Raw genomic sequence first — 53,182 nt, forward strand, 5'->3', positions numbered from 1 at the left:
GGCCGTGTGCGGGTCGATGATGACGCCATGCTCGGCATGGCAGCGGCGAATGGTCGCGACGCGGTCGGCATGCGTGCTGCGGCCGGAGATGAAGCCAAAGCCGGCGATGTCGGCATGCTCGCCACCGCCGAGTTCGAACTGCGAGGCGCCGAAGTGCTGTTTCACCCGCGCGCCGTCGCGGCCCAGCAGGTCGAACACGAAGCGCTCGAAATTGCTGGCCTTGGAGATGTCCATGGACGGGCTGGACGTCTCGTGCGTGTCGGCCGTGCCGCGTGGGCGGTAGGCGCCGGTGCGGAAGAACTCGTCCAGCACATCGTTCTCGTTGGTCGCGACGACCAGCTTGGCGATGGGCAGGCCCATCATGCGCGCGACGTGGCCGGCGCAGACGTTGCCGAAGTTGCCGCTCGGCACCGTGAAGCTGACCTTCTCGGCGTTGCTCTTGGTGGCCTGGAAATAGCCGGCGAAGTAGTAGACGACCTGGGCCAGCAACCGCGCCCAGTTGATGGAGTTGACGGTGCCGATGCGGTGCTCGCGCTTGAAGGCGAGATCGTTGGACACCGCCTTGACGATGTCCTGGCAGTCGTCGAACACGCCGTCGATGGCGATGTTGTGGATGTTGGCGTCCTGCAGGCTGAACATCTGCGCCTGCTGGAAGGGGCTCATGCGGCCGTTGGGGCTGAGCATGAAGACCTTGACGCCCTTCTTGCCGCGCATCGCGTATTCGGCGGCGCTGCCGGTGTCGCCCGAGGTGGCGCCCAGGATGTTCAGCGTCTCGCCGCGGCGGCCGAGTTCGTACTCGAACAGCGCGCCCAGCAATTGCATGGCCATGTCCTTGAAGGCCAGCGTCGGGCCGTTGGACAGGCCCTGCAGCGCGATGTGGTCGCCCAGCCAGGTCAGCGGCGTGATCTGCTCGGTGCCGAAGACTTCGGCCGTGTAGACCTTGCGCGTGATCGCGCGCAGGTCGTCGGCCGGGATGTCGGCTATGTAGAGGGACAGGATCTCAAAGGCCAGGTCGGCATAGGCCAGGCCGCGCCAGCGCGCCAACGTGGCCGCGTCGACGCGCGGGTAGGCCTTGGGCAGATAGAGGCCGCCGTCGGGCGCCAGGCCCTCCAGCAGGATGTCGGAGAAGCCGCGCTCGGTCTGGTCACCTCGGGTGCTGATGTACTTCATGTCGGTCTCTGTTCAGGCCAGCTCTTCCTTGCGGATGCGCACGATGGGCGCCAGCACGGTCGGCAGGCCCTGCATCTTGGCCAGGGCCTCGTTCATGCGGCCTTCCACCGTGTCGTGCGTCAGGATGATGAGGTCGGTCTGGCGCTCGCCTTCACCGGATTCACGCTGCAGCACGGCGTCGATGGAGATGTCGTGCTCGGCCAGGATGGTGGTGATGCGCGACAGCACGCCAGGCTGGTCGGCGACGACGAGGCGCAGATAGAAGGCGGTGTGCACATCGGCCATCTCGAGGATGGGCGTGTCGCTCATCGCATCGGGCTGGAAGGCCAGATGGGGCACGCGATGATCCGGGTCAGCGGTGGCAAGGCGGGTCACGTCCACCAGGTCGGCGACGACGGCCGAGGCGGTCGGCTCGGCACCGGCGCCCTTGCCGTAGTACAGCGTCGTGCCGACGGCGTCGGCCTGCACGACGACGGCGTTCATCGCGCCTTCGACGTTGGCGATCAGGCGGCTGGACGGGATCAGCGTCGGGTGCACGCGCAGCTCGATGCCGTTGTCGCGGCGGCGCGTGATGCCCAGCAGCTTGATGCGGTAGCCCAGCTGCTCGGCGTACTTGATGTCGGTGGCCTGCAGGCTGCTGATGCCCTCGACATGGGCCTTGTCGAACTGCACCGGCACGCCGAAGGCGATGGCGCTCATCAGCGTCAGCTTGTGGGCCGCGTCGACGCCTTCGATGTCAAACGTCGGGTCGCTCTCGGCATAGCCCAGGCGCTGGGCTTCCTTCAGCACGACGCCGAAGTCCAGGCCCTTGCCGCGCATCTCCGACAGGATGAAGTTGGTGGTGCCGTTGATGATGCCGGCGATCCACTCGATGCGGTTGGCCGTCAGGCCTTCGCGCAGCGCCTTGATGATGGGAATGCCGCCAGCCACGGCCGCCTCGAAGGCGACGACGACGCCCTTCTCGCGCGCGGCTTCGAAGATCTCGGTGCCGTGCAGGGCCAGCAGGGCCTTGTTGGCGGTGACGACATGCTTGCCGTTGGCGATCGCCTGCAGCACCAACGAGCGCGCCGGCTCGATGCCGCCGATCAGCTCGACGACGATGTCGATGGCCGGGTTGTTGACGAGCTGCTGGGCGTCACCGACGCAGGGAATGCCGTCGCCGACGATGGCCTGGTAGGCCTTGGCGCGCTCGGCATTGCGGGCGGACACCATCGCGATCTCGATGCCCCGGCCGGCGCGACCGCGAATCTCGGCCTGGTTGCGCTGCAAGACGTGGAAGGTGCCGGCACCGACGGTGCCGAGGCCGATCAGGCCGACTTGGATGGCTTTCATCTGCAACGCTCTCAGGAAGAAACACGCCGGCGATACCCGGCAAGAAATCGATCAATGCGGCCAATGGCCTCACGCAAATCGTCCACATTCGGCAGGAACACCAACCGGAAATGGTCGTGCTCGGGCCAGTTGAAGCCGGTGCCCTGGACGATGAGCACCTTCTCCTCGGCCAGCAGCTCGTAGGCGAACTGCTGGTCGTCGGCGATGGGGTACATCTTGGGGTCCAGGCGCGGGAACATGTAAAGCGCCGCCTTGGGCTTCACGACGCTGACGCCGGGGATCTGCGTCAGCAGTTCGTAGGCGAGGTCACGCTGGCGGGCCAGGCGGCCGGTGGGGGCCACCAGGTCCTTGATGCTCTGGTAGCCGCCCAGGGCCGTCTGGATCGCCAGTTGACCCGGCGTGTTGGAGCACAGCCGCAGCGAGGCCAGCATGTTCAGGCCCTCGATGTAGTCGCGGGCATGGCGCTTCTCGCCGCTGACCACCATCCAGCCGGCGCGGTAGCCGCAGCTGCGGTAATTCTTGGACAGGCCGTTGAAGGTGATGAAGAGCACGTCGTCGGCCAGGCTGGCCATGCTGGTGTGGGTCACACCGTCGTACAGCGTCTTGTCGTAGATCTCGTCGGCAAAGATGACGAGCTGGTGGCGGCGGGCCAGTTCGATGATGCCCAGCAGCACGTCGTCCGGGTAGAGCGCGCCGGTCGGGTTGTTCGGGTTGCAGACCATGATGCCGCGGGTGCGCGGGCTGATCTTGGCCTCGATGTCGGCGAGGTCGGGCAGCCAGCCGGCGCCCTCGTCGCAGCGGTAATGCACCGGGCGGCCACCGGACAGGCCGACAACGGCCGTGTAGAGCGGGAAGTCGGGGGCGGGAATCAGGATCTCGTCGCCATCGTTGACCAGGGCGTTGATGGCCATCTGGATCAGCTCGGAGGCGCCGTTGCCGAGATACACGTCGTCGACGCTGACGCCCTTGACGCCCTTCTCCTGCGTGTAGTGCACGACCGCTTTGCGCGGCGCGAACAGGCCCTTGCTGTCCGTGTAGCCGCCGGCATCGGCCAGGTTGCGGATCATGTCCTGCACGATCTCGTCCGGCGGCGTCAGGCCGAACACCGCGGTGTTGCCGATGTTCAGCTTGATGATCTTCTGGCCCTCTTCCTCCATCTGGCGCGCCTTGTCCAGCACGGGGCCGCGGATGTCATAGCTGACGCTGGCGAGCTTGCTGGACTTGGCGATGGGCTTCAAAAGGGGCTCCGGCGCAGCGTTGCTGCAGTGCAAGAAAGGGCCAAAAAGGGGGATCTTGGAGTTTAAGCAAGGCCCGGGCACGCAAGCTGCCGTTCTGCGCGACACTCGCGCCCGGTTTTCCGGCCCTTTCACGATGAAGTTCCAGCTCGACGAGCCGCAAGGCGGCAACAGCATTTCCCGCCATGACGCCCAGGGCGTCTGGGTCAACGGCCGCCCGCACACGGCCAGCGTCCTCGTCCCCTGGAAGGGTGACGTCGTCGCCTGGGCGCCTTCGCGCTTCGAGGAACTTCAGCCTGCGCATTTCGAAGCAATCAAGGCGCTGAATCCCGAGTTGGTCGTCTTTGGCAGCGGCGCCCGGCTGCGTTTCCCGAACCCGGCGCTGTGGCGGGCCCTGGTCGAAACGCGCATCGGCTTCGAGGTGATGGACAACGCAGCCGCTTGCCGTACTTACAACGTGCTGGCCAGCGAAGGTCGCAACGTTCTGGCAGCATTGCTCATCGAGGGATGACCGAACCGACCGGGAGGTCGGGGCGAGGCTTTATAATCACGGGCTATTGCTTGCGGGCGCCCGCGTAGATTGCTTCCGTGAAAGGCTTCACAGAGTGATCACGAACCGGGGACCCCGTGAGCACAACGCTTCTGCTGCACTCCCCAATGACGCCTGCGCTCAACAAACCCCTGCCGGAAATTGAGGCTCAAGCCACCGGCGGCGTGAAGTTCACTGCCAATGCCTTCCTGGGCAAATCGGTGGTGCTGTACTTCTACCCGAAAGACAATACGCCGGGTTGTACCACTGAGGCGATGCAATTCCGCGATCGCCACAAGGACTTCGTGAAGGCCGGCGCGGTTGTGCTGGGCGTTTCGCGCGACAACATGGTGTCGCACGAGAAGTTCAAGCAGGCCCTGGAACTGCCCTTCGAGCTGATCGCCGACACCGAAGAGAAGCTCTGCCATATGTTCGGCGTGGTCAAGAACAAGATCATGTACGGCAAGAAGGTCAAGGGCATCGAGCGCTCGACCTTCCTGATCGCCCCGAACGGCATCCTGGTGGGCGAATGGCGCGGCATCAAGGTCGCCGGCCACGTCGACGAAGTCCTGAAGGCCGTGAAGGGCCTGAAGAAGGAAGCTGCCTAAGGCGCCGCATCGGACGCGAAAGCGCGTTGTTTGCTGACATCGCGGGTGCCCGCGGTATGTGCATAATCAGCTCATGCCCCGGGTCGAATCCTTGTCTCAGACTACAAAGCCGCACTCATCCTGTGCGGCTTTTTGCTTTCTGGAGCCTGGATCGCAGGGGGTTCACTTGTCGCCCATCCGCCGTACATGCCACTGCCTAAGCCTCCTGCACAACGCGCCAGCCGCCTCGATGCCTCTGCTTATTCGGCCACTCTGACCCCCAGCAAACCTCGCGCGACGCCTCCCGTCGTCGTCGCGCCCGCCGCCGCTCCGGTCGCGGTGCCGACAGCCGAAGTGCTGCGGCTTCCCACCCCCACCTCCAGCCCCGCTGCCGCCAGGCCGGCGCTGCCGGTGAAATCGGCGAGCAAGACGCCCGCCAAAGCCGCCGCACCCAAACGCACGCGCAAACCCGCCGGCGCCGCCAAGCTCTTCGTCCTCGACACGAATGTGCTGATGCACGACCCGATGTCGCTGTTCCGCTTCGAGGAGCACGACGTCTTCCTGCCCATGATCACGCTCGAGGAGCTGGACGGGCACAAGAAGGGCATGACCGAAGTTGCCCGCAATGTGCGCCAGGTCAGCCGCGAGCTGGATCAACTCGCCGCCGGCTTGCAGACCAGCAGCCTGGAGGAAATGTCCAAGGGCCTGCCGCTGGCCGGCACCGGCCACCGCGAGGCCGAGGGCAAGCTCTTCTTCCAGACCGAGCTGATCGACGCTCCCCTGCCCCAGGGCCTGCCCCAGGGCAAGGCCGACAACCAGATCCTGGGCGTCGTCCAGGCGCTGAAGGGCCGCCACCCGGGCCGCGAAGTCGTGCTGGTGTCCAAGGACATCAACATGCGCATCAAGGCCCGCGCCCTGGGCCTGCCGGCGGAGGACTACCGCAACGACAAGACGCTGGAAGACTCCGACCTGCTCTACACCGGCGTCCAGGCCCTGCCCTCGGACTTCTGGGACCGCCATGGCAAGACCATGGAGAGCTGGCAGCAGGGTGGCACGACCTACTACCGCATCAGCGGCCCCCTCGTGCCCACGCTGCTGATCAACGAGCTGGTCTACCTCGAAGCCCCCGGCGAGACGCCGCTCTACGCCAAGGTCACCGAGATCACCGGCAAGACGGCGGTGCTGCGCACGCTGAAGGACTACGGCAACCAGAAGCATTCCGTCTGGGGCGTCACGTCGCGCAACCGCGAGCAGAATTTCGCGCTGAACCTGCTGATGGACCCGGAATGCGACTTCATCACGCTGACCGGCACCGCCGGCACCGGCAAGACGCTGATGACGCTGGCCGCCGCCCTGGCCCAGGTCTTCGATGACCGCCGCTACAGCGAGATCATCGTCACCCGCGTGACCGTGCCGGTCGGCGAGGACATCGGCTTCCTGCCCGGCACCGAGGAAGAAAAGATGGGGCCCTGGATGGGCGCCCTGGACGACAACCTCGAGGTGCTGGCCAAGGGGGGCTCGTCGGCCGGCGAATGGGGGCGCGCCGCCACCAACGACCTGGTGCGCAGCAAGATCAAGATCAAGAGCCTGAACTTCATGCGCGGGCGCACCTTCCTCAACAAGTTCGTCATCATCGACGAGGCCCAGAACCTGACGCCCAAGCAGATGAAGACGCTGATCACCCGCGCCGGCCCCGGCACCAAGATCGTCTGCCTGGGCAACCTGGCGCAGATCGACACGCCCTACCTGACCGAGGGCAGTTCAGGCCTGACCTTTGCCGTCGACCGCTTCAAGGGCTGGGCCCACAGCGGCCATGTGACGCTGGCGCGCGGCGAGCGCTCAAGGCTGGCCGACTTCGCTTCCGAAGTGCTCTGACCGAACTGAAGCCGTCTCTGGGGCGGCACGACGATTGCCATGGGGATTCTGAAAGGAACCCCCATGAGCAATCCATCGCCCCAAGCCGACCAGCCCCTTCAGCCGGACAGTTCCGACCAGCCCCAGCGCGAAGGCGTGCCGGACGTCCAGCCCAGCGGCGTTGCGCCGGCCAGCCCGCCCGCGACGCATCTGCCGCAGCACCCCGGGCAAGCACAGGCGCTTCAGCCGGACGACGCCGACCGCGAGGACCCGGAATTGCAGCACGAAAGTCCCGTTTGAGCTTCGCGGAGCCCTGGCTCAGCGGCGCCGCGCCGCCCTGACGCTGCGCCATGCTTCCTCGCAAAACGGCAGCACGTTGAGCAGCATCGAGATGACGAACATCACGGCCGTGTACGTCCAGGGCGGGTCCGCCTTGAAGCGCAGGCCCCAGTCCGCCGTGTAGCCCGGCCGTTGCAGCAGCGCCAGCGTCTGCCCGGGAGCAAGCGCCAGCAGGCAGGACAAGCCCGCCCAGGGCAACAAGTGCTGGAAGCCGTGCACCCATTGCTCCAGTATGGGAATGCGCCGCTTTGCCAGCGCCACGCGCAAATCGGCCAGGTAGCTCAGATCGTGCAGCAGCACGACGGCCATCAGGCCCGCCAGCAATCCGGCGGTCGGCTCCAGCAGCAGTGCTGCCAGGATGGCGCTGCCCACCAGCACCAGCATGGCCAGGTGCAGAGCCGATTCGGCAATGCCGGCCGTGAACTCAATGCGCTGCGCGCGGTGCAGCGACCAGTCCAGCACACCCGCAGCCACCAGCATGGGCGCCCACACGAAGGCGAGTAGGCCCTGCAGCAGCGATGCGGTGTCGTCCATGGGCCGTTTGCTCACCCCTCGCGAGGCACCACTTCCACCTGGAGGCGAATGCCGTGGTGCACATCATTCACGGTCTGGGACACGGTCACTCGTCGTCGTCGTTGGGGTGGTTGGCAGAAGCCGTGTTCGCGTCGGAGGCCGGGTCGTCCTCGGCATCGACCAGATGCTGCTGACGCTCATGCTGTTGCTGCTGGGTCGCGGGGCGATGCGCAAAGTCCTCCTGCTGCTGCTGGCGACGCCCCCCGTGCGGGACGGAAGCGGGCACCGTAGCAGCGCCCGGCGACTGCTGCGCTTGGCGCAGCGGCCGATCTTGCTGCGGCTGCAAATCTTCAGTTCCTGCCGGCTGGGCGGCACGGGATGGCGACGTGATCATGTTGCTCCTTCAGAGCGAAAAGGCGCAGGGGATGCAGCGGCAATCCGCGCTCCCACAGGCGGCGGGCCACGAAGATGGTTGCGATACCATTTCGTTTCCACTTCCTGGCGATTCCATGATCTACCGCTCCCTCGGCCGCACCGGCTGGAACATCTCTGCCATCGGCTTCGGCGCCTGGGCCATCGGCGGCACCTGGGGCGACACGGACGACAGCGCCGCGATGGCGGCCCTGCATCACGCCCTGGACCGCGGCGTGAACTTCTTCGACACGGCCGACGTCTACGGCGATGGCCACAGCGAGCGCCTGCTGGCCCGCCTGCGCAAGGAGCGGCCCAGCGACGCGTTCTATGTCGCCACCAAGGCCGGCCGGCGCCTGAACCCGCACGTCGCCGAGGGCTATCGCGACTTGAGGCCCTTCATCGAGCGCAGCCTGCAGAACCTCGAGACCGAGGCCATCGACCTGCTGCAACTGCACTGCCCGCCCACCGCCGTGTACAGCATGCCCGAGGTGTTCGGCGCGCTGGACGAACTGGTGAGCGAAGGCAAATTGCGCCACTACGGCGTCAGCGTCGAGCGCGTCGACGAGGCGCTGGCCGCATTGAGGTTCCCGGGCGTGCAGTCGGTGCAGATCATCTACAACCTGTTCCGCCAGCGCCCGGCCGAAGTCTTCCTGCCCGCCGCCCAGGCGGCCCAGGTCGGCGTGCTGGCGCGGTTGCCGCTGTCCAGCGGCATGCTCAGCGGCAAGTTCACGCGCGACAGCAAGTTTGGCGCCGACGACCACCGCGGCTTCAACCGCCAGGGCGAGGCCTTCGACAAGGGCGAGACCTTCTCGGGCGTCGACTACGAGCAAGGCCTGGCCGCCGTCGAAGAGCTGCGTGGCCTGCTGCCGCCAGGCGTGAGCATGGCCAGGCTGGCCCTGCGCTGGATCCTGATGAACGAGGCCGTCACGACGGCCATCCCCGGGGGCCGCACGCCGGCCCAGGTGGACGAAAACGTCAGCGCCGCCGACCTGGCCACCCTGCCCGCGCCGTTGATGCAGGCCCTGGCCGCGCTCTACCAGCGCCGCATCGCGCCGCAGGTCCACGCCCTCTGGTGAACCCGCACCGCATTCACCCCACATGAAAAAAGCGGCCCGAGGGCCGCTTCGCTTTTCTCCTCGGCGGATCAGCCGCGGCGACGGCGGACTGCCGCCAGGCCGGCCAGTGCGATGCCGATCAGAGCCATCGAGGCCGGCTCGGGCACATTGACCGTGATGTCGGTGGTCGCGAGGGTGCCGCCGGCCGCATCGGTGACGAACAGGCGGAAATCCGTCGAGCTGGCGGCGTAGGGGTTGAAATTGAAGCTCGGCGTGTTCAGGAAGGACATCTCCAGGTTCCAGGACTCGCCCAGAAACATCGGCAGCCCGAGGCTCAGCAGGTCGATGTCGGTGTAGTTGACGGCGGCGCTGCTGTCGGTGTCGATGCCCAGCCAGATCTTGCAGCCCTGGCAGCCGCGGATGTCGTAGGCGAAGTCGAAGCTCCAGTTCGCGTAGTTCTTGCCGTCGGGCAGATAGACGCCGTTTTGCGCATAGAAATTGCGCACACCGTCATTGGCCAGGAAGGCGCTGTTCTTGTAGGCGTGAGCACCGATGGCGACCTTGACCCCGCTGGCCGCAACGGCGGCGAACTGCACGGTCTGCAGGCCGGTGCTGCCCGCCGGCGGCCAACCGTCAGCAGCCGTCAATGTCGTCAAGGCGGCGTGGGCCGCGAACGGGGCGAGCCCGACAAGGGCCGCAGTGGCAAGCATCTTCTTGATCATTGGTTTATCTCCAGAGGTGGCAATGGTTTTGCTGGCGCCTTCGCTCAACGACACGTTTAGGGCACCGCACAATCCCTAGCGCATCAACCATGCCAACACCAAGCCGCGTGTAGGACGCTCCGGTAGGACAGACGTGCCGTTCAGGCGTGAAATGACCCCCACGTTCGAAGGTGGAAATTCCCTCGACATGAGACAAACCCTTGGTGGACCTTGCGCTGAAATGACCCGTCAGGAAAACCGCTCGCAAGTCGATCAGATACGGGGTTGACAGTCAGTCGCCCCGCTGAACGGCCGTAGAAAAGCGCTTCACACCCGCATCCGCCGCCACGGCCTGACGCCCGGCGGCGATGAGCCTGTCGATCTGCTCGGCCGGCAGCTTGAGCCGCGTCGGGATGGCGTTGAGCGCCATCTCCTCGGCCTCGGGCAGGTCGGCGAAGCTGATCTGCGTGACGGCGAACTTGATGTCCTCGCAGCGCCAGTCAGGGTTCCAGGCACGCAGCGCGGCCTTGCGTTCATCGGGCAGTGAGCAGCGCCAGGTCACGATGTCACGCTCCCAGTTGCGCACCATGGGCACGAAATAGGAATAGCTCATGCGCATCGTGCTCTCGATGGCCGTGTCCACGGCGGCCGTCGCCACGTCCAGGCCAGAGGGCCCCGCCACCTCCCGGCCGAAGTCGCCGCTCGGGCCCTGGCCCGCGTCGACCACGACGAACAGCATGCGCCGCACGTTCGCCGCGTCGTGCTCGCTGATCGGGCCGTAGGGCGTGTTCAGCAGGATGCGACTTTGCAGGATGCTGACGAGGCCCAGGTTGTCCGTGATACCGCCGTCCACCAGCTTGATGTAGCGGCCCGTCTTGCTGTCGCGGAAGTCCTTCAGCGCCCGCAGCAGCGCCAGGCGCAGCCGGTGCTGGTCGTCGCGCTCGGGGCCTGGCACACGGCCCAGGTTGGCGGGCATGGGCTTCTGGCAGGACTCGGGAAACTTCTCCAGCACCACCGGCGCGAAGAACAGCGGCACCGCCATGGACGCGGCGACGGCCTCCGACACCGGGAAGCTGGCGAGGTCGCTGCAGATGGCGTCGAAGGCCCGTTCGTGGAAGGGGAAGGCCAGCCGGTACTGGGCGTTGCTCGCGTTGATCCAGATGACCGGCTTCTGGTGGCGGAACATGTCCGCGAACGTCGCACCCTGGAACACGTCGCGCTCCAGCCAGTCGCTGAAGTTGCTGCGGTCGTTCAGGCCGCCGGCGAACAGTCGGCGCAGGTTGTTGGGGTTGAGCAGGCTGAAGCGCAGGCCGGCCTCGCCATCGCGCATCAGCACCTTGTCGCGGAAGCCCCGCATGCCCTCGGTGCCATGCAGGCCGAAGTAAGCCGCCGTGATGGAGCCGCCCGACACGCTGGTGATGAAACTCACGTCGTCCAGCAGGTTGTGGCCAGCGGCCGAGGGCTGGTCGCGCAAGCCCTCCAGCACGCCGTAGGAGAAGGCCGCAGCGCGCAGGCCACCGCCCGAGAAGCTCAGGGCCACGATGGTCTCGCTGACGGCGCTCTGCGGCTCGCGCGCCACCGGCTCGGCCACGGCCGGCCTGTTCTTGGGCGTGTTCAGCGGTGCGCCGGCACAGCCGGCCAGCGAGAGCCAGACAAGGCAGGTGCAAAGCAGCAGCAGGACGCGCATCGGGCCTCTTTCCCTTGAGATCCGGCGCATTCTGCCGATGCTGCCAGACCCTGTCTTTATTCCCAGTGACAATCAAGCAAATGAACTGCCCCCACGTCCGCATCCGCGAACTGCCCCCCGAGGGGGCGCGTCAGCGGTTTCGGACGGCGGTGCACCGCTGACATGCTGCAGCCCGACCGCTGGATCGCCCACCTCGACATGGACGCCTTCTACGCGTCCGTCGAGTTGCTGCGCTATCCGCAGCTCAAGGGCGAGGCGGTCGTCATCGGCGGCCGTCGGGCGGATGCGCCTCAGCAGCTGGAAGACGGCAGCTGGAAGTACTCCCGGCTGCGCAACTACACCGGCCGCGGCGTGGTCACCACGTCCACCTACGCTGCCCGCGACCTCGGCGTGTTCTCGGCCATGGGCCTGATGAAGGCCGCGCTGCGCGCGCCCGACGCCATCCTGCTGCCGGCCGACTTCGACAGCTACCGCAAGTACTCGCGCCTCTTCAAGGCCGCCGTCGCCGAGGTCGCCCCCGTCATCGAGGACCGCGGCATCGACGAGATCTACATCGACCTGACCGACGTGCCCGGCGTGCGCGATGCCGTCGGCCACGACCCGCTGGGCGGCGTGAAGGCGGTGGCCCGCGAGATCAAGAACTCGGTCGGCCGCGCCACCGGCCTGACCTGCTCCATCGGCGTCACACCCAACAAGCTGCTCAGCAAGATCGCCAGCGAGTTGGACAAGCCCGACGGCATCAGCGTGCTGACGATGGACGACATCCCCAGCCGCGTCTGGCCGCTGGGCGTGCGCAAGATCAACGGCATTGGCCCCAAGGCCAGCGAAAAGCTCATCAAGCTGGGCCTGGAGAGCGTCGGCGACATCGCCGCCGCCGACCCCGCCTGGCTCATCGAGCAGTTCGGCGGCAGCTACGGCGCCTGGCTGCATGCGGCCTCGCACGGCCTCGACAACCGCGCCGTCGTCACCCACAGCGAGCCCGTCTCCATCAGCCGCGAGACCACCTTCGAGCGCGACCTGAGCGCCGTGCATGACAAGGTCCTGCTCGGCGGCATCATGGACGAGCTCTGCGAAAGCCTCGCCCGCGACCTCGCCCGCAAGCACTACGCCGGCAAGACGGTGGGTATCAAGCTGCGCTTCGAGGGTTTCGTGACCGTCACGCGCGACCAGACGCTGAAACTGCCCATCACCAGCGCCACCGACATCCGCCATGCCGTGGGGCTCTGCCTCAAGCGCGTCAAGTTCGACAAGCGCCTGCGGCTGATGGGCGTGCGCATCGGCAACCTCGTGCACGCCAGCGAAGTGCAGGCCGCGCCCGTACCCACGCGCGCCGAAGCCCAGCCTGCGCCCGACAACCTGAGTCTGTTTTGAGCGACTGGACCTACACCGTCTCGGTCCGCAGCCTCTGCGAGTTCACCGCCAAGCGCGGCGACCTGGACCGCCGCTTCACGCCCTCGGCCACCGCGCTGGAGGGCCAGGCCGGCCAGATGGCCGTGCTGGCGCGGCGCTCGCCGGGTTACGAGATCGAGCTGCCGCTGGAGGCCGTCCACGGCAATCTGCGCGTGCGCGGCCGGGCCGATGGCTACGAGACCGACGTGAACCGCCTGGAGGAAATCAAGACCATCCGCGGCCCCGTCGATCTCATCCCCGAGAACCGCCGAGCGCTGCACTGGGCCCAGCTCGAAACCTATGGCGCGCTGATTTGCGCCGACCGCGAACTGCCGGAGATCGAGCTGGCCCTGGTCTATGTGGATGCCGACACGCAGAACGAAACCGTGCTGCGCGAGACGGTCACGGCCGCAAGCCTGCAGGCCGCCTTCGAGGCACGCTGCCGCCAGTTCGAGGCCTGGGCGCAGCAGGAGGCCGAGCACCGCAGCCAACGCGATGCGGGTCTCGCCACCCTGCCCTTCCCCAAGGGCGAGCTGCGCCCGGGCCAGCGCCTGCTGGCCGAAGCCGTCTACCGCGTCGCCGCCAATGGCCGCCATCTGCTGGCCCAGGCACCCACCGGCATCGGCAAGACCCTGGGCACGCTGTACCCGCTGCTGCGCGCCATGCCCACCCAGCAGCTCGACAAGATCGGCTACATGACCTGCAAGGGCACCGGCCGCATCGCGGCGCTGGAGGCCCTCGAGGCGCTGCGCGACGGCGCGCCGACCAAGTCGCTGCGAGTGTTGACGCTGGTGGCCAAGGAGCAGGCCTGCGAGCACCCCACCAAGGCCTGCCATGGCGATGCCTGCCCGCTGGCCAACGGCTTCTACGACAAGCTGCCGGCCGCCCGCGCCGAGGCCGTGCAGACAGCCTGGCTGGACCCCGCCGCCCAGCGCCGCATCGCGCTCAAGCACGACGTCTGCCCCTACTACCTGGGTCAGGAACTGCTGCGCTGGGCCGACGTCGTCGTCGGCGACGTGCACCACGCCTTCGACCCCTATGGCCAGCTCTACGGCCTGGCCCAGTCCCAGGGCTGGAAGCTGGCCCTGCTGGTGGACGAGGCCCACAACCTGATCGACCGGGCCCGCGACATGTACAGCGTCGCACTGAGCCTGGCGCGCGTGCGCGAGGTGCTCGCCGGTGCGCCCGTGAGCCTGCGCGCGCCGCTGCGCCGCCTGGCCGGTGAGCTGGCCCGCTTGGGGACCGAGCAGGTCGAGGACTACCAGCCGCTGAAGCAGGTGCCCGACGCGCTGGCCGAGGCCCTGCAGCGCGTCAACCTCGCCCTGGGCGAGCATGTGCAGAAGCACCCGCTGGAGGTGGGCGCACTGCTCGAGTTCTATTTCGAGGTGCTGGGCCTGCAGCGCCTGCTGGACCGCTTCGACACGCATTCGCTGTGCGACCTGCAGCGCACCGCCGGCCGGGTGCTGGTGGCGGATGCGCCGCTCAACCTGTCGCTGCTGGAGGACGATGAGCCCGTCGACACCGGCGACGTGCGCGACGTCGTGCTGTCGGTGCGCAATATCGTGCCCGGCGCCTTCCTGAAGGAGCGTTTCGAGGGCTGTCACAGCGTCACGCTGTTCTCGGCCACGCTGGGGCCGCCCGACTACCCGCGCCAGCTGCTCGGCATGCCCGAGGACACCGCCTGGATCGACGTGCCCGCACCCTTCCCGCCCGAGCACCTGACCGTGCAGGTGGCGCACCGCCTGTCCACGCGCTACGAGCACCGCGAGGCTTCGATGGATGCGCTGGTGGACCTGCTCGCCCTGCAGTTCACCGAACACCCCGGCAACTACCTGGCCTTCTTCAGCAGCTTCGACTATCTCGACAAGGCCGCGGCCCGCCTGGCGCTGCGCCACCCGCAGGTCGTGCAATGGAGCCAGGGCCGCGCCATGGGCGACGGCGCGCGGCGCGCCTTCCTCGACCGCTTCGTCGCGGGCGGCCGTGGCATCGGCTTTGCGGTGCTGGGCGGCGCCTTCGCCGAGGGCGTGGACCTGCCCGGCACCCGCCTCATCGGCGCCTTCATCGCCACGCTGGGCCTGCCGCCCGTGTCGCCGCTGCAGGACCAGGTGCGCGATCGCCTGGACACCATGTTCGGCGCCGACCACGGCTATGCCGACCTCGTGCCCGGCATGCAGAAGGTCGTCCAGGCCGCCGGCCGCGTGCTGCGTTCCGTGGACGACCGCGGCTGGGTGTGGCTGCTGGACAAGCGCTATGCCCGACCCGACGTGCGGGCGCTGCTGCCGGCGTGGTGGCAGCTTTGACCCCGAGTCCTTGACGTCAGGTGTGTAGGGATGTTGCCGGCCGTCTGTCGCGGCTGCACCCGGTAACCGGCGCCCCGGCCAGGCGTGCGACGCTGGCAGCCTATGCGCCCACTCCCCGCCCGCCTCGTTGCTCCTCTCGCCGTCGCCACCCTGCTTTCATTGACCGGCTGCGGAGGCGGTGGGTCCGACACCGCCTCGCCCGCTCCCGCTCCTACGCCCGCTCCTGCACCAGCCCCCGCTCCGGCGCCTGCACCTGCACCACCACCCACCGCCGGCACCCGCATCAGCTGCAACCTCGCCAACTTCCAGACCGACATGCTGGCTGCGGTCAACGCCCGCCGCCGCGCCGGCGCGACCTGCGGCGCGGAAGGCGCCTTCCCACCGGCGGCCGACCTGAGCTGGAACGCCGCCCTCACCCAGGCCGCCGTGGGCCACAGCGACGACATGGTCACGCACAACTTCTTCAGCCACACCGGCAGCGACGGCAGCACTCTCGGCACGCGTGCGACGGCCGCCGGCTATGCCTGGACCAACCTCGGCGAGAACATCGCCGCCGGCCAGTCCAGCGTGGCCGAGGTGGTGGATGGCTGGATGAAGAGCGACGGCCATTGCGCCAACCTGATGAACGCCACCTACCGCGACATCGGCGTGGCCTGCGTGGCGGGCAACGCCAGCACGACCTACCGCACCTACTGGACGCAGGACTTCGGCAAGGCACGCTGACCACCACCTTGACTTGAGCCACGAGACCGTCGGCTAGAGTCGAATCCGCTGAAAGGACACCCCTCATGCGGATTGAATTTCGGGCTTGCTGCCTCGCCCTGCTGGCGGCGCTGTGCTGCGCAAGAACGCTGGCCGTGGAGCCGGGCAAGCCGCTTGAGCCGCCCAACTTCTTCGTGCAGGTCGTGTTGACGCCGGATGCCGAAGCGTGGCTGCGCAAGACGGGCGAGACGATCTGGATCAGCGGTCTGTTCGAAGACGAGGTCGGCCCGGACGGCATCTGGCTCGGCAAGACCGAGCTGACGCTGACGACCGAAAGGTTGGCCCACATCCACGGCATTCGCTTTCACCCGCGGCTGGCGCAGCTGATGACGGGGTTCGACTACGAGGTGCTCATCAACGTCGGCAGCGGCCGGAAGACCTCCGACCTCAACTACCTGGATTGCGAGCTGCTGCAAGGTCCCATCAGCCAGTTCCAGGGACGGACCTCGCAGATCGGCTGCCAGCTGGCACAGCACGGGCCACCAGCGAAATCCGTTCGACGTTTCACGGGCGAGATGGACGGCAAGGAATTTCTCGCCCTCTGCTCGAGCGTCGGACTGGCGTCGGCCCATCCGGCGCAACGCAGGAACGAGGCCTTTTGCACCGGCTATGTGAAGGGCGTCATCCACGCACACGACGGCTTCCTGAGCGACGAGCCGTCTATCAAGCGCCATTTCTGCATTCCAAGAGGCGTCTCCGATCTGGATTTCACCCGGGCCGCCGTGAAATACCTCGAAGCATCGGGCGTCACCGACTATCTGGGCACCTACACCCTGGCTGCGCTCCACGTCACCTATCGCTGCAAGCCGAACGACCGCTGACGGCATCGCCTTGCGCCGCACCGATCAAGGGGGCGCAGCGATTTTTTTGTGCCCGGCTGAATCCAAATGCCGCGGCCGACCGCTCCAAGGAAGCACCATCCACCTGTTTCCGCGGAGCCCGCCCATGTTCTTCGACCGTTTTCAGGAAATCAGCCCGCTGATGATCCCCATCCTGTCGCTGCTGATTCCCATCATCGCCATCGTGGCCCACTACATGGGCAAGGCCCACACCGAGAGACAGCGCCACGAAACCATCCGCGAGCTGGCCCGGGCCGGCCAGCCCATCCCGCCGGAGCTGCTCAGCGACGTGCAGGACAGCGACTGGCACCGCGCCAAGCGCGACCAGTCCAATCCCAATCGCATCCTCATCCCCGCCGTCATCAACATCGGCATCGGCCTCGGCCTGATGGGCATGTTCAACGCCATGATGCCGGGCGCCTGGCTGTGGAGCATCGGCCTCATCCCGCTGTTCCTCGGCCTGGGCCTGGTGCTGTACTGGGCCGTCGAACGCAAGCCGCAACAGAACCAGCCGTGACCTCCGGCGTCCCCGCCGCGCCCGCCGAGGCGGCCCTGCAGGAGGATCGCCTGGTGGCCCGCGCCGCCGCCGGCGACCGCACGGCCTTCGCTGCCCTCGTGCAGGCCCACCAGGGCTATCTGCGCAAACTGCTCGGCCGCGTCTGCCGCGGCGACCAGGGCCGCGCCGACGACCTGGCCCAGGAAGCATTTGTGCGCGCTTGGCGCGCCTTGCCCAAGTTCCGCGGCGAGTCGCGCTTTCGCACCTGGCTGACACGGCTGGCCTACTCGGCGCTATCGGCCGAACGGCCGTCTTTGCCGCTGCTGGACGATGAATCACCCGACCTTGGCGCGCACAGCGACTTCGCCCCGGGTGCCGACTGGCGCATCGACCTCGACCGCGCCATGGCCGAGCTCAGCGAGGCCCAGCGCCACGCGCTGCTGCTCTGCTACGGCGCCGATTTAAGCCACGCCGAAGCCGCCCAGGTGCTGGGCTGGCCTCTCGGCACGGTCAAGACGCAAGTGCTGCGCGCCAAGGCCAAGCTGCGCGCGCAACTGCAAGCATGGGAGCCCACGCCATGACGACTTCCAACATGAATCACGACGACCTGCACGACTCTGCTTTTGACGAGGCGCTGCGGGCGCAGTTGCAGGACGGCGGCGAGCCCGACGACGACGGCTTCAGCCTGCGGGTGATGGCGGCGCTGGCGCCCAAGGGCGTGACGGCTCAGCAGCGCCGCTGGGCGCGCTGGGCCAGGCGGGCGCAATGGACGGCGATCTGCGCAGCGGCGTTCGGCACGGCAGCACTGCTGGCGAGCACGAAAGGGCCGCTGGATACGCCGCACGCGGTGGCGGCCGTGGCACTGGTGGGGCTGCTGGTTTTCTGGTCGGTGCCGAGTCGGTGGAGCCGGGGATAGCTCTTATATTCGGCTCGCTTTTGAAAATACCAGCCGCTCAATGGCCAATCAGCTTGCGACATACAGCCTTCACCTCTTGGACACATCGCAGGATGGTCGCTTCGTCATGGCAAAGCTGCGTCCGCTTGAAAAAGAGACTCTTTCGCTGATGCTGGAAGCCGCCAGCCATGCGTGGCTGACTGGCACCAGCGAGGACAACGTCAAGCTCAGCAGACGGCTGCCCGGGCTGGTTGCTGATGAGTCTATATCGGGTGAGTTTGCACCTTGCTCCATGCCTTTCCTGTCGAACAATCTGGATGCCTATATCTCCCTTCCACGCAGGCATTGCGGCCATTCCTCCGTGCTGCTGGGGATTTGCGGCAGAGACATCAATATTGAAGCGCTTTCCAAACTCGTGACGGGCGTATCGAGGGTCGAGCTTCACGACATGTGGGCAAAAAATGAGGCCGCGGTTGCTTCGTTTCTATCGGCGGATGCGCAAAACTTTCTTTGCCGCTGCTCCAGCCAATCCATCCACCTGCACGGCAATCGAGATGCACTGGTTGAACTGACTGGCCAACAGCCCTTCATGAAATGACGTCCGCCGAGTAGATATCGCACCCCCGGTGCTCCTGACTCTGCCGGCACACCGTGAAATAGACGGCCTTCCCGTCGGCCGACCATTTGGGCGCCGTGCCCCGTCCCTCCGTCGCGGCCAGCAGCCTCACATTGCCGCCCTCGGGGTCCATCAGGAAGATCTGGTAGCCCGCGTTGCCGCGGTTGCCGGCATAAGCGATGGTGCGGCCGTCGGGTGACCAGGCGGGCCAGCCTTCGAAGGACCAGTGGTTGGTCAGGTTCTTCGCGTTGCGCCCATCGGCGTCGGCCACGAAGACCTCCGAATTCATCTCGCCGACGATCTTTCGATAGGCGATGCGGCGGCCGTCGGGTGACATGACGGGGAACGTGTTGACGCCGCCCGAGATCAGCGTCGTCACGCGGCGGCTGGCGAGGTCGATGGCGTAGATGGCTGCCTCGTTCTTGGCCGGCGGGCGCATGTCGTCGTCGGTGCAGTAGAGGATGGCCTTGCCGTCGGGCGTGAAGGACGGGTGGAGGACGCTCTGCGTGGCTGGCGTGATGGCCTGTGAAGCACCGCTGCCGTCGGCAGCGATCAGGTGCACGACCTTGCTGTTCTCCTTCACCAGCACGAAGGCGATATGGCGCCCGTCGGGCGACCAGACCGGGTCTTCATGCTCGGCCGCGTCGAAGGTGATCTGCTGCTCGGCGCCATCGGCCAGCGTGCGCAGGAAGAGCTGCTGCCGCCCGGAGATCACCCGAATCAGCACGGCCCGCTTGCCGTCCGGCGCGGGCGCCAGGTCCATGGCATAGGAAGCGGTTACCTGCCTCGCCACCGCGACGGGTTTTCCTTGGGCGAAGGCGCCCGTGGCCGCGAGCAGGAGAGCCAGGGTGATGGCGGGTCCGTGCATGGCGTGGTGTCTCGCGAGGGCCAGGATGCGCGAGCGTAGCGAGCGGCTGCCAGCGGGGCGCATGCCGATCGTCATGACCGGTCGATTGAGGCGCGTTGGAAGCAGCCCAGCCCGATCAGATCACCGCCCTCAGGTCGCGTTCTTGAACTTGTCCCGCTGCGACAGGCAATAGGCCACCGGCACCGCGACCCCGGTCAGGACCGCGGCGGACCCGGCCGCAACGGCCACGGGGATGGGGGCGAAAGCCCACAGTGCGACATAGACAAGCCCACTGATCGTGATGGACCAGCCGCCGAGCCGGCTGACCTTGCGGGCCAATTCGTGAGGGAAGAAGCGCTTGGGCATGCGGTTGCCGTACCAGGCAATCATGAGCCCGTTCATGGCGATGACCACCCGGGTGACAGTGTCGCCATCCGCATAGCCCAGCTTGCGTGCCAAGGTCATGCAAAGCGCCACGGCGACGATGCCGCCGCCCCACGCAAGGCCTGCAATCAGGTCAGCTTTCATCGCGCAATCTCCTTCTTGGGTTCCGGCGCCTCGGCGCTCGGGCTGAACGAATGGACGAAGCCCAGCAGCGCTTCTTCGAGCACCGACAGCTTCAGGTGATACAGGACGGACTTGCCCGCCTTCTCGGCGTGCACGAGGTCGGCCTCCTTCAGCACCGCGAAGTGCGCCGACATCGTGGGCTTGGAGACGTGGAACTGGTCACTCAGCTCACCGGCGCTCAAGGGGCCCTGACGCAAGAGCTGCAGCACCTGGCGGCGGGTGGGGTCGGAAAGGGCTCTGAAAACCTTGTTCATGGCTTGATGATTAGCTAATCATCGAAATGTGTCAAGCGTGCTCGGCAGCGCCGACTGGTGCATCGACGCCCCATGCCGAGGCACGTGATCTCGGCCGCTGGGGCCTGAAGAAGGTCTGCCAAAAAAGCGTCTGACCGAGCGACGCCCGGTACGCCCCACGCAGCAGCTGCGCAGAGCGGATACACGGCCAACTGGCACGTTTGATGCTGGAGTACCGACTGGTATACCAACGAGTGCACCATGACCGAGCGAAGCCTTCTGACCCTTGGAGACTGGCACCAGGCCTATCTGGACGGCGCCTCGCCGCGGGAGTTGCTGGGCACGTGCGCCGCCCAGCTCGGACAGCATGACCCCGCGGTGTGGATTCACAAGGCAAGCAGAGCGGAACTGGAGACACGGCTCGCCGCACTCGAAGCGCAGCTCGCTGCCGCAGGCGCCAACCGGGCCGAGCTGCTGGCCCGCTTGCCGCTGTTCGGCGTGCCCTTCGCCGCCAAGGACAACATCGACGTGGCCGGCATGCCGACCACCGCCGCCTGCCCGGCTTTCAGCTTTGTGCCGGAAGTGCATGCCCACGTGGTGCAGCGCCTGGTCGACGCAGGCGCGGTCTGCCTGGGCAAGACCAACCTCGACCAGTTCGCCACCGGCCTCGTCGGCGCGCGCTCGCCCTATGGCCGGCCGTTCAGCGCGTTCGACGCGCAGCGCGTCAGCGGCGGCTCCAGCTCGGGGTCGGCGCTGGCGGTGGCCCGCGCGGAAGTGGCGTTCTCGCTGGGCACGGACACGGCCGGTTCGGGGCGCGTGCCGGCGGGCTTCAACAACCTGGTGGGGCTCAAGCCCACGCCGGGCCGGGTCGGCACGAGCGGCGTCGTGCCGGCCTGCCGCACGCTGGACTGCGTGTCGGTGTTCGCGCTGACGGTGGAAGACGCCGCCACCGTGCTCGCGGTCATCGAAGGGCCGGACGGGCAGGACGCCTACAGCCGCTTCGAGCCCGGGCCCGCGCAGCTGCCGGCGCGGCTGCGCATCGGCGTGCCGGCGGCGCCCGACCTCAGCGCCGACTACGCGTCGTGCTGGCCGCTGGCGTTGCAGCTCGCCCGCGAACTGGGGCACGAGATCGTGCCATTGGACTTCGCATCGCTGCACGCGGTGGCGGACCTGCTCTACAACGGCCCGTGGGTGGCCGAGCGCCATGCCGTGGTGCAAGAGCTGCTGGAGCGCGACCCGCAAGCCATCGAGCCCACGGTGCGTGGCGTGATCGAACGGGCCATCGGGCTCTCTGCCACCGACACCTTCAAGGGGCAGTACGCGCTGCGTGCCGCGCAGCGGGACACGGCGGCGCTGTGGCAGCAGGTGGACCTGCTGATGGTGCCGACCGCGCCCGCCCACCCCAGCTTTGCCGAGCTGGACGCCGACCCGATTGGCGCGAACGCGCAGCTGGGCCGCTATACCAACTTCGTCAACCTGCTGGGCTGGTGCGCGCTGGCGCTGCCGGCCAGCTTCAGCGAGCAGGGGCTTCCCTTCGGCGTCACCTTCATCGCGCCTGGGCAGGCGGACGCGGCGCTCGCGCGCTTCGGCCTGGCCTGGCAGGCCGCCTCGGCGTTGCCTCTCGGGGCCACGGGCGCACCGCGTTCGCCGCAGCAGGCAAGCGCCTGGCCTGCCGTCGAGGCAACCCTGCCGCTGGCGGTGGTGGGCGCCCATTTGTCGGGCATGCCGCTGAACGGCCAACTTGTCGAACGCGGCGCCACCTTGCGCGAAGCCACCACGACGGCGCCCAGCTACCGCCTGCATGCGCTGCGCGGCACGGTGCCACCCAAGCCGGGCCTGCAGCGCGTCAGCGAAGGCGGCGGACCCATAGCGGTGGAAGTCTGGAACGTGCCGCTGCGGCACATCGGTTCGCTGCTCGCGCTGATCCCCGCCCCGCTGGGCCTGGGCAGTCTGGAGCTTGCCGACGGCAGTTCGGTGCACGGCTTCATCTGCGAAGGCCACGCGCTGGCCGGCGCAACCGACATCACGTCCTACGGCGGCTGGCGGGCCTACATGGCCGAACTGCGTCGCGCCTGAGTCCTTTCATTCACCCAAGGAGCCGAACATGACCGATTCGTTCAAACCCCAGCGCCGCACGCTGCTGGGCGCGGCCGCCGCCGTGGCCACGCTGGGAGCGCCCGCGCTGGTGCGCGCGCAGACGCCCAAGATCCGCATCGGCTACTGGCCGGTGGCGGCCGGGTTGCCGTTCTATGCGGCGGTGGAAAAGGGTTACTTCAAGGAGGCCGGGCTGGACGTGGAGGCGCTCAAGTTCGCCGGCGCCCAGCAGGTGATGGAGGCCATGCTGGCCGGCCGCTGCGATGGCAGCTCCAATGGCACGGGCTCGGGCAACCTCGGCGTGGGCGAGATCGCGTCGCCCGGCCTCTTCAAGATCATCGCCACCAACCCGAGCAACCAGAAATACGTGCTCGACCAGTTCCTCGTGCCCAAGGACAGCCCGGTCAAGACGCTGGCCGAGCTGAAGGGCAAACGCGTGGCCAGCGGCCCCGGCATCCAGAACAAGACGCTGGCCATGGCCGTGCTGGAGCGCGCCGGCGCGCCGGGCACGACGGTGACCGAGCTGCCCATCGGCCAGCACGTGGCCGCGCTCGCCGCCGGCCAGGTGGACGCCGTCTATACGCTGGAGCCCACCGGCACCGTGGGCCGGCTCAATGGCACGACGCGCGTGCTGGAGGCCGGCGTCATCGCCAAATACATCCTCGGCGACCCGCTGGCGCCCTGGCACGGCGGCTCGGCCACGCTCACCACCGAGTTCATCAAGAAGCACCCGGCCGAGACCAAGAAGTACATCGCGGCTTACGCCCGCGGCATCGAGCTCGTGCGCAAGGACCCGGCCCAGGCACGCAACTTCCTGAAGGGCTACACCGCCATCGAAGGCCCGCTCACCGGCGAGGTGCCGCTGGCCTCCTACATGCTCTACAACGAGTTCACGCCCAGCGACGTGGCGGCCTTCCAGAAGTTCTTCGACCTCTTCACCGAGAAGGGCGTGTTCGAGAAGAAGCTGGACGTGACCACTCTGCTCTACAAGGCTTGAGGCCGTGACCACCATGGACTCCACCCCTGCCGCCACCCCGCCGTGGCAAAAAGCCGCCGACGGCCAGCCCGCCGTGCGCCTGCCGCGCTTCAACGTCGCCAAGCTGCTGCCCTTCATCGGCCCGCTGATGCTCTTCATCGCCTGGGACCTGGTGGTGCGCTTCGGCCTCATCCGACCCATCCTGCTGCCGCCGCCGCTGGCCACGTTGCAGACCCTCGTCGTCGGCCTGGCCGGCGGGCCGCTGCTGCTGGACTTCGCCACCACGGTGTGGCGCACGGTGCAGGCCTTTTTGATCGCCGCCGTCATCGGCGTGCCGCTGGGCGTGCTGCTGGGCAGCAACGAGCGCGCCTACCGCAGCGTCGAGTTCCTGATCGACTTCTTCCGCTCGACGCCGTCGTCGGCGCTGATCCCGCTGTTCCTGCTGATCTTCGGCGTGTCGGACATCAACAAGATCGCCATCGCGGCCTTCGGCGCGCTGCTGATCGTCGTGTTCAACAGCGCCTATGGCGTCATCAATGCGCGCAAGCAGCGGGTCATGGCGGCCAAGGTGATGGGCGCATCGCGCTGGCAGATCTTCAAGGACGTGCTGGTGTGGGAGAGCCTGCAGCCCAGCTTCGTGGGCCTGCGCTCGGCGGTGTCGATGGCGCTGGTCATCGTCGTCGTGGCCGAGATGTTCATCGGCTCGGACAACGGCCTGGGCCACCGCATCATCGACGCGCAGCAGGTGCTGAACGTGAAGACCATGTACGCCGCCATCCTGGCCGCGGGCATCCTGGGCTATGTGCTCAACATCCTGTTCCTGGTGCTGGAACGCAAGATCGTCCATTGGAGTGGAAGATGAATGCAGTCCTGAACGCCCCCGTCGTCGCCGACGTCCCGGTGCGCCCCTTCCAGCCCGGCCCGGCCGGCACCCACATCACCATCCGCGGCCTGACGAAATACTTCGCCGGCTGGCCGCTGTACGAGGACTTCAACCTCGACATCCCGAAGAACAAGATCGTGTCGGTCTTCGGCCCCAACGGCTGCGGCAAGAGCACGCTGATCAACATGATCGCGGGGCTCATCCCCATCGACTCCGGCCAGATCCTGTTCGACGGCAAGAGCCTCAAGGACACCAAGATCGGCTATGTGTTCCAGAACTACCGCGAGGCGATGTTCCCGTGGATGCGCACCATCGACAACATCGCCTACCCGCTGAAGATGGAAGGCCGCAGCAAGGCCGAGGTGGACCGCCGCATGGCCGAACTGGTGGAGAGCTTCGACGTCAAGTTCGACCTGAAGCGCTACCCGTATGAGCTGTCGGGCGGGCAGCAGCAGACGGCGTCCATCATGCGGGCGCTGGCGCCCGGCCCCGAGGTGCTGTTCCTGGACGAACCCTTCTCGGCGCTGGACTTCGAGATGACACTGTTCATCCGCGAGAAGCTGCAGGAGGTCTTCATGCAGACGGGCGTGACGATGATGCTGGTGTCGCACGACCTGGAGGAGGCTGTTTACCTCGCCGACGAGGTGCTGCTGCTGACCAAGCGGCCGACCAAGGTGGCCGAGATCCTGAAGTACGAGGACCCGCGGCCGCGCACGGTGGCGACGTTGTCGGAGCCCAGCTTCATCACGGCCAAGAAGCAGAGCCTGGAGATCTTCCAGCGCGAGGTGCGGCGTTGATGATGCGCGCTGAGCAGATCGAGGCCTATGTCGACGCTGCTGCGGCGGCGTTGGACCTGCCGCTGGCGCCCGAGCACCGGCCCGGCGTGCTGCGCTACTTTGGGCTGGCGGCGGAGATGGCCGAGCTGGTCAACGCCTTGCCGCTGACCGTGCAGGACGAGCCGGCCGAGGCCTTTGTGCCCATCTCGCCATGAACAGCGCGGCTGAACTGCTGCTTCGACCCGCTCACGCCATCGCCGCCGCGGTGCGGGCCGGCGACGTGAGCGCGGAGTCGCTGGTGCAGGCCAGCCTGGCGCGCATCGAGCAGACCGACGCCGCAGTCAACGCCTTCACCGACATCACCGCCGACCGCGCGCTGATGGCCGCGCAACTGCTGGACCGCCGCCTGCACGAGGGCGACGAAGCGGTGCGTGCACTGCCGCTACTGGGCGTGCCCTATGCCGTCAAGAACCTGTTCGACGTCGCAGGCCTGACGACGCTCGCCGGCTCCAGGATCGAACGCGATCAGCCGCCGGCCGCCAGTGACGGCCCGCTCGTCCAGCGCATGGACGCAGCCGGCGCCGTGCTCGTCGGCGCGCTCAACATGGACGAGTACGCCTACGGCTTCACCACCGAGAACAGCCACGAGGGACCGACGCACAACCCGCATGACCTCACCCGCGTGGCCGGTGGCTCGTCGGGCGGCAGTGGCGCCGCTGTCGCCGCCGGCCAGGTGCCGATCACGCTGGGCTCCGACACCAATGGCTCCATCCGCGTGCCGGCGTCGCTGTGCGGCGTGTTCGGCCTCAAGCCGACCTACGGCCGGCTGCCGCGCAACGGCAGCTATCCCTTCGTGGCGAGCCTGGACCATCTCGGCCCCTTCGCACGTTCGGCGCAGGACCTGGCCTTGGCCTATGACGCGATGCAGGGCTTCGATGCGGCGGACGCGGGCTGCGTCAACCGCGCGGCCGAACCGACGCATGCCGCGCTGGCCCAGGGCCTCGGTGGCCTGCGCATCGCCCGGCTCGGCGGCTACTTCGACGACAACGCCGGCCCCGAGGCGCGCGCCGCAGTGGCGCGGGTCGCGCAGGCCCTGGGCGGCCTGGCCACGGTCGAACTGCCCGAGGCGCAGCGCGCCCGAGCGGCCGCCTTCCTGATCAGCAACGCCGAGAGCGCCAACCTGCATCTGGACGATCTGCGCCGCCGGGCACACGACTTCGAACCGCTGTCGCGCGACCGCTTCCTGGCCGGCGCGCTGCTGCCCGCCGCGTGGGTGATTCAGGCCCAGCGTGTGCGCCGCTGGTTCGCGCTGCGTGCGGCCGAGTTGCTGCGCGACGTGGACGTGCTGATCGCCCCCGCTACGCCGGTAGTGGCGCCGGTGATCGGCAGCGAGTGGATGGACATCGACGGCCGCCGCCTGCCCGCGCGGCCCAGCCTGGGACTTTTGACCCAGCCCATCTCCTGCATCGGCCTGCCGGTGTGCGCGGCGCCGGTGTGGGGCGTTCATCCCAGCATGCCCATTGGCGTGCAGATCATTGCCGCCCCCTGGCGGGAAGACCATGCGCTGCGCGTCGCCCACGCGCTGGAACAGGCGGGCGTGTTCGCGGCCCCCATCGCAAAGCCATGACCGACATCAATCTCCCCGATGTGCTGGCCGAGATGCAGGCCGTCTTCGACCGGTACGAGGACGCGCTGGTCAACAACAAGGTCGATGTGCTGGACGCGCTGTTCTGGACCTCGCCCCATACGGTGCGCTACGGCGTTGCCGAGAACCTTGTCGGTTACGCGCAGATCCAGGCCTTCCGCGCCGCGCGTTCACCCGCCGGCCTGGCGCGCACATTGCGGCACACGGTCATCACCACTTTCGGCCGCGACTGCGCAACCGCGATGACCGAGTTCCATCGCGAAGGCAGCGCCAGCACCGGCCGGCAAAGCCAGACCTGGGTGCGCATGCCCGACGGCTGGCGCGTGGTGGCCGCCCACGTCAGCTTGCTGGCCCCACCTGCTGGCTAAGATCGACTTCATGCGGCCACCCAATCTTGCCGAGCAGGTCTACACCCAGCTCAAGGCGGAACTGAACGACTTCCAACTGGTGCCGGGCGACCGCTTCTCCGAGGCCGAACTGGGCCAGCGCCTGGGCGTCAGCCGCACGCCGGTGCGCGAGGCGCTGTTCAAGCTGCGCAACGAAGGCTTTCTCGACGTGGAGGCCAAGACCGGCTGGTCCGTGCGGCCGATTGATTTCGGTCGGCTGGAGCAGCTCTATGACCTGCGCGTGATCCTGGAGCTGGCGGCCGTCGCGCGGCTGTGCGCCCACACCGGCACGCCGCCGCCCGAGCTGGAGTCGCTCAAATCCATCTGGTTGGTCCCCACCACCGAACGCCTGAGCGACGCCCGCGAGGTGGGCATGCTGGACGAAGCCTTCCACGCCACGCTGGTGCGCGCCGCAGGCAATGCCGAGATGGCGCGTGTGCACTGGGACGTGACCGAGCAGATCCGCATCATCCGGCACCTGGATTTCACGCGCGGCCACCGCATCGAGGCCACCTATGCCGAGCACGCCAAGATCCTGCGCGCGGTGATGCAGCGCAAGGTCGAGCAGGCCCAGCTGCTGCTGCGCAGCCATGTCGAGCAGAGCAAGGCCGAGGTGCGCAAGATCACCCTGGCCACGCTGCACGAGGCGCGCGAGAAAACAGCGGCCAAATCGGCAGCCAAGGCCGGCCTCTGAAGACCTGCTGGACCCTTCATTGCCTCATCTCATACACCGGCGCCGGGCTCTCTCCCTTCTCCGCCAGCGCCAGCAGCTCCTTCAGCCGGCCCGCGTCACGCGGGTCCTTGGCCTCAGCCACCAGCGTCTTCAGGATGGCCACATAGGCCGCCTGCTGCGCCTGTGCCGCAGGCACCTCGATATCGGGCTTCACGCCCACGCCCTCCCAGTTGGTCTGCGTGACCGGGTTGATGGCGCGTGCCGTGGGGATGTTGATGACGAGGCCGTGGCCGAGGCTGAAGCGGTCGCCGGCGTTGGCGCCGCCGCCCGTCGTCTGGCCTACCAGCACGGCGCGCTTCTGGGTCTGGAAGTCGTAGGCGCATTCCTCGCCGCCGGAGAAGGTGCGGCCCGACGTCAGCACATAGACGGGCTTGCCGTAGCGCGGTGAGGTGGCCGGGGTCGTCCAGTACTGCTGGGTCTGGTTGGTGGAGCGCGTGTAGATGTCGTTCAGGTGGCGCTCGTCGCCCAGCGGGAAGAAGTGGCTCATCAGCAGGGCCACGCTGGCGGGCGCGCCACCGCCGTTGCGGCGCAGGTCGAGGATGAGGGCGTCGCTGCCATTCACCAGGCTCAATGCAGCCGCATAGGCCGGGCCGACCAGGTCCGGCGGGCCGAAGCCGCGCAGCTCCATGTAGGCGACGTTGCCGGGCAGGCGCAGCACTTTCTCGACGCCGAAGGCCAGCTGCGCCACCTCGGCGCGCTGGCGGTCCATGTCCTCGGCGCTGGGCACGGCGTTCGGGCCGGCCGGGTCTTCGCGGAAGCGGGGGTCGTGGAAGACGCGGAAATGCTTGTCATGGCCGAGGGCGCGCAGGTCCTTGGAGATCAGCTCCGCAAACTCCGGCGCCGAGACGGCTGCGCCATAGGCCTGCACCTTGGCGGGCAGCGCGCCGTTGATCTGCGCGGCCACGTCGGGGAAGACGTAGTTCGCGGCCAGCTTGCCGGACAGGGTCTGCAGCACCTCAGCCCGCTGCTGGGCCGTGAGGGCTGGGCCGGGCGGTCCGGGTGGCGCGGCCAAGGCTTGCGCGCAGGCCAGCGTGGAAGCGGCGATCAGGGCGAGCAGGGTCCGGTGCTGTCGTGGCGATGTCGTCATGGCGATGTCCTCGGGTTGACTACTAAACGATTAGTAGATTGGGTCAAAAAAAAGCGCGGTTGCGCAGGCGGTCAGTCGGGGAGTGGCAGCACGTCGAGGGTCTCGATCGCCCAGTCGCCACCGCTGACGGTGCGGCCGGCATAGCTCACCTGGGCCCGGCCCTTGGGGCCCTGGAAGGTGACGGTGAAGCGGGCCTTGCCGCCAACCGGGTCGTCGATGCCCCAGAGATGGAAGTCGCGTGCGCCCCAGGTGTGGATGCGGCCGTGAAAGCTCGCCCGGTCGAAGCGGGCAGGCAGGCCGGTCACGGCGGTCACGCGGGCGTCGGCACTGATCATGTTCATCAGGCGTTGGGCTTCCTCTGACATGGCTGCACGCTGCGGTGGCGCGACGCCGCCCAGCTCGGGCAGCGCGGGCAAACCCGGCGGCGGCGGCAGCGGAGGCTTGCCGGACTGCGGCAGGGTGGCGCCCATGGCCGCCATCGCCGCCAGCCAGGCGCGCACGCCGGTGTCGATGGGCCGGGGCTCGCCGTCCTCGCTATAGCTCTCCTGCACCTGCCCCTGGGCGTCCATGCTGATGCGGTAGTGGCGCTGCCGCTCGCCCAGGTAGCTAGCCGTGTAGTCGCGGTGGTTGCCCGGCGTCAGCTCGCCGCTCGATGAAGCGTCGATGGTGAGGTTGGTCAGCAGATGGGCCGGCGGGGCCAGTTGCAGCGCCACCAGCAGAGCACAGCAGGCGGCAAAGCACAGGATGGCGGTCACGCGCCAGTTCGCCGGCCGCGGCGTGCCGGCCAGCAGATGCTCGACACGCTTGAGCAGGCCACCGCCGCGGGCGGCCAGCGCAGGCAGCGGCAGCTTGCCGCATTGCAGGCCCGCCAGTGCCTCGGCCAGCGCGACGGCATCGCCGCAGGCCGACACGGCCAGGTCGTCGCAGGCGTGCTCGCGCTCCTCGCGGATGCGCCGGCTCAGCCACCACATGGCCGGGTGGTGGAAGAGCAGGCCTTCGATCAGGCATTGCAACGCGTTCCAGCACCAGTCCAACCGGCGGATGTGGGCCAGTTCGTGGGCCAGCAACGCCTCGACCTGGTCGGGCGGCAGCCGCGTCAGCAGGGACAGCGGCAACCAGATCACCGGCCGCAGCACATGGGTGGTGAAAGGCGACACGACGCGCTGCGCCAGCCGCACCGAGACGCGCCGCGTGACGCCAAGCGCTGCCGCCAACGCGTCGAACCGCGCCTGCCAATGCGGCGGCAGCGCCACGAAGGGCTGGGCCTCGATGCGGCGCAGCAGCCGCCAGCCGCCAACCTGGCGCAGCGTCATGGCCGCCACGCCGATGAGCCAGACCTGGGACAGCACGACGAGCAGCCAATCCTGCCAGGACGGCACGCCGGCCGCCGCGAGGGGCTGCATGCCGGGTTCCAGCCCCTGCCCGCCCAGCCAGGGCAGGCCCGCCGTCGTGGTGGGCGACGGCGGCTGCCAGCACAGCAGGAAGGTCACGATCGGCGCCAGCAGCATCGCGACAAGGCCGGCCATGCCCAGCGCGTGGCGCAGCCTTGCCGGCGCCTGCGCGAGGGCGTTGAAGCCGAGCGAGGCGAGCAGGCCGATGAGGGCGAGCTGCCAGACCGAATGCAGCAGCGCCTGCACGAGGGCGGACGCGAGGCTGAGCTGGAGGTTCATCGCCACGCCGCCGGGGTCAGGGCTTGCGGCGGCTCTTGGCCTGGGCGATCAGGCGCGAGATCGCGTCCAGCTCCTCGGGGCTGGCCTGGTCGTCGTCCAGCGCGCTTTGCACCAGCTTGAAAGCCGAGCCGGCAAAGGCGTTGGCCATGAAGCTCTTCAACATGGACGACTGCACCGCCGGCTCGGAGTACATCGCCGTGTAGCGATGGCTGCGCTCCGAGTCATCGCGCTGCACGAGGGCCTTGTCCGTCATGATGGTGAGCATCTTCAGCACGGTGGTGTAGGCCGTGTCCTTACCACGCAGCAGCTCTTCGTGCACCTGGCGCACGGTGGCCGGCGCGCCGATGGCCCAGAGCGCTCGCAGGATGGCCAGTTCGCCGTCGGTGGGAAGGGGATTTGTCATCGAGGTGCCGCGTGGCCGTCATCTACTAATTCGATAGTACTATTTCATTAGTAGTTCATGAAGTCAACGGATTTCGGTCCCGCTAGAGGCTCAGGCTCAGCCTGAGCTTCTTGGGCAGCTTGGCCGCCACCAGCTCATGCGAGCGCTTCACCAGCGCCTTCAGCTCCGACAGCGGCAGCGCCTTGGCATCCGATACCGCCACCCAGTGATACCTGGCCGCATACGGCGCCGGCTCGATGCCCGGCACGCCGGTCAGCTCCAGGAAGCGGTGGTCGTCGACCTTGAAGCTGCAATGCGTCCACGTCCCCGGGTGCGGCCCGCCGACGAAGAACATCTTGGCGCCGACGCTCGCGACCCAGTCGGCGCCCCATTTGATGTCCTGGGTGGCGCCGGGCAGTTCCATGGCGTACTTGGCGAGGGCTGAAAAACTCATGGTGGACAGGCCGGGCGGGTGGGGAGACCCATTTTGCACAGCCCCGCAGGGTCGGCGGTGCGAGCCGCCGCGCCCACTTTTTCACGCCGGCGGCGCGCACGCTGGCCATTCGTCGAGCCAGGCGTGCCGCGCGAGGGTGAGCGCCCGGAGAATCGCCAGACACGCCTCATCAAGCCCGCGCTCCGCGCCAATCACGACCTCGCTCGCCGGATGGATTTACTGGACCTGCTCGCCGAACCGACCGCACCCGCTGCGGTCGGCGCGACACCCGCGATCAACGCCTTGCAGCAGGGACTGGCCCTGTTCCACGCCGCGCAGCCGGACTACGCCCGCGCCGTGGGCTGGTTTCGCGCCGCAGCCGATGCGGGTGACGCGGACGGCCTGGCCATGCTGGGCCTGTGCCAGCTGGAAGGCCTGGGCATGCCGGCCGACCCGACCGAGGCCCGCGGGCTGCTGAAACAGGCCGCCGCTCGCCGCAGCGCCATCGGGCGCTTCCAGCTCGGGCGGGTGCTGATGACCGGCCGCGGCGGGCCTGCCGACGAGGGCGCCGGGCTGACCGCCTACGTGACCGCCGCCGCCCTCGGCCATGCCGAAGCCACCTTCAACCTCGCCAACTGCCTGCACGCCGGCGTGGGTTGCCTGCCCGATCGCCTGGCCGCCAAGTCGCTCTATCTGCGCAGCCGGGCGCTGGGCTGCACGCTGCAACCGCAGGGCGTGCGGGTCAGCAAACAGGAACTGAAGGCGGTCAGCGCGCTGGCACAGCGTTTTACGGACCCGAGCCGGCTGTTCTTCCTCGTGCAGGAGCGTCAGCAGGAGCTGGCCCTGGCGCATGCCGTCGCCGAGCCCGGCCCGGCGCAGGAGCGCTCCTCGAGCCCGGCCAAGCCGGGGGCCCTGCACAACGCGGGCAGGATGGCCGCTGGCGTGGTGGCGGCCATGGCCGGCACGCTGGGCCAATATCTGCGGCCGGCATCGCGCGACGCCGGCCCGACGACGATCAACTTCTGACGGCCAGGCCGCGGCGCCAAGCGCGCAGTGCGGAATATTTCACGACCCGCGCGCCCAACAAGTTACACCTTGCAAGAGTCAGGCGGCGCAATCGATGCCGCCTCCCGTGCATGCCCACAATCTAGGGATTAGGCGCCACCGCGCCCTTGCAACAAGACTGTCGTTGGATGAACTCCCGAGATCCGGGCCTCGCCCCACCCCTGCACGCCGCGAATTTCGACGCGACGGCCATCAACCCCCTGCAACATGGGCTGGAGCTGTTCCAGGCCACGCCGCCCGACTATGCCCGCGCCGTGGGCTGGTTCCGCGCCGCGGCTGACGGCGGCGACAGCGACGGCCTGGCCATGCTGGGCCTGTGCCAGCTCGAAGGCCTGGGGCTGCCGGCCGACGCAGCGCTGGCGCGCCCTCTGCTGGAGATGGCCGCGGCGCGCGGCAGCGCCATCGGCCGCTTCCACTACGGGCGCGTGCTGATGACGGGCAGTGGCGGGCCGGCCGACGAGGAGCGCGGCCTGTCGGCCTATGTGGCGGCTGCTGCGGCGGGCCACGCCGAAGCCTGCTTCAACCTGGCCAACTGCCTGTTCGCCGGCGTGGGCTGCCTGCCCGACCGCCTGGCCGCCAAGGCCCTCTACCTGCGCAGCCGCAATCTGGGCTGCACGCTGCGCCCCCAGGGCGTGCGGGTGCAGACGCGTGAGCTCAAGGTCGTCAGCACGCTGGCGCAGCGCTTCGCCGATCCCAACCGGCTGATCTTCCTGATCCAGGAGCGCCAGCAGGAAATCGCCCTCGTGCACGCGGTCGCCCAGCGCGAGCAAAGGCGCAGCGAGCGCGCAAAGCCGCGGGGCTGGCGCAAGGCGGGGCACCTGGCCGCGGGCGTCGCGGCGGCCATGGCCGGCACGCTGAGCCAGTTGTTGAAACCCTCATCACGCGACGCCGGGCCGACGACGGTCAACTACTGACGCCGGCGGCGGGCGCGCCAAAAACTCATCGCGCTGAGAACTCGCGGGCGCGGCGCAGTCGAGAATCCACGACTGCTCCCACCGCCCTCCCCCGCGCCATGCCCGTCATCACCTGCATCGAAGACCTGCGCCAGCTCGCCCAGAAGCGCGTGCCGCGCATGTTCTACGACTACGCCGATTCGGGCTCCTGGACGGAGACGACCTACCGCGCCAACGAAAGCGACTTCCAGGCCATCAAGCTGCGCCAGCGCGTGGCCGTCAACATGGAGGGCCGCAGCACGGCGGTGACGATGGTGGGTCAGGCGGCCAGGATGCCCGTGGCCATCGCGCCCGTGGGCCTGACCGGCATGCAGCACGCCGACGGCGAGATCCACGCCGCGCGGGCGGCCGAGAAGTTCGGCATCCCGTTCACCTTGTCGACGATGAGCATCTGCTCCATCGAGGACATCGCCGAGAACACATCGGCACCCTTCTGGTTCCAGCTCTACATGATGCGCGACCGCGAGGCGATGGCCCGCATGATCGAGCGCTGCAAGGCGGCCAAGTGCTCGGCCCTGGTGCTGACGCTGGACCTGCAGGTCATCGGCCAGCGTCACAAGGACCTGAAGAACGGCCTCACCGCGCCGCCCCGGCCGACGCTCGCCAACGTCATCAACCTGGCCACCAAGCCGCGCTGGTGCCTGGGCATGCTGGGCACCAAGCGCCACACCTTCCGCAACCTCGTCGGCCACGTGAAAGGCGTCAGCGACATGCGCTCGCTGTCGGCCTGGACGAATGAGCAGTTCGACCCGCGCCTGTCCTGGGCCGACATCGCCTGGGTCAAGGAGCAATGGGGTGGCAAGCTCATCCTGAAGGGCATCATGGACGTGGAGGACGCCAGGCTCGCCGTGCAGGCGGGGGCCGACGCCATCGTCGTCAGCAACCACGGCGGGCGCCAGCTCGACGGCGCGCCGAGCAGCATCCATGCGCTGCCGGCCATCGCGGCCGCGGTGGGCGGGCAGACGGAAGTCTGGATGGATGGCGGCATCCGCTCCGGCCAGGATGTGCTGAAGGCCTGGGCTCTTGGCGCGAGAGGCACCATGATCGGCCGCGCCATGGCCTATGGCCTGGGCGCCATGGGCGAGGAAGGCGTGGCCAAGGCGCTGGCCATCCTGCACAAGGAACTGGACGTGACGATGGCCTTCTGCGGCCATACGCAGCTGACGAATGTGACGCGCGACATCCTTGTTCCCGGGACCTACCCGACGGCCTGACTTCTTGCCTGGGGCGCGCGGGCATGCGCTACTGCGGCGCATGAAGACCCTCGCTGCCGCCCTGCTTTCATCGCTGGCCCTGGCCGCCCACGGCGCGCCGACCCCGCAGCCCTGCGCGCCACCCGCCGACCTGAAGACCGAGAGCGACCCCGCTCGCATCCAGCAGCAGGCCATCGCCCTGCTGCCCTGCCTCGCCGAACTCGATCCCCGGCTGCGCGACGACGTCGCCTTCGAGCAGATCGCCGCCTGGGCGCGGGACGCCAAGCTGGAGGCCGCCACCTTGCAGCGGCTGCGCGCCGATCTGGTCGCCGTGCTGGATGCCAAGCCCGCTGTCCCACCCGATATGGCCGGCGTGCACCAGCCCTTTGCGGTGCTGACGCTGGCCGAGGTGGCGCGGGCCGACCGGCTCAAGCCCTTCATGACCGACGAGCAGCGCGCCGAGCTGGTGGACCGCGCGGCGCGCTTCCTGGCGGGCGTGCGCGACTACCGCGGTCTCGTCGCTGGCGAGGGCTGGCGTCACGGCGTGGCGCACGGCGCCGACCTGGCCCTGCAGCTCGGCATGAACGCGGCGCTGGGCCCGGCCCAGCGCCAGCTGCTGCTGGACGCCATCAGCAGCCAGGTGCTGGCCGACCACCGGCATGCCTACCGTTACGGCGAGGGCCAGCGCCTGGCGCGCGCGGCGCTGCAACTGCAGCTCAGGCTCAAGCCGGATGAGGCGGCCCTGCAGGCCTGGCTGGACCGGCTGCTGCAGCCGCTGAAGCAGGCCCAAGCCTGGGACGAGACCGCACTGACCGACCTGCACAATCTGCGCGAATTCCTGTGGCCGCTGCTGGCCGGCGTGCTGGACGTGACCGACGCGAGCCAGCGCGAACGGCTGCAGGCGCCGCTGCAGAAGACGCTGCGCCGCCTGCCCTGAAGGTCAGGGCAGGGTCAGGGCTCAGCCAGCGTGCCGCTCGAAATGCAGGCGGTCGTGCCAGACGCCGTCGAGCAGAAAGCTGCGCTGCGAGCGGCCGAACTCGCGAAAGCCATTGCGCAGCAGCACCTTGATCGATCCCTCGTTGCCGACGCGTGCATTCGCCTCCACGCGCGCCAGGCCCAGCTCGCCAAAGGCCTTGGCCAGCACCAGCCGCACGGCCTCGCTCGCATAACCCTTGCCGCAGGCCGACTCGGCCATGCGGTAGCCCAGGTCGGCCATCTGAAAGTGGCTGCGCTTCACGCCGATCAGGTTGATGCGGCCGACCAGTTCACCGGCCTCGGTGCGGACGAGGAACTGGTAGCCCTTGTCCTCGGCCGCCTCGCGCTCGGCCAGCGCAATGGCGGCGCGCACGCCTTCGGGCGAGTAATAGCTGGCGGGCCGCGAATTGATGCGGGCCTCGAAGAAGGCGCGGTTGTCGGTCTCGAAGCGCAGCAGCTCGTCGGCGCTGTCGAGGGTGGGTGGGGTGAGGAGGAGGGACGGCATGTGCGGCCGATTTGAACAGCCGTTAGGCTTGCGGTCAGGAGGCTCCATGCACCTGACCCGATTCGCCGGCCTGCTGGCCGCCCTGCCCCTGCTGAGCGCCCTCGCCCAGCCCGCCATGCCGACCAGCGAGGCCATAGCCGCCGAGGCGGCGCGGCTGATGGCCGCCACGCAGGCCCAGGGCCTGGCCGTGGCGGTCGTCGACGATGGCCAGGTCGTGCACGTCGGCGCCTACGGCAAGCGCAATGCAGCGGGCGAGCCGCTGCTGGTCGACACGGTCATGTACGGCGCCTCGCTGACCAAGACCGTGTTCGGCTTTGCCGTCATGCAGCAGGTGGAGCGCGGCAAGCTGTCACTGGACCGGCCGCTGGCCGACTACCTCGACAAGCCGCTGCCCGACTACCCCCACGACAGCGAATACGGCCCCTGGCGCCATCTGGCCGGCGACGAGCGCTGGCGCCGCCTGACCGCGCGCATGCTGCTGACCCACAGCAGCGGCTTCGCCAACTTCGCCTTTCTCGAACCCGACCGCAAGCTGCGCATGCATTTCGACCCCGGCACGCGCTACGCGTACTCGGGCGAAGGGCTCATCCTGCTGCAGTTCGTCATGGAGCGCGGCCTGGGTCTGGACATGGGCGCCGAGATCCAGCGCCGCGTGTTCGACCGCTTCGGCATGAAGCGCACCGGCATGATGTGGCGGCCCGATTTCCGGCCCAACCTTGCCGACGGCTGGACCCTGGACGGCCAGGCCGTGCCTCACGACGAGCGCAGCAAGGTGCGCTTGGCCGGGTCCATGGACACGAGCATGGCCGACATGGCCCTCATGGCGGCCGGCTACATCAAGGGCGTCACCCTGTCGCCCGAGGGCGCCGCCGCGCTGACCTCGCCCCAGCTGCCGATCACGACGGCCTCGCAGTTCCCGACGCTGCAGCCGGAGCTGCCGCCCGCGCGGCGCCGCGCCGACCTGGCCGCGGGCCTGGGCGTCATCGTCTTCGACGGGCCGCAGGGCCCGGGCTTCTACAAGGGCGGGCACGACGACAGCACCGGCAACACCTGGGTCTGCGTCAAGGCCAGCCGGCGCTGCGTCGTCATCCTGGCCAACGACGTGCGGGCCGAGCCGGCCTTTCCCCAACTGGTGAAGTTCATCCTCGGCGAGACCGGTGTGCCTTGGCGCTGGGAGTACGGCGGGATGCGGTTCGTGGAATGACGCCTCAGCGCGCCGGCGCGTCGTCGTCCAGCCGTGCGTGGTAGCCGGTGGCGCCCTGCTTCCAATACGCCGCGACCTTCATGGCTTCCTTCGGGTGGCCCTTCTCGCGCAGCAGCACGTCGCGCAACGCGGCCATCCATTGGGCCTCGCCGGCACACCAGACGAAGCCCTCGCCTGCGGGCAGTGCCAACTCACGCAGGGCCTGCGCCAGCGCCTCGGGAGTGGCGAAGTACTGCGGCGTGACCGAGCTGCCAGCGGGCCAGGCCGGTGCGTCGGGCATCAGCAGCAGCACGTCCACGCGCACACCGGCCGGCAGCTCCTCCAGACGGCGCGCGATGGCGGGCCAGGCACTGTCGTCGCCGACGAGCAGGTGCCAGTCGTAGTCCGTCGGGATGACCATGGAGCCGCGCGGGCCGGCCACCGTCAGCATTTGGCCCACCTCAGCCTGCGCGGCCCAGCCCGCAAAGGGGCCATCTCCGTGCAACGCGAACTCGAGCACCAGCTCGCCCCGCTGGGTGTCGAAGGCGCGCGGCGTGTAGTCGCGCATCAGCTGGCCGCCTGACCCGTCGGGCAGCATCAGCTTGACGTGGTCGTCGAAGGAAGCGGAGGCGAAGTCGCGCAGGGATTCGCCCTGCACCGTGATGGCGACGAAGCGGTCGCCGCGCGGCTCGACGCGGCTGACGCGCAGCTCGCGGCGCTGGACCTCATAGCGGATTCGTTGGATGCGGCGTGCAGGCACCAGGCTCATGATGGATTGCATTGGTTGATAATGTCATCCATCATGAAGAATAAAGTTGACAATGTCAACCGTAAGGCCAGCGTCGCGTCGGAGGTCTTCGAGACCATCCACACGCTGATGCACCTGTTCCGCGGCCGCCAGTTCCGCGCGCTGCGCGACGGGCCGTCGGCGGTCACGCACATGGAGGCCAAGGCGCTGGGCTTCTTCGCGCGCCACCCCGGCGCGACACCGAGCGAGCTGGTGGCCAAGAGCGGCCGCGACAAGGCGCAGATCGCCCGGCTGATCGCCGGCCTGAAGGAGCGCGGCCTGCTGCTGGCCGAGACCGACCCCGACGACCGCCGCGTGCAGCGCCTGCGCCTGTCACCCGAGAGCGCGGCCGCGCAGGAGGCCGTGCGTGTGCAGGGCGACAAGCTCGCTCAGGCCGCGATGCAGGGCCTCAGCAAGGTGGAGTGCGACCAACTGCTGGCGCTGCTGGAGCGGGTGCACGCCAATCTGGGCGCGGAAGACTGAGTGTCAACGCCCCGCGGCGCTGACCAGCGCCAGCCCCTCGGCCGGCATCACCGGCCCGGACCCCGCAAGCTCCACGACGACGAGGTAGCCCGCCAGGTCGGCGCGCGCACCGGCGGCGGCATAGGCCTGCGCCAGCGTCAGCTGCCGGCTCGCCATCAGGCGGCCCGTGGCCGGGTCCCAGTCTTCGTTGGAGATCATGCAGCCCTGCTGCGGCGTGCCGGGGAAGTAGCGGCTGCCGGCGTAATAGGCCGGGTTGATCGTCGTGCCGTGGATGAGCAGCTCGTCGCGCCCGGCGCGGCCGGCCAGCCAGGCTTCCTTGATGGCGGCGAAGCTGCGCCAGCTGGGCGGCAGGAAGCTCTCGTACTGCGCCTCGCTCCAGGCGGCCGGCGTGTCGGCATGCTCGAACTCGGCCACCGTCGCCTCGACGGGCAGCTTGCTGTGCAGATAGGGCGTGGGGCCGATGTTGGGATTGGTGGCCGTGCCGGCGCCGACGACGGTGAAGACGCCCTGCGGCGTGTTGCCATTGGTGATGGTGCCGGGCAGGCCGCTGCGTGACAGCGCCAGCTGGGGCTGGGCGAAGAGCTGGCCGCGCGCATCGCGCACGAAACGGCCGTCGGCAGCACGCACCAGCACCAGGCCCATGTCGACGCGGCCGGGGCGCTGCAGGCTGAAGATGACCGGCAGGCCGGGCCGCAGCGGCGCGGCGAGCAGGTCGGCCAGCGGCGGCTGGGCCATGCGCACGGGCGCCACGTCGTCCATCAACGCCAGCAGCCGCGGGTCGTCGCGCCACTGCGGGAACTGGCGCGGCACGAGATCGCGGATGAACTCGGCATGGCCCGGGTTGGCCGCCTTCAGCGTGTAGGCCGCGATGGCGAAGGGCTTGCTTGCCGTCAGTTGGGTCAGCAGCGGCTGCAGGGCGAACTCGGCTTCGGCCCCATACAGCGCGCGTGCCGCCGTCAGGAGGGCTCGCTGGTAGTCCGCGTCGCGGCCGGCCAGCGTCGGCAGGGCCTGCAGCAGCAGCGGCCGCGCGGCGTCGATCTCGAGGTTGTACTGGGCCACGAGATCGAAGAGCCTGGGCAGGGCCGCGTCACGCTCGGGGCCGGGCGGCAGCGCGATGCGGGCGCGGATGTCGGCCAGGGCCGCTTCACGCTGGGCCTGCTCGCCCGCCGTCGACATCGCCGGCCAGTAGAAATCAGCCGGGCGCAGCGCGAGCAACTCGGCGGCGCTGTAGCGCTTCTCGGCGCTGGGCTGGGGCTTCAGGGGTGCGCAGGCGGCAAGGGCCAGCGCGAGCAAGGCGATGAGGAGTCGGGCGATCATGTCGGCAAACCAATTTGCGGGCCGCTGTCGAAATCGCGCGGCCCGCTTCGTCATAGTGTCAGGCAAGCGCCTCTCATCACCCTTCACCGGAGACTCCCATGAACCGACTGACCCTGCTCCCCGTCTTGTTCGCCGCCACGCTGGCCCAGGCCGCGCCGGCTACCTATGTGGTCGACCCGGCCCACACCTACCCCAGCTTCGAGGCCGACCACATGGGCATGTCCTACTGGCGCGGCAAGCTGACGAAGAACTCGGGCAGCATCGTCTACGACAAGGCCAATGGCAGCGGCGGCGTCGACGTGCAGATGGATCTCGCCAGCATCGACTTCGGCCTGGAAGCGATGAACGCCTGGGCCAAGGGCGAGCAGTTCTTCAATGTCGCCAAGAACCCCGGCGCCAGCTTCAAGGGCCGCTTCGAGGGCGCTGTGCCGGCCAAGCTGGTCGGCGAACTGACGCTGAACGGCCGCACCCAACCGATGACGCTGACCATCCACCAGCTCAAGTGCATGCCCCACCCCCTGTTCAAGCGCGACTGGTGCGGCGCCGACGCCTCGGGCACGTTCAACCGCGAGGACTTCGGCCTTGTCGCCGGCAAAGACTGGGGCTTCAAGATGGACGTGAACCTGCGCATCCAGGTCGAGGCGGTAGTGAAGGAGTAGGCACGAAACGAAGAACGGCAGCGAAACGCTGCCGTTCTTCTCCTCCAGCGGCTGCCGTGGAACCGGCTTTGCCGGGCCACTGGCAGCGCCCCCTTGAGGGGGAGGCGCGTCAAGCGCCTCGGGGGCGGGCTACTTCACGCCCATCTCGTCCAAGAGGCGCGTCGTCTTGTCGACGGTGCTCATCTGCCACAGCATGTAGCGCGCATCCAGCGAGATGCTGCGGACCATCTTGGGGTCGAAGCTCCAGTCGGCGATCACCGCGTCCAGCGTGCCGTCGAACAGCAGGCCCACCAGCTCGGCGTTCTTGTTCAGCACCGGCGAGCCGGAGTTGCCACCGGTGGTGTCCAGCGTGGACAGGAAGTTCACGGGCACCGAGTCCAGCGACTTGACGTAGTACTTGCCGAAGTTGCGCGCCTTGATGGCGGCGAGCTGCTCGGCGGGCGCGTTGAATTCGCCGCCGGCCTCGTCCGGGCCCTTGTGCTTGGCGACGATGCCGCGCAGCGTCGTGAACGGCGTCCAGGTGCTGCCGTCGGTGCCGGGGGTGCGGCCCTCGACCTTGCCGTAGCTGATGCGCAGCGTGCTGTTGGCATCGGGGTAGACGGCTTCGCCGCGGCTGGCGTGGTAGTCGATCATGGCCTGCTGCACGCCGGCGTAGGCCTTCTGCAGCTTGCCGCCCAATTCCTTGTCGCGGGTCTCGAGGCGGCGGTCGTCGTCGTAGAGCGCCACGGCAGCCTTGAGGAAGGCGTCATCGCTGGCCTTGAAAGCGGCCGCGTCCTTGTCCAGCCAGCCCATGCGGAAGGCGCTGTCGGACAGCTTGCTGCCGGCAAAGACCTTGTCGAGCTGGGCGCGGATGCCGGCTTCGTCCTGGCCGGCCTTCAGGCCGAGCGCGTCCAGCCACGCCGGGTTCAGCGTATTGGCCGGCTGGGCCAGGTACTGGGCCAGGAAGTGGGCGACGACGCGCTTGTCGGTCTGCTCGTCGTAGCGGCGGTCCAACTGCTGCTGGTTCGCGCGCAGGCGCGGCAGGTCGCGCTCCTGGTAGCCGGCCTTGCGCTCGGCGTCGGGCTTGGCACGTTCCTGCGCGATCAGGTAGAGCTGGCGGGCGGAGTTCAGCAGCGCCGGCGTGATGAAGTTGCCCAGGTATTCGGCGCGCAGGATGGCCTGGCGCTCGGCCAGCAGGCTCTCGGTGGCGGCGATGTCGGCACCGTAGCGCGCCTTGCGCTCGGGCGAGGCGTTGACCCAGGCCTTGAGCTTGTCGAACTCGGCCTGCTTGCGGGCCAGGATGTCGCTGCCGTCGTAGCTCTGCTGCTGGCCCTGCAGGTTCTTGTAGTAGTTCTGCAGGCCCTGCATGCGGGACGCCATCTTGATCTCGCCGTCACGGCGGCCGGCGGTTTCGGCCTTGATGAGGTCGATGGCCTCGCCCATGGCCTTGGCCTGGGCGGGCTGCTGCCAGCCGAAGGCGAAGTCGACTTCGCGCGGCAGGCGGTGGCGGTCGGTGCCGCCCGGATAGCCGGCCACCATGACGAAGTCGCCCTGGCTCAGCGGGCTGCTGGGCATCTTCAGGTGGTGCTTGGGCGTGTAGGGCTTGTTGTCCTTGCTGAAATCGGCCGGTTTGCCATCGGCGCCGACGTAGGCGCGGTAGAAGCTGTAGTCGCCGGTGTGGCGCGGCCAGACCCAGTTGTCGGCATCGCCGCCGAACAGGCCCACGCCGGTCGCCGGCGCGTGCACCAGGCGCACGTCGCGGATCTCGAGCTGCTTGATCAGCTGGTACTGCAGGCCGCCGAAGAAGGCATGGACGGTGCAGCGGTGGCCCTTGTCGGCCTCGCAGGCGGCGACGAGGCCCTTCTGGGTCGTCTCGATGGCGTCGGTGCGGGCCTTGCCGGTCAGGGCACGGGTCTTGTCGTTCAGGATCTCGGCGCTGACGTCCTTCATGTCCACGGTCACCCACATGCGGGTGCCGGGCGCGGCGGGCAGCTCATCGGCCAGCGTGACGGCGTAGAAGCCGTTCTTCAGCAGGTCGCGGTCGGGCTTGGAGTTGTACTGGATGCTGCCGTAGGCGCAGTGATGGTTGGTGACCGCCAGGCCCTGCGGCGACACGAAGCTGGCCGTGCAGCCGGGAATGCCCACGACGGCGCCCATCGGGAAGTCGGTCAGCTCCTTGAGCTTGGCCGGGTCCAGGGCCAGGCCGCCGGCCTTCAGGGACTTGGCGATCTGCGGCAGTTGCTTGGGCATCCACATGCCTTCATCGGCATGGGCAGCGGTGGCGGCCAGCGCGGCCAAGGCCAGCAGCGAAAGGGAATGTCGTGTCATGGAGCGGTTCGGCAGAAGGACGAAACCGCGAGCGTAACCCGCAAGGGCCGCATGCCCCGGGTGAGGAAAGCCAGGCTTCGGCCTGGGGAAAGCCCCCGGGATTGGGGGCAAAGCCCACAAGCGCGCGGAAAGCCCCCGGGATTGGGGACGAATGACACCGCGCGCCGGGAGTTGCGGGCCGAGCGCCGGGCCGCTCCCTAGCCGGCCCGCCTTGGGCGATGTGCTTGTCGGTCAATCCGGCAAGCATCGCCGTCCCTTCGGGGGACCGGCCAAGGTACTCCTTGGACGAGGGGCTTCAGTGCGTCATCCCTATCCATTCGCCGGCGGACTGGTAGGCCTCGAACAAGTCGATGGCCAGGTCAGCCAGGCCGGGGTGATTGCTGCCATGGCCGTCGGCCAGGCGCTCGTAGGCGTACTGGCGGTCGTAGAGCATGCGCGTCGGGTTGATGGCCAGGCCGGCGTCGTTCATCAGCTGGCCGAAGCGCAGCAGATCGGCGGTGCTGACGGGGCCGCTGGTGGCGCTGGCCACCGTCAGGCCCAGGGCGCGGATGTCGCCCAGATGCACGCCCTGCGCGATCTTCAGCCCGCTGTGCACATGGCCCGGGTCGCCCAGGCCGCGGGGTTCATCGGCGGGAATCGGGATCAGATGCAGGGGGATGAGCATGGCGGCCTCGGCGGACTTCTGGCGTGTGCCGCCATCGTGCCGGGGCCGGCGAAAACTGAAGGGCGGATAAAGCTGGAAAAGCCGCCCTTAACTGCCGCTGATGCGATTCAAGTCAGAAGAACTGCAGGTCGAGGTCACCATGCGCGTAGAGCACCACGCCGGTGTCGGTCTCGGTGATGCGGTGGCCGGTGCCGGCCGGGGCCAGCTGGTAGTCGCCCTGCTGCAGCAGCACGTCGTCGAGGAAGAGCTCGCCCTGCACCATCAGGCATTCCTCGTCGTGGCCATGGCTGTGGTTGGGCACGCTGGCGCCGGGGTCGGCGCGGTAGAGCAGCGCGGCCTGGCCGCCGGCCGTCCACAGCACGCGGCGGCGGATGCCGGGCGCGAACTCGGGCCAGCCGGCTTCCACATCACGCACCAGCGTGCGCTTCACGCTGTCGCCGTCAGCTTGGCCGTCGGCTTCGCGCACGAAGACATGGGCGCCGTCGCGGCTGCCGAGCACCGTGGTGCAGCCCGCCGGCAGCAGCAGGAAGTCGCGCAGGCTCAGGCTCTCGGCGTCGATCTCCAGGCTGCCGCGCAACACCAGGAACTCACGCGCTCCGCCCGGCGGCAGCATGAGCTGGGCACCGGCCTGCAATTCGATGACGCTGGCGGCCCGCGGTTCGCCGCGGCGCAGCGTGCGGGCGGCCGGTGCGCGGTAGAGCCAGCGCCGCTGGGCGCCTTCGGCCAGCGTTTCGGCTTCGGCCTTGCGGCGGCGCACGGTGATCATGCCCGCCTCGGCCTTCAGGGACTGGGCGAGGCGCCCGCCCAGGCGCTCGCCCAGGCGGCCCGGCAGGCCCGGCGTCGGCGTGACCCAGGCCTGGGCAAAGGGCTCGCTGAGCAGGGGGCTCAGGTCGCTGCTGTCGTCGTCGGATTCAGGGATGGTGGGCATCGTCTTCATGGCGTCCCCCTTCAGGCCGGCAGCGCATGGGCGCCAGTGTCGCCCAAGGCTTCCCGAAGCGTGATCAAGGCGCGGCGGATCTGCGATTTGACCGTGCCCAGCGGCAGGCTGGTCTGGCTGGCGATCTCCTCATGCGACAGGCCATTGAAGAAGGCCAGCGCGACGAGCTGGCGCGGCTGGGGCTTGAGCAGCAGCAGGGCGCGGTGCAGTTCGGCATGGCCCTGGGCCACGGACAGCAGCTCGTCGCCGGAGTCGGCGGCCGGTGCCGACAGCGGCACGCTCTCCTCGTCGAGCTCCTCATGCTGGAAGCGGGCCTCGCGGCGGATGGCGTCGATGGCGCGCGAACGGGCCATGCCCAGCAGCCAGGTCAGCGGCCGGCCGCGCTCGGCGTCGAAACGCGGCGCCTGGCGCCAGACCTGGAAATAGACCTCCTCGGCGACCTCCTCGGCCAGCTGGCTGCGGCGCACCAGGCGCAGCACCAGGCCATAGACGCGCGACAGCGTCGCCTCATACAGAGCCAGCAGCGCGCGCTCGTCGTGCTCGACGATGCCGTCTATCCAGGCGGCAAGCTGGGCGTCGTCCAGCGTCGGGCAGCCCGGCCTGGCGGCGGCCGCCTCGGCGACACAGGGCTCGTCCAGTTCGGCGTCATGCGGATCGACGTCGTCGAACAGCAGCGCCGGGTTGGGCGGCTCTTCGCCGGTCTCGGTGGGGTGTGGCAGGGTCATGTGATGTCCTCAAACCAACAGTTGGTCCACGTGCGGCTCGGCGCCGCGCAGGAAGATGGTGGCGCCCGTCTCGGTGCTGATGCTGGCATGCAGGCTGCCGGCACGGGCCAGGTGGTAGCCGCCGGGGCCGACCTCGATCTGGCTGCCGACCTTGAGCACGCCCTCCAGCACCAGGCATTCCTCGTCCACCGGGTGACGGTGGGCTTCGAGGCGGGCGCCGGGCGCGAAACGCAGCAGATAGCTCAGAATGCCGTCGTTTTCATGCAAGACCTTGATCTCCACCCCTTGGCCGAAAGGCTGCCAGCCGGCCGGGCCCGCGGGCACGGTCTGGTGGCTGTCGTCGGTGTCGGCCACGCGCTCCAGCAGGCGGCGGCGGATGGCGCGGGCCTGGACAGGGGTGGCGGCGGGGGAGGTCATGGAAAGCTGATACGCAGCGGTAAGAATTCCGGATGCAGCGTAAACCTCGGCATCTACCCTGGGTAGCCCGGCGTATCCCCTTTGCATGTCTCAAATCGCTTTTTTTGATCTCGTCAGCCATTGGCGCCTGGATGCGCCGGTTCCCCGCGTCTGGCAGGCCATCACCGAAACCGAGCACTGGCCACGCTGGTGGCCAGGCGTCGTGGGGGTGCGCAAGCTGCGCAGCGGCGACGGCACCGGCGTGGGGCTGCTGCAGGAAATCACCTTCCGCACCGGCCTGGGCTACCGGCTGCACCTGCAGCTGGAAGTGACCGAGGTGCTGAAGGAAGAGCGCCTGCGCGCCCGGGCAGCCGGCACGCTGGCGGGCGAAGGCATCTGGCTGATGAAGCAGGCCCTGCCCGAGGCGGGCAGCCACACCGACGTCACTTTCGTCTGGCGCGTCACGCTGCCGCCGGGCATCCTGCGCTGGACGGCGCCGCTGCTGGCGCCGTTGTTCCGGTGGAATCACAAAAGGGTGATGCGGGCAGGCAGACTCGGACTGATCGGTTACCTGGCACGGCGGCAGCCCAGATGAAGTCCCGCCGCGAACGCGAACACGCCCGAAACGAGGCCCTGGCCCAGGCCGTCCTCGTCTGCCTCGTCATCGAAGGGCTGGCTTTGCTGGTGTTTAACCAGTTCTCCGACAGCTTGATGGAGGCCACCCTGCGTTCCGCTTTGTGGCTCGGCCCCATCTCATTCTGGATTGCTCGGGCGTTTTACCGCCGGCGGCTGCGGGCGAAGCTGAAGTCTGGCTGACTCAAGCTTTCGGCAGCGTCACCCCCACCTGCCCCTGGTACTTCCCGCCCCGATCCTTGTAGCTGACCTCGCAGACCTCGTCGCTCTCGAAGAACAGCACCTGGGCGCAGCCTTCACCGGCATAGATCTTGGCGGGCAGCGGCGTGGTGTTGCTGAACTCCAGCGTCACATAGCCTTCCCATTCCGGCTCGAAGGGCGTCACGTTGACGATGATGCCGCAGCGGGCATAGGTGCTCTTGCCCAGGCAGACCGTCAGCACATTGCGCGGGATGCGGAAGTACTCCATCGTGCGCGCCAGCGCGAAGCTGTTGGGCGGGATGATGCAGACGTCCTTGTTGATGTCGACGAAGCTGTTCTCGTCGAAGTTCTTCGGGTCCACCACCGTGCTGTGGATGTTGGTGAAGACCTTGAACTCGGGCGCGCAGCGGATGTCGTAGCCGTAGCTCGAGGTGCCGTAGCTGATGATCTTGCGGCCGTCCTGCTCGCGCACCTGGCCGGGCTCGAAGGGCTCGATCATGCCGTGCTGCTCGCACATGCGGCGGATCCACTTGTCGCTCTTGATGCTCATGTCGTTTTCCTTGTTTAGCGCGGAGTCACGCCGTCGAAATAGGTGCCGCCGTCGAGGTCCAGGACAAAACCCTTGACCGTCGCCCGCTCGGGCACGGCGATGCGCCCGCTGGCAATCGGCGTCCAGGGCAGCTCCTGCATGGCGATGCGCTGGGCCTTGGCATAGATGGCCTTGCGCTCTTCCTGCTTGAGGGTCTGGCGCGCCTCGGCGAGCAGCTTGTCGTAGGCCGGGTTGCACCAGAAGGCGCCGTTGTTGGCGCCGCAGGCGAGCTGGCCGAAGGTATTGGCGGGCTCGGGGTCGCTGTTCCAGCCGCTGAGCGCCGTGTCGTGCTCGCCGGCATCGATGCGCCGCAGATACTCACCCCACTCGTAGGTGACGATGCGCGCCGTGACGCCCACCTTGGCCCAGTCGGCCTGGATCATCTGCGCCATGCGCTGGCCGTTGGGGTTGTAGTTGCGCACCACGGGCATGGCCCACAGCGTGATGTTCAGCGGCAGCACGCCGGCCTTCTCCAGCATGGCCTTCGCCCGGGCGGGGTCGTAGGGCGTGGGCTTGAGCGTTGCGTCATGGGCCCAGTTGGCGGCCGCGATATTGCTGGTGGCCAGGGTGCCGGCATCGCCGTAGACGGTGCGCACGATCGCGGCCTTGTCGATGGCCATGTCCAGGGCCTGGCGCACCTCGACCTTGGCCAGCGCCGGGCGCCGGGTGTTGTAGGCCAGGATGCCGATGTTCATGCCCGGCGCGGTGGCGAGCTTGATGGCCGGGTCCTTCTTCAGCTCGTCGAGTTCGGCCGGGCCGACGGGGGCGGCGATGTCGCACTCGTTGCGCTTGAGGCGCTGGGCGCGCACGCTGGCGTCGGGGGTGACGGCGTAGACGAGCTGGTCGACGACCGGGCGCTCGGCCTTGCGCCACCAGGTCGGATGCTTCACGTAGCGGATGACGCTGTCTGCGCGGAAGCTCTTCAACTGGAAGGGTCCGGTGCCAACCGGCATCTGCGCAATGCGATGCGGCGTGCCGGCCTTGAGCAGCTGGGCGCCCAGTTCGGCCGACTGCATCAGCGTGAAGGTGAAGCTCAGGGCCGACAGGAAGGAGGCGTCGCGCTCGGCCAGCGTGATGCGCACTTGGTGGTCGCCGAGCTTCTCGACCTTGCGGATCAGCTTTTCCCAGCCGAAGGACAGCACATAGGGCGACACGCTGGGGAAGGCCTTGGCGAATTCGCTGTCGCGGCTGAGCAGCCGGCCGAAGGTGAAGAGCACGTCGTCGGCATTGAACTCGCGCGTGGGCTTGAAGCCCTCGACGGTGTGCCAGGTGACGCCCTTGCGAAGCTCGAAGGTGTAGGCCAGGCCATCGGGGCTGATGGCCCAGCTCTGTGCCAGGCCGGGAATGAGTTCGTCCGTGCCACGCTTGGGTTCGACCAGTGTGCCGAAGACCGGCATGTGGGCGACATGGTCGACATAGCTGTCGGTCATCGCCGGGTCGAAGGTCTTGGGGCTGCCGGCCGTGCAGTAGCGCAGCGTGGTGTCGGCGCCGGCTGCCAGTGGCACGGCAAGCAGCAGTGCGGCCAGCAACTTCACTTCGTAATCTCCGCCGAAGGCACGAAGGGCAGGATGCCCATGGTTTGATAGAGCGCCGACGGTGACAGCGCCTGGCCGCCCTTGATGACCAGCGCGACGCGCCGGATGGCGCGGATGTCGGCCACCGGGTCGCCGTCCACCAGCACCAGGTCGGCCCGCTTGCCGCGCTCGATGCTGCCGATCTCGTTCAGCCGGTCGCTGTATTTGGCACCGTTCCACGTGGCGATCTTGAGCGCCTGCGCGGCCGGGATGCCGGCCTGCACATAGAGCTCCAGCTCGCGCTGCAGCGCAAAGCCGGGCGTCGCATCGGTGCCCGCCACCAGCGGGATGCCGGCCGCGTACATGCGGCGCAGCAGGTCCGTCATGACCTTCCAGCTGGCGCCCCAGCGTTTGGCCTTGGTGTCGTCCATGTCGACCTCGGCCGACAGAAAACTCCGCTGCACGACGGCCGGCAGGTTGGCAGCCACCATGGCATAGCTCGGATTGGGCTGGCCCTGGCGCTGCGTGTACTGGGCCTCGAAGGCAGTCATCGTCGCGTCAACGACGGTGCCCTTCTTCTTCAGCAGCGCGAGGAAGTCCTGGGTGCGGCGGTCGTTGAGCTTGAGGTCGGCGGCCTTGTCGCCCGGCAAGTTGAAGCGCAGCAGCGTGCGCGTGTCGTCGCCCTTGCTGACGAGGAAGTTCAGTGTGACCTGGTTGATGTGGTGCAGCTCGTCATAGCCCGCCTCGACGGCCTGGCGCGCCGTCATGAAGGCCGGTACATGGCCACCGGTGCGCAGGCCCAGCTCGCGCGCATGCGCCACCATCGGCTTCACCCATTCGGGACGGATGGAGTTGTAGAGCTTGAGCTGGCGATAACCATGGGCCGCATACCAGTCGATGGCGGCGAGGGCATCGGGCAGGTTGTCGGGCACGAAGTCGGCCTGCGACGAGAACGGGCTCTTGCCTTCGATGAAGCCATTGGCGGCGATGCGCGGCCCCAGCACCTCGCCGCGCTCGATGCGGCCTTTGAGTTCGGCCAGGTCGGCGTTGCTGTTGCCGACGTCGCGCACCGAGGTGACGCCCGAAGCCAGGTTGAGCAGCAGCGCACTGGCGTCCAGGTGGGCGTGCATGTCGATGAAGCCGGGCAGCAGCGTGCGGCCCTTGCCGCTGATGCGCTGCTCGGGTGCGGCGCTCGGCAGGCTGCCGGGCTTGGCGATGGCCGCGATGCGGCCCTCCAACAGGTAGACGTCAGACGGACCGCGCAGCACGGCGGCCTGTGCGTCGAACCAGCGCACGCCCTCGATGACGGTCAAGCCCGGCAGCGACTTGGGCAGCGTCTTGGCCAGGCGCTCCAGGCGCGCCAGCTGGGCGGCTTTCTGCACGTCCGCGAGGCGATCCATCTCGGCCTCGAAGCCCTGCAGCAGCGTGCCGCCCCAGCCCGGCGAGACCTGGGCGAACAGTGCGTGGTTGTCCTCGCGCAACCAAAGATAGCTGGGATCGAGATCCAGACCTTCGACGGCGTAGAGGCCGACGTCGAAGCTGGCGCCGGCGGGCCTGAGCGTCTGCACGCGCTCGATGCTGACCTGGCCCACGGGCAACGCGGCAGCGCGTTGGTTGGGGCGCTTCAGCAGCGTCTGGGCCAGGCGGCCGGCCCAGGCCGGACTGGCCTGCACGGGCAGGTAGACGAGATCGCGCCCTGCCCCGGGCTTGTCGCCACGGTCCACCGGCGAGCGCCAGCTGGCGCGGCCATCCTTGAGCTCGAAGTTCTCATCGATGCGCGCGCCGTAGGTGGAGACTCCCTCGGTGCGGTAGCTCAGCCAGGCGCCGTCGGTGGCGAACTCGAGCACTTCCTTCTGGTCCGGGCCCCGGCCGTTGTTGCGGTAGCTGTGGTCGGTCTCCAGCCGGCTGGCCGTCTCATTGACCAGGAGGCGCCCGCAACTCACCTTGGCGCACATCACCGTGTAGGTCTGGGTCTGGGCCAGCAGGGGCGTGGCGGCGGCTGCCAGCAGCAGCGCGATCAACGGAGGCAGGAGCTTCATCGACGAGTTTCCTGATGTCTTAGGTGGCGCGCACTTTACTGAGCGACGCGACCCCCTTGTTGGCCAGCATGTCGGCGCGTTCGTTGCCGGGGTCGCCGGCATGGCCTTTGACCCAGCGCCAGTCCACCGTGTGCAGCTTGCGAAGCGCGTCCAGGCGCTGCCAGAGGTCGGCGTTCTTGACCGGCTTGCCGTCGGCCGTCTTCCAGCCGCGGCGCTGCCAGCCGATGATCCATTCGGTGATGCCCTTGCGCACGTACTCGCTGTCCAGATAGACGACGACGTCGCAGCTGCGCTTGAGCGAGGCCAGCGCCTCGATGGGTGCGGTCAGCTCCATGCGGTTGTTGGTCGTCTCGCGCTCGCCGCCGAAGAGTTCCTTGTCGTGACCGCCGCTGGACAGCCAGGCGCCCCAACCGCCGGGGCCGGGGTTGCCCTTGCAGGCGCCGTCGGTATAGATGGTGACCTGGGGCTTCTTGATGGCCAGCGCAGGCTTGGTGGGTTCAGTCATTCTTCTTGTGATGATGGTTGTTCAACGCGACGGCCGGCGCCTTCTTGGCCGCCGCGCGCGAATTCTTGGCCAGGCCGATCATGCGCATGCCCTGCACGCGCTTGACCGCCTGGATGAAATAGACGGCGCCCAGCACCGGCCACCAGCGCGAGCCGACGCCATCGACCCAGCGCCAGCGCTGCAGCCAGGCGTCCGTGCGCAGCGGCGGGCGGTAGATGCCGAAGCGCGCCGCCTCGACATCGAAGCTCAGCAGCTTGAGCCAGTCGCGCAGCCGCCAGTAGCCGATGAAGTCGCCGTCACGCGGCAGATAGGGCTCGCCACGGCGCTTGAGCCGCCCCAGGTTCTGCCGCAGGCCCCACAGGCTGGCCGGGTTCAGGCCGAAGACGATGAGGCGCCCCTCCGGCCGCAGCACGCGCTCCACTTCGCGCAGCAGCGCATGGGCGTCGGGCGCCAGCTCCAGCGCATGCGGCAGCAGCACGAGATCGAGGCTGGCACTCTCGAAAGGCAGGGCGTCGAAGTCGCAAAGCAGGTCGCGGCCGGCCAGCCAGCGGTGAGGCATGCGGTTGGTCTGCAGACCGTCCAGTTCGGGTAGGCCGAGCTGCAGGGCGTGAAACCCGAACAGATCGGTCACGGCCGCATCGACCTGGGCCTGCTCCCAGGCAAGCAGATGGCGCCCGGGCGGGGTTTGCAGCCAGGCTGCCAAATCTATACTCGGCGCTTTATCTGTCATGGGTGATGCGCCTTTGACGCTTACGCCGATTCCCGCTTTCGACGACAACTACCTCTGGCTGCTGGACAACGGCCGCGAGGCCCTCGTCGTCGATCCCGGTGACGCAGCGCCGGTGGCGGCTGTGCTCGACGCCCGGGGCCTGACGCTCGCCGGCATTCTATTGACCCACCACCACGGCGATCACGTCGGCGGCGTCGAGGGCCTGCGCCCGCGCCTGAAGGGCCCCATCTACGGCCCTGCTCACGAGAAGATGCCCGAACCGGTGCAGCGCCTGCAGGGCGGCGACGCGGTCGAACTGCTGGGCCTGAACTTCGCCGTCATGGACGTGCCCGGCCACACGGCGGGTCACATCGCCTACTTTGCCGCCGAGATAAAGCCCCTCGTCCAGTCGCACACCGCTGAACGCGGTGCGTCTGACCGGTCCCCCGAGGGGACGCCGACGCTTGCGGCATTGAGCCGCGAGCGTCATCAAGCGGGCCGGCTCGGGAGCGGCCCAGCGCTCGGCCCGGAATACCCAGGTTCATGCGTCGTGGACGACGCTCCGCTGCTGTTCTGCGGCGACACCCTGTTCAGCGCCGGCTGTGGCCGCCTGTTCGAAGGCACGCCGGCGCAGATGCATGCCTCGCTGCAGTCCCTGGCCGCGCTGCCGCCCGAGACGCGCGTCTGCTGCGCCCATGAATACACGCTGTCCAACCTGCGTTTTGCGCGCGAGGTGGACCCCGGCAACGCGGCCCTGGCGGCCTATGCCGCCTGGTGCGAGACCGAACGCGCCGCGAACCGGCCCACGCTGCCGGGTCGCATCGGCAACGAAGTCCGCATCAACCCTTTCCTGCGCTGTACAGAACCCGCGCTGCGCGAAGCCGCCCGCCGCCACGCGCCCCTCAAACTCCCGGCCGCGCCCAGCCCGGTCGATGTGTTCGCCACGCTGCGCGAATGGAAGAACGGATTCCGATGACCCTGATCCACCGACTCTCCCCTCTGGTATTGGCCGCCCTGCTGGCCGCTTGTGCCACCACCGCCCCGCCCGCGGACGTCCCCGCGCCGGACACCCCGCTCTCCCCTCCCGCCGCCCTTGCCGTCGCCAGCGCCACGGCCGAACCCACAGTGGCTCCCGTGCCGGTGCGCACGATGGCGGCCGAGCTGCTCGAAGACAACCTGCGCCCTGGCGAGAAGATCGACCTCGACGGCCCGGAAGTGAACGCCGACCTCTGGGCCCGCGTGCGCAAGGGCTTCCAGCTGCAGGACCTCGACGACGACTGGGTGCGCAAGGCCGAGGCCTGGTACAGCGCCCGACCCGACTACGTCGAGCGCATGACGACGCGCGGCAGCCGCTACCTCTTCCACATCCTCGACGAGGTCGAGAAGCGCGGCATGCCGGCCGAACTGGCCCTGCTGCC

Annotated in this window: 59 protein-coding genes (2 of these 59 only partly in view); 32 read left to right on the forward strand and 27 right to left on the reverse strand. The window is 68.4% G+C overall.

Annotation, left to right across the window (positions count from 1 at the left end; all coding sequences use genetic code 11):
* The 3 genes in view from thrC to AC1D2H_RS02320 are tightly spaced (at most 12 nt apart) and all read right to left on the reverse strand, a layout consistent with a single transcriptional unit that may run on beyond the window.
* Positions 1 to 1,170, reverse strand: the 5' portion of a protein-coding gene (gene thrC / locus AC1D2H_RS02310; protein ID WP_477928683.1) for a threonine synthase. 222 nt of this gene lie to the left of the window's left edge; the window shows 1,170 of its 1,392 coding nt (coding positions 1-1,170); the start codon lies at positions 1,168 to 1,170; its stop codon lies beyond the left edge, outside the window.
* A gap of 12 nt (positions 1,171 to 1,182) precedes the next feature.
* Positions 1,183 to 2,502: a homoserine dehydrogenase gene (locus AC1D2H_RS02315; protein ID WP_477928681.1), complete on the reverse strand. Its 1,320-nt coding sequence runs from the start codon at positions 2,500 to 2,502 to the stop codon at positions 1,183 to 1,185.
* Between the two features lie 11 nt (positions 2,503 to 2,513).
* On the reverse strand, positions 2,514 to 3,740 hold the full coding sequence (locus AC1D2H_RS02320; protein ID WP_478009732.1) for a pyridoxal phosphate-dependent aminotransferase: 1,227 nt from the start codon (positions 3,738 to 3,740) through the stop codon (positions 2,514 to 2,516).
* Here AC1D2H_RS02320 and AC1D2H_RS02325 point away from each other — a divergent pair.
* The 4 genes from AC1D2H_RS02325 to AC1D2H_RS02340 all read left to right on the forward strand — a co-directional run bounded on the left by AC1D2H_RS02325 (position 3,715) and on the right by AC1D2H_RS02340 (position 7,007).
* The gene (locus tag AC1D2H_RS02325) at positions 3,715 to 4,248 is read left to right on the forward strand and encodes an Mth938-like domain-containing protein (RefSeq protein WP_478009733.1); all 534 of its coding nucleotides are present in this window, start codon (positions 3,715 to 3,717) and stop codon (positions 4,246 to 4,248) included. The two genes, AC1D2H_RS02320 and AC1D2H_RS02325, sit on opposite strands and share 26 nt — an antisense overlap.
* Positions 4,249 to 4,394: 146 nt before the next feature.
* Positions 4,395 to 4,874: a peroxiredoxin gene (locus tag AC1D2H_RS02330; protein ID WP_439463346.1), complete on the forward strand. Its 480-nt coding sequence runs from the start codon at positions 4,395 to 4,397 to the stop codon at positions 4,872 to 4,874.
* A 186-nt stretch (positions 4,875 to 5,060) separates the two neighbouring features.
* A complete protein-coding gene (locus AC1D2H_RS02335) occupies positions 5,061 to 6,728 on the forward strand; it encodes a PhoH family protein (RefSeq protein WP_478009734.1) in 1,668 nt (555 codons plus the stop codon).
* 63 nt (positions 6,729 to 6,791) lie between these two features.
* Entirely contained in the window at positions 6,792 to 7,007 is a 216-nt protein-coding gene (locus AC1D2H_RS02340; RefSeq protein ID WP_478009735.1) for a hypothetical protein, read from the forward strand.
* 18 nt (positions 7,008 to 7,025) lie between these two features.
* On the opposite strand, the gene AC1D2H_RS02345 is transcribed toward AC1D2H_RS02340, so the two are convergent.
* Complete coding sequence (locus AC1D2H_RS02345; protein WP_478009736.1) at positions 7,026 to 7,580, reverse strand: hypothetical protein; 555 nt, start codon at positions 7,578 to 7,580, stop codon at positions 7,026 to 7,028.
* An 85-nt stretch (positions 7,581 to 7,665) separates the two neighbouring features.
* Positions 7,666 to 7,953, reverse strand: a complete 288-nt coding sequence (locus AC1D2H_RS02350; protein ID WP_477928671.1) for a hypothetical protein — start codon at positions 7,951 to 7,953, stop codon at positions 7,666 to 7,668.
* Between the two features lie 115 nt (positions 7,954 to 8,068).
* On the opposite strand from AC1D2H_RS02350, the gene AC1D2H_RS02355 reads away from it, so the two are divergent.
* Positions 8,069 to 9,049: an aldo/keto reductase gene (locus tag AC1D2H_RS02355; protein WP_478009737.1), complete on the forward strand. Its 981-nt coding sequence runs from the start codon at positions 8,069 to 8,071 to the stop codon at positions 9,047 to 9,049.
* Positions 9,050 to 9,117: 68 nt separating this feature from the next.
* On the opposite strand, the gene AC1D2H_RS02360 is transcribed toward AC1D2H_RS02355, so the two are convergent.
* Positions 9,118 to 9,750: a PEP-CTERM sorting domain-containing protein gene (locus AC1D2H_RS02360; protein WP_477928667.1), complete on the reverse strand. Its 633-nt coding sequence runs from the start codon at positions 9,748 to 9,750 to the stop codon at positions 9,118 to 9,120.
* 271 nt (positions 9,751 to 10,021) lie between these two features.
* Positions 10,022 to 11,416, reverse strand: coding sequence for a patatin-like phospholipase family protein (locus AC1D2H_RS02365; RefSeq protein ID WP_478009738.1), 1,395 nt, complete (start codon positions 11,414 to 11,416; stop codon positions 10,022 to 10,024).
* Positions 11,417 to 11,578: 162 nt separating this feature from the next.
* On the opposite strand from AC1D2H_RS02365, the gene AC1D2H_RS02370 reads away from it, so the two are divergent.
* From AC1D2H_RS02370 to AC1D2H_RS02405, 8 genes are all read left to right on the forward strand, one after another.
* Positions 11,579 to 12,787 (forward strand): DNA polymerase Y family protein, encoded by a 1,209-nt coding sequence (locus tag AC1D2H_RS02370; RefSeq protein ID WP_478009739.1) that lies wholly within the window; start codon positions 11,579 to 11,581, stop codon positions 12,785 to 12,787.
* The gene (locus AC1D2H_RS02375; RefSeq protein WP_478009740.1) at positions 12,784 to 15,105 is read left to right on the forward strand and encodes an ATP-dependent DNA helicase; all 2,322 of its coding nucleotides are present in this window, start codon (positions 12,784 to 12,786) and stop codon (positions 15,103 to 15,105) included. The genes AC1D2H_RS02370 and AC1D2H_RS02375 overlap by 4 nt, the downstream gene beginning before the upstream one ends.
* A 102-nt stretch (positions 15,106 to 15,207) precedes the next feature.
* Positions 15,208 to 15,828 (forward strand): CAP domain-containing protein, encoded by a 621-nt coding sequence (locus tag AC1D2H_RS02380; protein ID WP_478009741.1) that lies wholly within the window; start codon positions 15,208 to 15,210, stop codon positions 15,826 to 15,828.
* Between the two features lie 65 nt (positions 15,829 to 15,893).
* Positions 15,894 to 16,688 carry a Rap1a/Tai family immunity protein gene (locus AC1D2H_RS02385; RefSeq protein WP_478009742.1) on the forward strand — a complete coding sequence of 265 codons (795 nt, stop codon included), beginning with the start codon at positions 15,894 to 15,896 and terminating at the stop codon, positions 16,686 to 16,688.
* A 124-nt stretch (positions 16,689 to 16,812) separates the two neighbouring features.
* Entirely contained in the window at positions 16,813 to 17,223 is a 411-nt protein-coding gene (locus AC1D2H_RS02390; RefSeq protein ID WP_477928655.1) for a DUF6249 domain-containing protein, read from the forward strand.
* A complete protein-coding gene (locus tag AC1D2H_RS02395) occupies positions 17,220 to 17,783 on the forward strand; it encodes an RNA polymerase sigma factor (RefSeq protein WP_478009743.1) in 564 nt (187 codons plus the stop codon). Before AC1D2H_RS02390 ends, AC1D2H_RS02395 begins: the two co-directional genes overlap by 4 nt.
* Positions 17,780 to 18,118, forward strand: a complete 339-nt coding sequence (locus AC1D2H_RS02400) for a hypothetical protein (RefSeq protein WP_478009744.1) — start codon at positions 17,780 to 17,782, stop codon at positions 18,116 to 18,118. Before AC1D2H_RS02395 ends, AC1D2H_RS02400 begins: the two co-directional genes overlap by 4 nt.
* Before the next feature lie 40 nt (positions 18,119 to 18,158).
* Positions 18,159 to 18,695 (forward strand): hypothetical protein, encoded by a 537-nt coding sequence (locus AC1D2H_RS02405; protein WP_478009745.1) that lies wholly within the window; start codon positions 18,159 to 18,161, stop codon positions 18,693 to 18,695.
* Here the strand turns inward: AC1D2H_RS02405 and AC1D2H_RS02410 are convergent.
* The 3 genes from AC1D2H_RS02410 to AC1D2H_RS02420 all read right to left on the reverse strand — a co-directional run bounded on the left by AC1D2H_RS02410 (position 18,685) and on the right by AC1D2H_RS02420 (position 20,381).
* Positions 18,685 to 19,581, reverse strand: a complete 897-nt coding sequence (locus AC1D2H_RS02410; RefSeq protein ID WP_478009746.1) for a TolB family protein — start codon at positions 19,579 to 19,581, stop codon at positions 18,685 to 18,687. The two genes, AC1D2H_RS02405 and AC1D2H_RS02410, sit on opposite strands and share 11 nt — an antisense overlap.
* 129 nt (positions 19,582 to 19,710) lie before the next feature.
* Entirely contained in the window at positions 19,711 to 20,088 is a 378-nt protein-coding gene (locus AC1D2H_RS02415) for a hypothetical protein (protein WP_478009747.1), read from the reverse strand.
* Positions 20,085 to 20,381, reverse strand: coding sequence for an autorepressor SdpR family transcription factor (locus AC1D2H_RS02420; RefSeq protein ID WP_477928643.1), 297 nt, complete (start codon positions 20,379 to 20,381; stop codon positions 20,085 to 20,087). Before AC1D2H_RS02420 ends, AC1D2H_RS02415 begins: the two co-directional genes overlap by 4 nt.
* Positions 20,382 to 20,621: 240 nt before the next feature.
* Here AC1D2H_RS02420 and atzF point away from each other — a divergent pair, with 240 nt between their 5' ends.
* From atzF to AC1D2H_RS02460, 8 genes are read left to right on the forward strand one after another with little or no spacing between them, the layout of a single operon-like run.
* Positions 20,622 to 22,436: an allophanate hydrolase gene (gene atzF / locus AC1D2H_RS02425; protein WP_478009748.1), complete on the forward strand. Its 1,815-nt coding sequence runs from the start codon at positions 20,622 to 20,624 to the stop codon at positions 22,434 to 22,436.
* A gap of 28 nt (positions 22,437 to 22,464) precedes the next feature.
* Entirely contained in the window at positions 22,465 to 23,451 is a 987-nt protein-coding gene (locus tag AC1D2H_RS02430) for an ABC transporter substrate-binding protein (RefSeq protein ID WP_477928640.1), read from the forward strand.
* A 13-nt stretch (positions 23,452 to 23,464) separates the two neighbouring features.
* The gene (locus tag AC1D2H_RS02435; protein ID WP_477928638.1) at positions 23,465 to 24,292 is read left to right on the forward strand and encodes an ABC transporter permease; all 828 of its coding nucleotides are present in this window, start codon (positions 23,465 to 23,467) and stop codon (positions 24,290 to 24,292) included.
* Positions 24,289 to 25,110 (forward strand): ABC transporter ATP-binding protein, encoded by an 822-nt coding sequence (locus AC1D2H_RS02440; RefSeq protein WP_477928636.1) that lies wholly within the window; start codon positions 24,289 to 24,291, stop codon positions 25,108 to 25,110. Before AC1D2H_RS02435 ends, AC1D2H_RS02440 begins: the two co-directional genes overlap by 4 nt.
* The gene (locus tag AC1D2H_RS02445) at positions 25,110 to 25,304 is read left to right on the forward strand and encodes an AtzG-like protein (protein ID WP_478009749.1); all 195 of its coding nucleotides are present in this window, start codon (positions 25,110 to 25,112) and stop codon (positions 25,302 to 25,304) included. Before AC1D2H_RS02440 ends, AC1D2H_RS02445 begins: the two co-directional genes overlap by 1 nt.
* Complete coding sequence (locus tag AC1D2H_RS02450; RefSeq protein WP_478009750.1) at positions 25,301 to 26,716, forward strand: AtzE family amidohydrolase; 1,416 nt, start codon at positions 25,301 to 25,303, stop codon at positions 26,714 to 26,716. The genes AC1D2H_RS02445 and AC1D2H_RS02450 overlap by 4 nt, the downstream gene beginning before the upstream one ends.
* Positions 26,713 to 27,102 carry an oxalurate catabolism protein HpxZ gene (gene hpxZ / locus AC1D2H_RS02455; RefSeq protein ID WP_478009751.1) on the forward strand — a complete coding sequence of 130 codons (390 nt, stop codon included), beginning with the start codon at positions 26,713 to 26,715 and terminating at the stop codon, positions 27,100 to 27,102. Before AC1D2H_RS02450 ends, hpxZ begins: the two co-directional genes overlap by 4 nt.
* Positions 27,103 to 27,112: 10 nt before the next feature.
* Positions 27,113 to 27,814, forward strand: coding sequence for a GntR family transcriptional regulator (locus tag AC1D2H_RS02460; RefSeq protein WP_478009752.1), 702 nt, complete (start codon positions 27,113 to 27,115; stop codon positions 27,812 to 27,814).
* Between the two features lie 16 nt (positions 27,815 to 27,830).
* Here AC1D2H_RS02460 and AC1D2H_RS02465 read toward each other — a convergent pair whose 3' ends face one another.
* The 4 genes from AC1D2H_RS02465 to AC1D2H_RS02480 form a co-directional block, all read right to left on the reverse strand.
* Positions 27,831 to 28,940, reverse strand: coding sequence for a S41 family peptidase (locus AC1D2H_RS02465; protein WP_478009753.1), 1,110 nt, complete (start codon positions 28,938 to 28,940; stop codon positions 27,831 to 27,833).
* Between the two features lie 71 nt (positions 28,941 to 29,011).
* A complete protein-coding gene (locus tag AC1D2H_RS02470; protein WP_477928625.1) occupies positions 29,012 to 30,610 on the reverse strand; it encodes a M56 family metallopeptidase in 1,599 nt (532 codons plus the stop codon).
* Between the two features lie 16 nt (positions 30,611 to 30,626).
* The gene (locus AC1D2H_RS02475) at positions 30,627 to 31,013 is read right to left on the reverse strand and encodes a BlaI/MecI/CopY family transcriptional regulator (protein WP_478009754.1); all 387 of its coding nucleotides are present in this window, start codon (positions 31,011 to 31,013) and stop codon (positions 30,627 to 30,629) included.
* A gap of 82 nt (positions 31,014 to 31,095) precedes the next feature.
* Complete coding sequence (locus tag AC1D2H_RS02480; RefSeq protein WP_477928621.1) at positions 31,096 to 31,446, reverse strand: MmcQ/YjbR family DNA-binding protein; 351 nt, start codon at positions 31,444 to 31,446, stop codon at positions 31,096 to 31,098.
* 210 nt (positions 31,447 to 31,656) lie between these two features.
* Between AC1D2H_RS02480 and AC1D2H_RS02485 the strand changes: the two genes are divergently transcribed.
* The 4 genes from AC1D2H_RS02485 to AC1D2H_RS02500 all read left to right on the forward strand — a co-directional run bounded on the left by AC1D2H_RS02485 (position 31,657) and on the right by AC1D2H_RS02500 (position 35,573).
* Positions 31,657 to 32,451 (forward strand): tetratricopeptide repeat protein, encoded by a 795-nt coding sequence (locus AC1D2H_RS02485; RefSeq protein ID WP_478009755.1) that lies wholly within the window; start codon positions 31,657 to 31,659, stop codon positions 32,449 to 32,451.
* A 167-nt stretch (positions 32,452 to 32,618) separates the two neighbouring features.
* Entirely contained in the window at positions 32,619 to 33,404 is a 786-nt protein-coding gene (locus AC1D2H_RS02490; RefSeq protein WP_477928618.1) for a tetratricopeptide repeat protein, read from the forward strand.
* Between the two features lie 98 nt (positions 33,405 to 33,502).
* Positions 33,503 to 34,657 (forward strand): alpha-hydroxy acid oxidase, encoded by a 1,155-nt coding sequence (locus tag AC1D2H_RS02495; protein ID WP_478009756.1) that lies wholly within the window; start codon positions 33,503 to 33,505, stop codon positions 34,655 to 34,657.
* 40 nt (positions 34,658 to 34,697) lie between these two features.
* Positions 34,698 to 35,573 carry a DUF2785 domain-containing protein gene (locus AC1D2H_RS02500; protein ID WP_478009757.1) on the forward strand — a complete coding sequence of 292 codons (876 nt, stop codon included), beginning with the start codon at positions 34,698 to 34,700 and terminating at the stop codon, positions 35,571 to 35,573.
* A 21-nt stretch (positions 35,574 to 35,594) separates the two neighbouring features.
* On the opposite strand, the gene AC1D2H_RS02505 is transcribed toward AC1D2H_RS02500, so the two are convergent.
* Positions 35,595 to 36,116: a GNAT family N-acetyltransferase gene (locus AC1D2H_RS02505; RefSeq protein WP_478009758.1), complete on the reverse strand. Its 522-nt coding sequence runs from the start codon at positions 36,114 to 36,116 to the stop codon at positions 35,595 to 35,597.
* 46 nt (positions 36,117 to 36,162) lie between these two features.
* Between AC1D2H_RS02505 and AC1D2H_RS02510 the strand changes: the two genes are divergently transcribed.
* Positions 36,163 to 37,320, forward strand: a complete 1,158-nt coding sequence (locus AC1D2H_RS02510) for a serine hydrolase domain-containing protein (protein ID WP_478009759.1) — start codon at positions 36,163 to 36,165, stop codon at positions 37,318 to 37,320.
* Between the two features lie 4 nt (positions 37,321 to 37,324).
* On the opposite strand, the gene AC1D2H_RS02515 is transcribed toward AC1D2H_RS02510, so the two are convergent.
* Complete coding sequence (locus tag AC1D2H_RS02515; protein WP_478009760.1) at positions 37,325 to 38,068, reverse strand: siderophore-interacting protein; 744 nt, start codon at positions 38,066 to 38,068, stop codon at positions 37,325 to 37,327.
* Between the two features lie 33 nt (positions 38,069 to 38,101).
* On the opposite strand from AC1D2H_RS02515, the gene AC1D2H_RS02520 reads away from it, so the two are divergent.
* The gene (locus AC1D2H_RS02520; RefSeq protein ID WP_478009761.1) at positions 38,102 to 38,569 is read left to right on the forward strand and encodes a MarR family winged helix-turn-helix transcriptional regulator; all 468 of its coding nucleotides are present in this window, start codon (positions 38,102 to 38,104) and stop codon (positions 38,567 to 38,569) included.
* Between the two features lie 3 nt (positions 38,570 to 38,572).
* Here AC1D2H_RS02520 and AC1D2H_RS02525 read toward each other — a convergent pair whose 3' ends face one another.
* On the reverse strand, positions 38,573 to 39,886 hold the full coding sequence (locus AC1D2H_RS02525) for a hypothetical protein (RefSeq protein WP_478009762.1): 1,314 nt from the start codon (positions 39,884 to 39,886) through the stop codon (positions 38,573 to 38,575).
* A gap of 98 nt (positions 39,887 to 39,984) precedes the next feature.
* Here AC1D2H_RS02525 and AC1D2H_RS02530 point away from each other — a divergent pair, with 98 nt between their 5' ends.
* Positions 39,985 to 40,545 carry a YceI family protein gene (locus AC1D2H_RS02530; protein WP_478009763.1) on the forward strand — a complete coding sequence of 187 codons (561 nt, stop codon included), beginning with the start codon at positions 39,985 to 39,987 and terminating at the stop codon, positions 40,543 to 40,545.
* 129 nt (positions 40,546 to 40,674) lie between these two features.
* On the opposite strand, the gene AC1D2H_RS02535 is transcribed toward AC1D2H_RS02530, so the two are convergent.
* From AC1D2H_RS02535 to AC1D2H_RS02555, 5 genes are all read right to left on the reverse strand, one after another.
* Complete coding sequence (locus AC1D2H_RS02535) at positions 40,675 to 42,852, reverse strand: S46 family peptidase (protein ID WP_478009764.1); 2,178 nt, start codon at positions 42,850 to 42,852, stop codon at positions 40,675 to 40,677.
* Between the two features lie 295 nt (positions 42,853 to 43,147).
* Entirely contained in the window at positions 43,148 to 43,516 is a 369-nt protein-coding gene (locus tag AC1D2H_RS02540; protein WP_478009765.1) for a hypothetical protein, read from the reverse strand.
* A gap of 112 nt (positions 43,517 to 43,628) precedes the next feature.
* The gene (locus AC1D2H_RS02545) at positions 43,629 to 44,453 is read right to left on the reverse strand and encodes a cupin domain-containing protein (RefSeq protein ID WP_478009766.1); all 825 of its coding nucleotides are present in this window, start codon (positions 44,451 to 44,453) and stop codon (positions 43,629 to 43,631) included.
* Positions 44,454 to 44,464: 11 nt separating this feature from the next.
* On the reverse strand, positions 44,465 to 45,178 hold the full coding sequence (locus tag AC1D2H_RS02550; RefSeq protein ID WP_478009767.1) for a sigma-70 family RNA polymerase sigma factor: 714 nt from the start codon (positions 45,176 to 45,178) through the stop codon (positions 44,465 to 44,467).
* A 9-nt stretch (positions 45,179 to 45,187) separates the two neighbouring features.
* Positions 45,188 to 45,595, reverse strand: coding sequence for a cupin domain-containing protein (locus tag AC1D2H_RS02555; protein ID WP_477928595.1), 408 nt, complete (start codon positions 45,593 to 45,595; stop codon positions 45,188 to 45,190).
* An 85-nt stretch (positions 45,596 to 45,680) separates the two neighbouring features.
* Between AC1D2H_RS02555 and AC1D2H_RS02560 the strand changes: the two genes are divergently transcribed.
* Together AC1D2H_RS02560 and AC1D2H_RS02565 are read left to right on the forward strand one after the other, a co-directional pair.
* Positions 45,681 to 46,169, forward strand: a complete 489-nt coding sequence (locus AC1D2H_RS02560; protein ID WP_478009768.1) for an SRPBCC family protein — start codon at positions 45,681 to 45,683, stop codon at positions 46,167 to 46,169.
* Positions 46,166 to 46,390: a hypothetical protein gene (locus AC1D2H_RS02565; protein ID WP_478009769.1), complete on the forward strand. Its 225-nt coding sequence runs from the start codon at positions 46,166 to 46,168 to the stop codon at positions 46,388 to 46,390. Before AC1D2H_RS02560 ends, AC1D2H_RS02565 begins: the two co-directional genes overlap by 4 nt.
* Before the next feature lies 1 nt (position 46,391).
* On the opposite strand, the gene dcd is transcribed toward AC1D2H_RS02565, so the two are convergent.
* Genes dcd through AC1D2H_RS02590 form a run of 5 tightly spaced genes read right to left on the reverse strand, consistent with a single transcriptional unit; the run spans position 46,392 to position 51,758 of the window.
* Positions 46,392 to 46,958: a dCTP deaminase gene (gene dcd, locus AC1D2H_RS02570; protein WP_478009770.1), complete on the reverse strand. Its 567-nt coding sequence runs from the start codon at positions 46,956 to 46,958 to the stop codon at positions 46,392 to 46,394.
* A 14-nt stretch (positions 46,959 to 46,972) separates the two neighbouring features.
* Positions 46,973 to 48,532, reverse strand: a complete 1,560-nt coding sequence (locus tag AC1D2H_RS02575) for an ABC transporter substrate-binding protein (protein WP_478009771.1) — start codon at positions 48,530 to 48,532, stop codon at positions 46,973 to 46,975.
* Positions 48,529 to 50,550 (reverse strand): amidohydrolase family protein, encoded by a 2,022-nt coding sequence (locus AC1D2H_RS02580; protein WP_478009772.1) that lies wholly within the window; start codon positions 50,548 to 50,550, stop codon positions 48,529 to 48,531. The genes AC1D2H_RS02575 and AC1D2H_RS02580 overlap by 4 nt, the downstream gene beginning before the upstream one ends.
* Before the next feature lie 19 nt (positions 50,551 to 50,569).
* The gene (gene rnhA, locus AC1D2H_RS02585; RefSeq protein ID WP_478009773.1) at positions 50,570 to 51,055 is read right to left on the reverse strand and encodes a ribonuclease HI; all 486 of its coding nucleotides are present in this window, start codon (positions 51,053 to 51,055) and stop codon (positions 50,570 to 50,572) included.
* Complete coding sequence (locus AC1D2H_RS02590; protein ID WP_478009774.1) at positions 51,048 to 51,758, reverse strand: class I SAM-dependent methyltransferase; 711 nt, start codon at positions 51,756 to 51,758, stop codon at positions 51,048 to 51,050. The genes rnhA and AC1D2H_RS02590 overlap by 8 nt, the downstream gene beginning before the upstream one ends.
* Positions 51,759 to 51,783: 25 nt before the next feature.
* On the opposite strand from AC1D2H_RS02590, the gene AC1D2H_RS02595 reads away from it, so the two are divergent.
* Together AC1D2H_RS02595 and AC1D2H_RS02600 are read left to right on the forward strand one after the other, a co-directional pair.
* Positions 51,784 to 52,740, forward strand: a complete 957-nt coding sequence (locus AC1D2H_RS02595; RefSeq protein ID WP_478009775.1) for a hydroxyacylglutathione hydrolase — start codon at positions 51,784 to 51,786, stop codon at positions 52,738 to 52,740.
* A protein-coding gene (locus tag AC1D2H_RS02600; protein WP_478009776.1) for a transglycosylase SLT domain-containing protein crosses the window boundary here: on the forward strand, positions 52,737 to 53,182 show its 5' end (the start). It continues 1,129 nt past the right edge of the window; the window shows 446 of its 1,575 coding nt (coding positions 1-446); its start codon is at positions 52,737 to 52,739; the stop codon falls past the right edge of the window. Before AC1D2H_RS02595 ends, AC1D2H_RS02600 begins: the two co-directional genes overlap by 4 nt.

Source organism: Roseateles sp. P1_C1_2 (assembly GCF_056406535.1).

Bases quoted from the DNA above. Each gene is read 5' to 3' on its own strand.
- AC1D2H_RS02345 (WP_478009736.1), bottom strand. From the start codon at position 7,580: ATGGACGACACCGCATCGCTGCTGCAGGGCCTACTCGCCTTCGTGTGG.
- AC1D2H_RS02380 (WP_478009741.1), top strand. From the start codon at position 15,208: ATGCGCCCACTCCCCGCCCGCCTCGTTGCTCCTCTCGCCGTCGCCACC.
- rnhA (WP_478009773.1), bottom strand. From the start codon at position 51,055: ATGACTGAACCCACCAAGCCTGCGCTGGCCATCAAGAAGCCCCAGGTC.
- AC1D2H_RS02385 (WP_478009742.1), top strand. From the start codon at position 15,894: ATGCGGATTGAATTTCGGGCTTGCTGCCTCGCCCTGCTGGCGGCGCTG.
- AC1D2H_RS02555 (WP_477928595.1), bottom strand. From the start codon at position 45,595: ATGACCTCCCCCGCCGCCACCCCTGTCCAGGCCCGCGCCATCCGCCGC.
- AC1D2H_RS02535 (WP_478009764.1), bottom strand. From the start codon at position 42,852: ATGACACGACATTCCCTTTCGCTGCTGGCCTTGGCCGCGCTGGCCGCC.
- atzF (WP_478009748.1), top strand. From the start codon at position 20,622: ATGACCGAGCGAAGCCTTCTGACCCTTGGAGACTGGCACCAGGCCTAT.
- AC1D2H_RS02435 (WP_477928638.1), top strand. From the start codon at position 23,465: ATGGACTCCACCCCTGCCGCCACCCCGCCGTGGCAAAAAGCCGCCGAC.
- AC1D2H_RS02595 (WP_478009775.1), top strand. From the start codon at position 51,784: ATGGGTGATGCGCCTTTGACGCTTACGCCGATTCCCGCTTTCGACGAC.
- AC1D2H_RS02460 (WP_478009752.1), top strand. From the start codon at position 27,113: ATGCGGCCACCCAATCTTGCCGAGCAGGTCTACACCCAGCTCAAGGCG.
- AC1D2H_RS02500 (WP_478009757.1), top strand. From the start codon at position 34,698: ATGAAGACCCTCGCTGCCGCCCTGCTTTCATCGCTGGCCCTGGCCGCC.
- AC1D2H_RS02430 (WP_477928640.1), top strand. From the start codon at position 22,465: ATGACCGATTCGTTCAAACCCCAGCGCCGCACGCTGCTGGGCGCGGCC.
- AC1D2H_RS02470 (WP_477928625.1), bottom strand. From the start codon at position 30,610: ATGAACCTCCAGCTCAGCCTCGCGTCCGCCCTCGTGCAGGCGCTGCTG.
- AC1D2H_RS02545 (WP_478009766.1), bottom strand. From the start codon at position 44,453: ATGAAGACGATGCCCACCATCCCTGAATCCGACGACGACAGCAGCGAC.
- AC1D2H_RS02365 (WP_478009738.1), bottom strand. From the start codon at position 11,416: ATGCGCGTCCTGCTGCTGCTTTGCACCTGCCTTGTCTGGCTCTCGCTG.
- AC1D2H_RS02400 (WP_478009744.1), top strand. From the start codon at position 17,780: ATGACGACTTCCAACATGAATCACGACGACCTGCACGACTCTGCTTTT.
- AC1D2H_RS02410 (WP_478009746.1), bottom strand. From the start codon at position 19,581: ATGCACGGACCCGCCATCACCCTGGCTCTCCTGCTCGCGGCCACGGGC.
- AC1D2H_RS02315 (WP_477928681.1), bottom strand. From the start codon at position 2,502: ATGAAAGCCATCCAAGTCGGCCTGATCGGCCTCGGCACCGTCGGTGCC.
- AC1D2H_RS02450 (WP_478009750.1), top strand. From the start codon at position 25,301: ATGAACAGCGCGGCTGAACTGCTGCTTCGACCCGCTCACGCCATCGCC.
- AC1D2H_RS02525 (WP_478009762.1), bottom strand. From the start codon at position 39,886: ATGATCGCCCGACTCCTCATCGCCTTGCTCGCGCTGGCCCTTGCCGCC.
- AC1D2H_RS02510 (WP_478009759.1), top strand. From the start codon at position 36,163: ATGCACCTGACCCGATTCGCCGGCCTGCTGGCCGCCCTGCCCCTGCTG.
- AC1D2H_RS02480 (WP_477928621.1), bottom strand. From the start codon at position 31,446: ATGAGTTTTTCAGCCCTCGCCAAGTACGCCATGGAACTGCCCGGCGCC.
- dcd (WP_478009770.1), bottom strand. From the start codon at position 46,958: ATGAGCATCAAGAGCGACAAGTGGATCCGCCGCATGTGCGAGCAGCAC.
- AC1D2H_RS02505 (WP_478009758.1), bottom strand. From the start codon at position 36,116: ATGCCGTCCCTCCTCCTCACCCCACCCACCCTCGACAGCGCCGACGAG.
- AC1D2H_RS02530 (WP_478009763.1), top strand. From the start codon at position 39,985: ATGAACCGACTGACCCTGCTCCCCGTCTTGTTCGCCGCCACGCTGGCC.
- AC1D2H_RS02495 (WP_478009756.1), top strand. From the start codon at position 33,503: ATGCCCGTCATCACCTGCATCGAAGACCTGCGCCAGCTCGCCCAGAAG.
- AC1D2H_RS02335 (WP_478009734.1), top strand. From the start codon at position 5,061: ATGCCACTGCCTAAGCCTCCTGCACAACGCGCCAGCCGCCTCGATGCC.
- AC1D2H_RS02565 (WP_478009769.1), top strand. From the start codon at position 46,166: ATGAAGTCCCGCCGCGAACGCGAACACGCCCGAAACGAGGCCCTGGCC.
- AC1D2H_RS02330 (WP_439463346.1), top strand. From the start codon at position 4,395: ATGACGCCTGCGCTCAACAAACCCCTGCCGGAAATTGAGGCTCAAGCC.
- AC1D2H_RS02540 (WP_478009765.1), bottom strand. From the start codon at position 43,516: ATGCTCATCCCCCTGCATCTGATCCCGATTCCCGCCGATGAACCCCGC.
- AC1D2H_RS02485 (WP_478009755.1), top strand. From the start codon at position 31,657: ATGGATTTACTGGACCTGCTCGCCGAACCGACCGCACCCGCTGCGGTC.
- AC1D2H_RS02390 (WP_477928655.1), top strand. From the start codon at position 16,813: ATGTTCTTCGACCGTTTTCAGGAAATCAGCCCGCTGATGATCCCCATC.
- AC1D2H_RS02355 (WP_478009737.1), top strand. From the start codon at position 8,069: ATGATCTACCGCTCCCTCGGCCGCACCGGCTGGAACATCTCTGCCATC.
- AC1D2H_RS02515 (WP_478009760.1), bottom strand. From the start codon at position 38,068: ATGAGCCTGGTGCCTGCACGCCGCATCCAACGAATCCGCTATGAGGTC.
- AC1D2H_RS02360 (WP_477928667.1), bottom strand. From the start codon at position 9,750: ATGATCAAGAAGATGCTTGCCACTGCGGCCCTTGTCGGGCTCGCCCCG.
- AC1D2H_RS02550 (WP_478009767.1), bottom strand. From the start codon at position 45,178: ATGACCCTGCCACACCCCACCGAGACCGGCGAAGAGCCGCCCAACCCG.
- hpxZ (WP_478009751.1), top strand. From the start codon at position 26,713: ATGACCGACATCAATCTCCCCGATGTGCTGGCCGAGATGCAGGCCGTC.
- AC1D2H_RS02520 (WP_478009761.1), top strand. From the start codon at position 38,102: ATGAAGAATAAAGTTGACAATGTCAACCGTAAGGCCAGCGTCGCGTCG.
- AC1D2H_RS02405 (WP_478009745.1), top strand. From the start codon at position 18,159: ATGGCCAATCAGCTTGCGACATACAGCCTTCACCTCTTGGACACATCG.
- AC1D2H_RS02560 (WP_478009768.1), top strand. From the start codon at position 45,681: ATGTCTCAAATCGCTTTTTTTGATCTCGTCAGCCATTGGCGCCTGGAT.
- AC1D2H_RS02440 (WP_477928636.1), top strand. From the start codon at position 24,289: ATGAATGCAGTCCTGAACGCCCCCGTCGTCGCCGACGTCCCGGTGCGC.
- AC1D2H_RS02350 (WP_477928671.1), bottom strand. From the start codon at position 7,953: ATGATCACGTCGCCATCCCGTGCCGCCCAGCCGGCAGGAACTGAAGAT.
- AC1D2H_RS02370 (WP_478009739.1), top strand. From the start codon at position 11,579: ATGCTGCAGCCCGACCGCTGGATCGCCCACCTCGACATGGACGCCTTC.
- AC1D2H_RS02465 (WP_478009753.1), bottom strand. From the start codon at position 28,940: ATGACGACATCGCCACGACAGCACCGGACCCTGCTCGCCCTGATCGCC.
- AC1D2H_RS02340 (WP_478009735.1), top strand. From the start codon at position 6,792: ATGAGCAATCCATCGCCCCAAGCCGACCAGCCCCTTCAGCCGGACAGT.
- AC1D2H_RS02445 (WP_478009749.1), top strand. From the start codon at position 25,110: ATGATGCGCGCTGAGCAGATCGAGGCCTATGTCGACGCTGCTGCGGCG.
- AC1D2H_RS02475 (WP_478009754.1), bottom strand. From the start codon at position 31,013: ATGACAAATCCCCTTCCCACCGACGGCGAACTGGCCATCCTGCGAGCG.
- AC1D2H_RS02415 (WP_478009747.1), bottom strand. From the start codon at position 20,088: ATGAAAGCTGACCTGATTGCAGGCCTTGCGTGGGGCGGCGGCATCGTC.
- AC1D2H_RS02580 (WP_478009772.1), bottom strand. From the start codon at position 50,550: ATGAAGCTCCTGCCTCCGTTGATCGCGCTGCTGCTGGCAGCCGCCGCC.
- AC1D2H_RS02420 (WP_477928643.1), bottom strand. From the start codon at position 20,381: ATGAACAAGGTTTTCAGAGCCCTTTCCGACCCCACCCGCCGCCAGGTG.
- AC1D2H_RS02490 (WP_477928618.1), top strand. From the start codon at position 32,619: ATGAACTCCCGAGATCCGGGCCTCGCCCCACCCCTGCACGCCGCGAAT.